The organism is Stenotrophomonas sp. 610A2, assembly GCF_030549615.1.
Lineage (GTDB): Bacteria > Pseudomonadota > Gammaproteobacteria > Xanthomonadales > Xanthomonadaceae > Stenotrophomonas > Stenotrophomonas pigmentata.
In genome coordinates, this window is the sequence record NZ_CP130832.1 from 3,420,822 (window position 1) to 3,478,492 (window position 57,671).

The 57,671-nt window shown below is 63.1% G+C and carries 48 protein-coding genes, 1 tRNA gene and 1 pseudogene (2 of these 50 cut by a window edge); 22 read left to right on the forward strand and 28 right to left on the reverse strand.

Annotated elements, in window-relative coordinates; genetic code table 11:
- Both Q5Z11_RS15315 and ybaL read left to right on the forward strand, forming a co-directional pair.
- Positions 1-800, forward strand: partial view of an MFS transporter gene (locus Q5Z11_RS15315; protein ID WP_303747190.1) — the 3' portion only. 358 nt of this gene lie to the left of the window's left edge; only the last 800 of its 1,158 coding nucleotides appear in the window; the start codon falls outside the window, past its left edge; its stop codon occupies positions 798-800.
- Between the two features lie 142 nt (positions 801-942).
- Positions 943-2,655: a YbaL family putative K(+) efflux transporter gene (gene ybaL / locus Q5Z11_RS15320; protein WP_303747191.1), complete on the forward strand. Its 1,713-nt coding sequence runs from the start codon at positions 943-945 to the stop codon at positions 2,653-2,655.
- Here ybaL and Q5Z11_RS15325 read toward each other — a convergent pair.
- The gene (locus Q5Z11_RS15325; protein ID WP_303747192.1) at positions 2,631-3,509 is read right to left on the reverse strand and encodes an AraC family transcriptional regulator; all 879 of its coding nucleotides are present in this window, start codon (positions 3,507-3,509) and stop codon (positions 2,631-2,633) included. The genes ybaL and Q5Z11_RS15325 overlap by 25 nt on opposite strands.
- 43 nt (positions 3,510-3,552) lie before the next feature.
- Positions 3,553-4,479: a LysR family transcriptional regulator gene (locus Q5Z11_RS15330; protein ID WP_303747193.1), complete on the reverse strand. Its 927-nt coding sequence runs from the start codon at positions 4,477-4,479 to the stop codon at positions 3,553-3,555.
- Positions 4,480-4,599: 120 nt separating this feature from the next.
- Between Q5Z11_RS15330 and Q5Z11_RS15335 the strand changes: the two genes are divergently transcribed.
- Positions 4,600-5,250, forward strand: a complete 651-nt coding sequence (locus Q5Z11_RS15335) for an NAD(P)-dependent oxidoreductase (protein ID WP_303747194.1) — start codon at positions 4,600-4,602, stop codon at positions 5,248-5,250.
- Between the two features lie 324 nt (positions 5,251-5,574).
- On the opposite strand, the gene Q5Z11_RS15340 is transcribed toward Q5Z11_RS15335, so the two are convergent.
- The 6 genes from Q5Z11_RS15340 to Q5Z11_RS15365 form a co-directional block, all read right to left on the reverse strand.
- Positions 5,575-6,861 (reverse strand): O-acetylhomoserine aminocarboxypropyltransferase/cysteine synthase family protein, encoded by a 1,287-nt coding sequence (locus tag Q5Z11_RS15340; protein WP_303747195.1) that lies wholly within the window; start codon positions 6,859-6,861, stop codon positions 5,575-5,577.
- 281 nt (positions 6,862-7,142) lie between these two features.
- Entirely contained in the window at positions 7,143-9,731 is a 2,589-nt protein-coding gene (gene clpB / locus Q5Z11_RS15345; protein WP_303747196.1) for an ATP-dependent chaperone ClpB, read from the reverse strand.
- Positions 9,732-9,908: 177 nt separating this feature from the next.
- A complete protein-coding gene (locus tag Q5Z11_RS15350; protein WP_303747197.1) occupies positions 9,909-10,721 on the reverse strand; it encodes a DUF3014 domain-containing protein in 813 nt (270 codons plus the stop codon).
- Between the two features lie 93 nt (positions 10,722-10,814).
- Positions 10,815-12,392, reverse strand: coding sequence for a hypothetical protein (locus tag Q5Z11_RS15355; protein WP_303747198.1), 1,578 nt, complete (start codon positions 12,390-12,392; stop codon positions 10,815-10,817).
- A 64-nt stretch (positions 12,393-12,456) separates the two neighbouring features.
- A complete protein-coding gene (locus tag Q5Z11_RS15360) occupies positions 12,457-13,350 on the reverse strand; it encodes an XAC2610-related protein (RefSeq protein ID WP_303747199.1) in 894 nt (297 codons plus the stop codon).
- 55 nt (positions 13,351-13,405) lie between these two features.
- Entirely contained in the window at positions 13,406-13,879 is a 474-nt protein-coding gene (locus Q5Z11_RS15365) for a DUF3574 domain-containing protein (RefSeq protein WP_303747200.1), read from the reverse strand.
- A 219-nt stretch (positions 13,880-14,098) separates the two neighbouring features.
- Here Q5Z11_RS15365 and Q5Z11_RS15370 point away from each other — a divergent pair, with 219 nt between their 5' ends.
- The 5 genes from Q5Z11_RS15370 to otsA all read left to right on the forward strand — a co-directional run bounded on the left by Q5Z11_RS15370 (position 14,099) and on the right by otsA (position 22,283).
- On the forward strand, positions 14,099-16,531 hold the full coding sequence (locus tag Q5Z11_RS15370) for a TonB-dependent receptor plug domain-containing protein (protein ID WP_303747201.1): 2,433 nt from the start codon (positions 14,099-14,101) through the stop codon (positions 16,529-16,531).
- Between the two features lie 261 nt (positions 16,532-16,792).
- Positions 16,793-18,124: an OmpA family protein gene (locus tag Q5Z11_RS15375; protein WP_303747202.1), complete on the forward strand. Its 1,332-nt coding sequence runs from the start codon at positions 16,793-16,795 to the stop codon at positions 18,122-18,124.
- Between the two features lie 215 nt (positions 18,125-18,339).
- Entirely contained in the window at positions 18,340-19,086 is a 747-nt protein-coding gene (gene otsB / locus Q5Z11_RS15380; RefSeq protein WP_303747203.1) for a trehalose-phosphatase, read from the forward strand.
- Between the two features lie 54 nt (positions 19,087-19,140).
- Positions 19,141-20,919 (forward strand): glycoside hydrolase family 15 protein, encoded by a 1,779-nt coding sequence (locus Q5Z11_RS15385; RefSeq protein WP_303747204.1) that lies wholly within the window; start codon positions 19,141-19,143, stop codon positions 20,917-20,919.
- Positions 20,916-22,283, forward strand: coding sequence for an alpha,alpha-trehalose-phosphate synthase (UDP-forming) (gene otsA / locus Q5Z11_RS15390; protein ID WP_303747205.1), 1,368 nt, complete (start codon positions 20,916-20,918; stop codon positions 22,281-22,283). Before Q5Z11_RS15385 ends, otsA begins: the two co-directional genes overlap by 4 nt.
- Positions 22,284-22,449: 166 nt before the next feature.
- Here the strand turns inward: otsA and Q5Z11_RS15395 are convergent, their stop codons facing one another.
- The 4 genes from Q5Z11_RS15395 to rluD are packed head-to-tail and all read right to left on the reverse strand — an operon-like array spanning position 22,450 to position 25,148.
- A complete protein-coding gene (locus Q5Z11_RS15395) occupies positions 22,450-22,851 on the reverse strand; it encodes a thiol-disulfide oxidoreductase DCC family protein (RefSeq protein WP_303747206.1) in 402 nt (133 codons plus the stop codon).
- A complete protein-coding gene (locus Q5Z11_RS15400) occupies positions 22,844-23,377 on the reverse strand; it encodes a DUF4166 domain-containing protein (RefSeq protein ID WP_303750066.1) in 534 nt (177 codons plus the stop codon). The genes Q5Z11_RS15395 and Q5Z11_RS15400 overlap by 8 nt, the downstream gene beginning before the upstream one ends.
- A 2-nt stretch (positions 23,378-23,379) precedes the next feature.
- Positions 23,380-24,159: a peptidoglycan editing factor PgeF gene (pgeF, locus tag Q5Z11_RS15405; RefSeq protein ID WP_303747207.1), complete on the reverse strand. Its 780-nt coding sequence runs from the start codon at positions 24,157-24,159 to the stop codon at positions 23,380-23,382.
- Positions 24,159-25,148 carry a 23S rRNA pseudouridine(1911/1915/1917) synthase RluD gene (gene rluD, locus Q5Z11_RS15410; RefSeq protein ID WP_303747208.1) on the reverse strand — a complete coding sequence of 330 codons (990 nt, stop codon included), beginning with the start codon at positions 25,146-25,148 and terminating at the stop codon, positions 24,159-24,161. The genes pgeF and rluD overlap by 1 nt, the downstream gene beginning before the upstream one ends.
- 117 nt (positions 25,149-25,265) lie before the next feature.
- On the opposite strand from rluD, the gene Q5Z11_RS15415 reads away from it, so the two are divergent.
- On the forward strand, positions 25,266-26,150 hold the full coding sequence (locus Q5Z11_RS15415) for an outer membrane protein assembly factor BamD (RefSeq protein WP_282267258.1): 885 nt from the start codon (positions 25,266-25,268) through the stop codon (positions 26,148-26,150).
- A gap of 456 nt (positions 26,151-26,606) precedes the next feature.
- Here Q5Z11_RS15415 and Q5Z11_RS15420 read toward each other — a convergent pair whose 3' ends face one another.
- The 5 genes from Q5Z11_RS15420 to sucC form a co-directional block, all read right to left on the reverse strand.
- Positions 26,607-29,213: a TonB-dependent receptor plug domain-containing protein gene (locus Q5Z11_RS15420; protein ID WP_303747209.1), complete on the reverse strand. Its 2,607-nt coding sequence runs from the start codon at positions 29,211-29,213 to the stop codon at positions 26,607-26,609.
- A 542-nt stretch (positions 29,214-29,755) separates the two neighbouring features.
- A complete protein-coding gene (locus tag Q5Z11_RS15425; RefSeq protein ID WP_303747210.1) occupies positions 29,756-31,393 on the reverse strand; it encodes an NAD+ synthase in 1,638 nt (545 codons plus the stop codon).
- 1 nt (position 31,394) lies between these two features.
- A complete protein-coding gene (locus tag Q5Z11_RS15430; protein ID WP_303747211.1) occupies positions 31,395-31,775 on the reverse strand; it encodes an endonuclease domain-containing protein in 381 nt (126 codons plus the stop codon).
- A 563-nt stretch (positions 31,776-32,338) separates the two neighbouring features.
- A complete protein-coding gene (gene sucD / locus Q5Z11_RS15435; RefSeq protein ID WP_012511927.1) occupies positions 32,339-33,214 on the reverse strand; it encodes a succinate--CoA ligase subunit alpha in 876 nt (291 codons plus the stop codon).
- 21 nt (positions 33,215-33,235) lie between these two features.
- Positions 33,236-34,405 (reverse strand): ADP-forming succinate--CoA ligase subunit beta, encoded by a 1,170-nt coding sequence (gene sucC / locus Q5Z11_RS15440; protein ID WP_057629765.1) that lies wholly within the window; start codon positions 34,403-34,405, stop codon positions 33,236-33,238.
- A gap of 260 nt (positions 34,406-34,665) precedes the next feature.
- On the opposite strand from sucC, the gene Q5Z11_RS15445 reads away from it, so the two are divergent.
- Entirely contained in the window at positions 34,666-36,291 is a 1,626-nt protein-coding gene (locus tag Q5Z11_RS15445; RefSeq protein WP_303747212.1) for a sensor histidine kinase, read from the forward strand.
- A 58-nt stretch (positions 36,292-36,349) separates the two neighbouring features.
- Positions 36,350-37,765, forward strand: a complete 1,416-nt coding sequence (locus Q5Z11_RS15450) for a sigma-54-dependent transcriptional regulator (protein WP_303747213.1) — start codon at positions 36,350-36,352, stop codon at positions 37,763-37,765.
- 140 nt (positions 37,766-37,905) lie between these two features.
- Here Q5Z11_RS15450 and pilB read toward each other — a convergent pair whose 3' ends face one another.
- The 4 genes and pseudogenes from pilB to Q5Z11_RS15470 form a co-directional block, all read right to left on the reverse strand.
- Positions 37,906-39,636: a type IV-A pilus assembly ATPase PilB gene (gene pilB / locus Q5Z11_RS15455; protein ID WP_303747214.1), complete on the reverse strand. Its 1,731-nt coding sequence runs from the start codon at positions 39,634-39,636 to the stop codon at positions 37,906-37,908.
- A gap of 166 nt (positions 39,637-39,802) precedes the next feature.
- Positions 39,803-40,585 carry a sterol desaturase family protein gene (locus tag Q5Z11_RS15460; RefSeq protein ID WP_303747215.1) on the reverse strand — a complete coding sequence of 261 codons (783 nt, stop codon included), beginning with the start codon at positions 40,583-40,585 and terminating at the stop codon, positions 39,803-39,805.
- Positions 40,586-40,729: 144 nt separating this feature from the next.
- Positions 40,730-41,074, reverse strand: a complete 345-nt coding sequence (locus Q5Z11_RS20755; protein WP_405051613.1) for a prepilin-type N-terminal cleavage/methylation domain-containing protein — start codon at positions 41,072-41,074, stop codon at positions 40,730-40,732.
- 454 nt (positions 41,075-41,528) lie between these two features.
- Positions 41,529-41,628, reverse strand: a pseudogene (locus Q5Z11_RS15470) (prepilin-type N-terminal cleavage/methylation domain-containing protein); the annotation flags it as partial.
- Between the two features lie 510 nt (positions 41,629-42,138).
- Here Q5Z11_RS15470 and Q5Z11_RS15475 point away from each other — a divergent pair.
- Genes Q5Z11_RS15475 through coaE form a run of 3 tightly spaced genes read left to right on the forward strand, consistent with a single transcriptional unit; the run spans position 42,139 to position 44,945 of the window.
- A complete protein-coding gene (locus Q5Z11_RS15475) occupies positions 42,139-43,398 on the forward strand; it encodes a type II secretion system F family protein (protein WP_303747216.1) in 1,260 nt (419 codons plus the stop codon).
- A gap of 7 nt (positions 43,399-43,405) precedes the next feature.
- Complete coding sequence (locus tag Q5Z11_RS15480) at positions 43,406-44,272, forward strand: prepilin peptidase (RefSeq protein ID WP_303747217.1); 867 nt, start codon at positions 43,406-43,408, stop codon at positions 44,270-44,272.
- A gap of 55 nt (positions 44,273-44,327) precedes the next feature.
- Complete coding sequence (gene coaE / locus Q5Z11_RS15485; protein WP_303747218.1) at positions 44,328-44,945, forward strand: dephospho-CoA kinase; 618 nt, start codon at positions 44,328-44,330, stop codon at positions 44,943-44,945.
- A 154-nt stretch (positions 44,946-45,099) separates the two neighbouring features.
- Here coaE and Q5Z11_RS15490 read toward each other — a convergent pair whose 3' ends face one another.
- Together Q5Z11_RS15490 and Q5Z11_RS15495 are read right to left on the reverse strand one after the other, a co-directional pair.
- Positions 45,100-46,440 (reverse strand): sensor histidine kinase, encoded by a 1,341-nt coding sequence (locus Q5Z11_RS15490; protein WP_303747219.1) that lies wholly within the window; start codon positions 46,438-46,440, stop codon positions 45,100-45,102.
- Positions 46,433-47,110: a response regulator transcription factor gene (locus tag Q5Z11_RS15495; protein WP_303747220.1), complete on the reverse strand. Its 678-nt coding sequence runs from the start codon at positions 47,108-47,110 to the stop codon at positions 46,433-46,435. The genes Q5Z11_RS15490 and Q5Z11_RS15495 overlap by 8 nt, the downstream gene beginning before the upstream one ends.
- A 191-nt stretch (positions 47,111-47,301) precedes the next feature.
- Between Q5Z11_RS15495 and Q5Z11_RS15500 the strand changes: the two genes are divergently transcribed.
- A complete protein-coding gene (locus tag Q5Z11_RS15500) occupies positions 47,302-47,469 on the forward strand; it encodes a hypothetical protein (RefSeq protein WP_303747221.1) in 168 nt (55 codons plus the stop codon).
- Positions 47,470-47,554: 85 nt separating this feature from the next.
- Here Q5Z11_RS15500 and rimK read toward each other — a convergent pair whose 3' ends face one another.
- The 3 genes from rimK to Q5Z11_RS15515 form a co-directional block, all read right to left on the reverse strand.
- Entirely contained in the window at positions 47,555-48,430 is an 876-nt protein-coding gene (gene rimK / locus Q5Z11_RS15505; RefSeq protein ID WP_303747222.1) for a 30S ribosomal protein S6--L-glutamate ligase, read from the reverse strand.
- Positions 48,431-48,577: 147 nt separating this feature from the next.
- Positions 48,578-48,651 (reverse strand) — tRNA-Gly (locus Q5Z11_RS15510).
- A gap of 319 nt (positions 48,652-48,970) precedes the next feature.
- Positions 48,971-50,758, reverse strand: coding sequence for an autotransporter outer membrane beta-barrel domain-containing protein (locus tag Q5Z11_RS15515; RefSeq protein WP_303750067.1), 1,788 nt, complete (start codon positions 50,756-50,758; stop codon positions 48,971-48,973).
- Between the two features lie 178 nt (positions 50,759-50,936).
- Between Q5Z11_RS15515 and thiS the strand changes: the two genes are divergently transcribed.
- The 4 genes from thiS (at position 50,937) to Q5Z11_RS15535 (ending at position 55,059) form a co-directional block, all read left to right on the forward strand.
- Complete coding sequence (gene thiS / locus Q5Z11_RS15520; protein WP_303747223.1) at positions 50,937-51,137, forward strand: sulfur carrier protein ThiS; 201 nt, start codon at positions 50,937-50,939, stop codon at positions 51,135-51,137.
- A 403-nt stretch (positions 51,138-51,540) separates the two neighbouring features.
- The gene (locus Q5Z11_RS15525) at positions 51,541-52,335 is read left to right on the forward strand and encodes a thiazole synthase (protein WP_282272409.1); all 795 of its coding nucleotides are present in this window, start codon (positions 51,541-51,543) and stop codon (positions 52,333-52,335) included.
- Positions 52,335-53,087 (forward strand): tRNA (guanosine(46)-N7)-methyltransferase TrmB, encoded by a 753-nt coding sequence (gene trmB, locus Q5Z11_RS15530; RefSeq protein ID WP_303747224.1) that lies wholly within the window; start codon positions 52,335-52,337, stop codon positions 53,085-53,087. Before Q5Z11_RS15525 ends, trmB begins: the two co-directional genes overlap by 1 nt.
- A 124-nt stretch (positions 53,088-53,211) precedes the next feature.
- Positions 53,212-55,059, forward strand: a complete 1,848-nt coding sequence (locus Q5Z11_RS15535) for an SLC13 family permease (RefSeq protein ID WP_303747225.1) — start codon at positions 53,212-53,214, stop codon at positions 55,057-55,059.
- Positions 55,060-55,242: 183 nt separating this feature from the next.
- On the opposite strand, the gene Q5Z11_RS15540 is transcribed toward Q5Z11_RS15535, so the two are convergent.
- On the reverse strand, positions 55,243-55,590 hold the full coding sequence (locus Q5Z11_RS15540; RefSeq protein WP_303747226.1) for a Rieske (2Fe-2S) protein: 348 nt from the start codon (positions 55,588-55,590) through the stop codon (positions 55,243-55,245).
- 174 nt (positions 55,591-55,764) lie between these two features.
- Here Q5Z11_RS15540 and Q5Z11_RS15545 point away from each other — a divergent pair, with 174 nt between their 5' ends.
- The 3 genes from Q5Z11_RS15545 to mscL all read left to right on the forward strand — a co-directional run bounded on the left by Q5Z11_RS15545 (position 55,765) and on the right by mscL (position 57,563).
- Complete coding sequence (locus Q5Z11_RS15545; protein WP_303747227.1) at positions 55,765-56,046, forward strand: hypothetical protein; 282 nt, start codon at positions 55,765-55,767, stop codon at positions 56,044-56,046.
- Positions 56,047-56,383: 337 nt separating this feature from the next.
- Entirely contained in the window at positions 56,384-57,088 is a 705-nt protein-coding gene (locus Q5Z11_RS15550; protein WP_303747228.1) for a fumarylacetoacetate hydrolase family protein, read from the forward strand.
- A gap of 58 nt (positions 57,089-57,146) precedes the next feature.
- On the forward strand, positions 57,147-57,563 hold the full coding sequence (gene mscL / locus Q5Z11_RS15555) for a large-conductance mechanosensitive channel protein MscL (protein ID WP_303747229.1): 417 nt from the start codon (positions 57,147-57,149) through the stop codon (positions 57,561-57,563).
- 59 nt (positions 57,564-57,622) lie between these two features.
- Here the strand turns inward: mscL and Q5Z11_RS15560 are convergent, their stop codons facing one another.
- Positions 57,623-57,671 carry the 3' portion of a hypothetical protein gene (locus Q5Z11_RS15560; protein WP_303747230.1) on the reverse strand. The gene runs 935 nt beyond the window's last position, so the window shows 49 of its 984 coding nt (coding positions 936-984); the start codon falls outside the window, past its right edge; the stop codon is at positions 57,623-57,625.

Here is a 57,671-nt window from a genome sequence, read left to right on the forward strand (position 1 = left end):
CGCTCTACCCGCCACAACGGGCGGCGCATGCCACTGCGCTGGCCTTCTCCGGTACGACATTGGGGCTGGTGCTGGGCGTGCCTGTGGCAAGTTGGGTCGGCGCAGCCTTGTCCTATGAGGCCCCGTTCCTGTTCTGCGCGGCAGTGAATCTGGCGGCCGCCATCGGTCTGTGGATCAAGCTGCCTGATGGGCGCGGAACAACGCGGACAACGACAGGCAATCCGCTGGCCGTGCTGCGCCGGAGCAAGGTGTGGCTGTCGATCGCGACCGCGGTATGCGTGTTCGCCGCGATGTTCTCGGTCTACAGCTACGCGGCCGAATACCTCGCCCGCCAAGCCCAGCTGGACGGCGAGGCAATCAGCCTGCTGCTCGGCGTCTTCGGCGTGGGCGGCGTACTCGGCAATCTGTTGGCAGGCCGCGCCCTGGACCGCCAGCTCGGTTGGACCGTGCTGGCATACCCGGTGCTGCTGGCGGCGGCCTATGCGGTACTGCTGCGGTTCGCCTCACCGGCGCTGGCCGGCATGCTGCCAATCTGCCTGCTGTGGGGCGCAGCCCACGCCAGCGGATTGATCGTCAGCCAGATGTGGATGAGCTCGGCCGCGCCCGAGGCGCCCGAGTTCGCCACCAGTCTCTATGTTTCGGCTGCCAACCTCGGTGTGGTGCTGGGCGCCGCGCTGGGCGGCAGCCTCATAGGCGCCTTGGGGATAGGCGGAATCATCTGGAGTGGCTGGTTGTTTGCCGCGTTGGCGGCTGTCACGGTGCTGGCCAGGAAGCCGTGGCAGGCTGCTCGCTCGACATGAAGGGGACACGGCAGGAACCCTCAAGAAGGCTATCGCAACCATCAATTCCAAAAAAATATCGGATATTTCGGGCATTTAGCCGCATGTACACCGGTGGCACCTTTAGAATCGAGGCATCCCCCAACCGACCCAGCGAGCCCTGATGCACCATGACACCGCCCTGATCAACATGATTGCCATCGGTTTGGGCCTGGCCTTCGTGCTTGGTGCCCTAGCCAACAAACTGCGGCTGTCGCCGCTGGTGGGCTATCTCGTTGCCGGTGTCATCGTAGGGCCGTTCACCCCGGGCTTTGTCGCCGACCAGGCACTGGCCAACCAGCTGGCCGAGATCGGCGTGATGCTGCTGATGTTCGGGGTCGGCCTGCACTTCTCGTTGAAGGACTTGATGGCGGTCAAAGCCATCGCCATCCCCGGCGCGATCGGCCAGATCCTGGTCGCCACCCTGCTCGGCTGGGGCGTGGCCACGCTGATGGGCTGGCCGGTGCTGCACGGCGTGATCTTCGGTTTCTCGCTGGCCACCGCTTCCACCGTGGTGCTGCTGCGGGCAATGGAAGAACGCCGCCTGCTGGAAACCACGCGCGGCAAGATCGCGGTCGGCTGGTTGATCGTGGAGGACCTGGCCTGTGTGCTGGCACTGGTGATGATGCCGGTGATCGCCGACGTGTTCGGCCCCGAGGCCAACGGCAAGGAGTTGTCCATCGGCGGGCTGCTGGCTTCTATTGGCTGGACCTTCGTGCAGTTGGGCCTGTTCGTGGCGGTGATGCTGGTGGTCGGCCGCCGCGTCATTCCGTGGGTGCTGGAGAAAGTGGCCGGCACCGGCTCGCGGGAACTGTTCACCCTGTGCGTGCTGGCGATTGCCCTGGGCGTGGCGTTCGGCGCTGCCGCCCTGTTCGGCGTGTCGTTCGCATTGGGCGCGTTCTTCGCCGGCATGATGCTCAACGAGTCCGAGCTCAGCCACAAGGCCGCGCATGATTCGCTGCCGCTACGCGATGCGTTCGCGGTGCTGTTCTTCGTCTCGGTCGGCATGTTGTTCAACCCGATGATCATCGTCGAGCACCCGTGGCAGGTACTGGCGACCGTCTTGATCATCATGGTCGGCAAGTCGGCCGCGGCCTTCTTCATCGTGCGTGCCTTCGGCCATTCCAAGGGCACCGCGCTGACCATTTCCGCCTCGCTGGCACAGATCGGCGAGTTCGCCTTCATCATCGCCGGCCTCGGTGTGGCATTGAAGATCCTGCCGCCGGCCGGGCAATCGCTGGTACTGGCCGGCGCGCTGGTGTCGATCATGCTCAATCCGGTGGTGTTCGGCCTGCTCGACCGTTGGCAGGCGCGCCACAAGGAAACCACGCCGGTACCGGAAGTGCCGGACATCCCGCCAGGCCCATCGCTGGACCTGCACGACCACGCCATCGTGGTTGGCTACGGCCGGGTCGGCAGCGAGCTGGCGCAGGTGCTGCGTGACCGCGGCGTGCCGGTGCTGGTGATCGACGACAACCGCGAACATGTGGAACGTGCGCACGCGGCCGGTATTCCCGGCATCCGCGGCAGCGCGGCCTCGGACAAGGTGTTGGCCGAGGCCCATCCCGAGCGCGCCACCATCGCCGTGCTGGCCATCCCGCAGCCGCTGGAATCGGGCGAAGTGCTGGCCAAGCTACGCGCCATCAACCCCAACCTGACCCTGCTCGCCCGTGCCCACAGCGACGCCGAGGTCAAGCATCTGCTCGACCACGGCGCCGATGGCACGGTGATGGCCGAGCGCGAGCTGGCCTATTCGCTGGCGGAGATGATCATGTCCACCCCGCCCTACCGCAGCCTGCGCCCGGGCATGCCTCAGCCGGCCGCCAGCGGGACATAAATATCGGCGCGCAGGATGGCCTCGGGGACCTCTTCGGGGTCGTCCAGGAAGTGGTAATGCAGCGGTGCATCGCGCAGGGCGTGGCCGCTGCCCGGCAACCAGTCGCGCAGCAACTGGTCGGTGGCATCTTCCAGCAGCACGTAACTGCCGACATGGCGCAACCGCGCCATGCGGCCACCACCAAGGACCAGGCGCTGCAGCGATGCCGGCAACACCGGCAGCTCCGCGTCGAATGCCAGTGCGCAGTTGAACAGCAGTTCCTCGGCAGGCAGCTCGCGGTGATCGCCCAGCGGCACGCCTATCAGCTGCTGCAACTGCTCGATCAAGCCCTGCTCCGTCGCCCAGCCGAACAGCTCGCCAAACACCTGATCCAGATCATCGAAGGCGCCCCGCGCACGCAGTGCCACCACCTCGAAGGGCTCAAGGGTGATGACTTCCACGCTCAGCGGCGCGGTCTTTTCAGCCAATGGCAGCGGCCGTGAAAACTGCTCGATACTGGCTGCCAAGCGTTGCGGATCGCCCCGTAGCTCGCTGGCGCTGGCATCCACCGTCTCGCGCAGCACCCGCGCCAAGGCCTGCGGTGTGTCATAGCCTGCCAGCAAGGCGATCTCGGTGACGCTGGCATCGCTATGCGCCAAGCGCTGCAAGGCCTTGACCACGCGCAGCCGCTGCACGGTGCGGCCGATGGTTTCGCCGGTCAGCGCGCGGTACACGCGATGGAAGTGGAACGGCGAGTAATGGGCAATGGCAGCCAGCGCATCCAGATCCGGCAACGGCCCGCCTACATCGATGCTTTGCTGCAGGCAGGCGATGACCCGATCCAGACGTGGCAACTGCGCGGCATTGGCTTTCATTGCGATGTCTCCATGGAAGGTGATGCCATTGCAACGCCGCCGCTCAGCTCGCGCGGTTCCGATCTTGCGCAGTCGCTGCCGGCTCACCGGGCACGCGCGCCAGGTAATCCTGCAGCAGGTCGATGGCCTGGCGCACCTTGGCTGGCTGGGTCTGTCGATGCGGAGTAACCGCCCAGGCTGGCAGTGGCGGCACCTCCCATTCCGGCAGCAAGCGCTGCAGGCTGCCTGCATCCAATAGCGGCGAAGCATCCAGACAGGTCAGCACCGCCACACCCAGGCCGGCCTCGCACAGACGCAGCACCGCCGGCTGGTTCTGGCTGGCGATGCGTGGGTGCGCGGGTACCAGCCGCTCCTCGTTGTTCTCGCGATGCCGCCAGACCAGCCCCGGCACCTGCGGCATGCCCAGCCATTCGGCCGCCGGTATCTGCAGCGGATCGTCAGGCAATCCATGCCGCTGCAGCCATGCCGGTGCCGCGCACGGCCAGCGTTGCAGGCTGCCCAGGCGCTGCGCCATCCAGTCGCTGTCCGGCAGCTGGCCGAAGCGCAGCGCCACATCGATACGCGCCTGCAACAGGTCGGTCCAGCCATCGTCGAAGAACAGGTGCAGGCGCAGCTGCGGGTTGTCCTGCAACCAAGCACCCAAGGCCGGGCCGATGTGCGCGGCCATGCCCAGTGGCGCTGACAGCCGCAGCTCTCCGCTGGGTGCCTGCCGGGCCGCCGAGAGCTCCGCCTCGGCCTCGCCTGCCGCATCCAGCAGGCGTGCGCAGGCAGCGTAGTAGCGGCTGCCGACATCGGTCAGCGCCAGCCGCCGCGTCGAGCGGTGCAGCAAGGCCACCCCAGCGTCCTGCTCCAACGCGCGCACCTGCTGGCTCACCGCCGAGGTACTCATGCCCAGCGCCCGCGCCGCCGCACTCATCGAGCCGTGCTGCACCACCTGGGCAAACAAGGCCATCCGTTTGACGCTGTCCATCAGCCACCTCCGTGCCGCCATTGTGAAGCACAGCTTCAAGGTGGTTGTGATTTTTTGCGACTGCCACCGACGCCGACTTGGGCGGACACTGGCGTCATTCCCCACCCCAAGGACGTTCCCATGAAAGTTGCCCTGATCGGTGCCACCGGCTTTGTCGGCAAGGCCGTACTCGATGAACTGCTGGCTCGCGGCCATGACGTGACCGCACTGGTCCGCGACCCGGCCAAGCTGGAAGCCCGCCCGCAACTGCAGGTGGTCAAGGCCGATGTGCTCAATGCAGGTGAAGTGCATGCAGCCTTTGCAGGTGCCGAAGCCGTGATCAGCGCCTACAACGCCGGCTGGGGCAACCCGGATCTGTACAACGAGTTCCTGCGCGGCACCCGCGCGATCGTCGCCGGCACCAAGGCCGCAGGCGTGAAGCGTTACATCGTGATCGGCGGCGCTGGCAGCCTGTATGCGCCAGACGGTACCCAACTGGTGGATTCACCGAACTTCCCGGCTGCGATCTATCCCGGCGCCAGCGCGGCCCGTGATGCACTGACCGAGCTGCGCAACGAGACGTCGCTGGATTGGACCCAGCTGAGCCCGCCGGTTGCGTTCCATCCGGGCAGCGCCACCGAGCGCACCGGCAAGTACCGGGTTGGCGGCGAGACGCCGCTGAGCACCGGCGATGGCCCGGGCACGATCAGTGCTGCGGATCTGGCGGTGGCAGTGGTTGATGAGCTGGACGCGCCGAAGCATGTTGGGCAGCGGTTTACGGTTGCCTGGTAAGAGCTGAAAGCTGCCCTCACCCCAACCCCTCTCCCGCACGCGGGAGAGGGGCTAGTGCACTACGAGCGCCAGCAATGCCAGCCCCGCTCCCGCATGCGGGAGCGGGCCAGTGCACTAGCAGCCGACGCGATCCGAGCCCCTCTCCCGCACGCGGGAGAGGGGCTAGTGCACTACGAGCGCCAGCAATGCCAGCCCCGCTCCCGCATGCGGGAGCGGGCCAGTGCGCTAGCAGCCGACGCGATCCGAGCCCCTCTCCCGCCTGCGGGAGAGGGGTTGGGGTGAGGGGAGGCTTCTAACAAGCAGACCCAGCTCCTGATCTATAGCTCAAGCCCCAGCCAACGCCTGCTCCAGATCCGCCAGCAAGTCATCGATATGTTCGATGCCCACCGACAGACGCACGGTATCCAGCGTCACCCCGGCCTTCTCCAACTCCACCGCATCCAGCTGCCGGTGCGTGGTGGATGCCGGATGCGTGGCCAAGGACTTGGCATCGCCCAGATTCACCAGCCGAGTAAACAACTGCAAGGCATCCAGGAAGCGCGCCCCCGCCTCACGCCCACCCGGCAAGCCAAACGTCAGCACCCCCGAGCCCTGCCCGCGCAGATACTTCTGCACCAGCGCATGCTCCGGATGGTCCGGCAATGCGGCGTAGTTCACCCAGGCGACCTTCGGATGCTTCTGCAGGTAGTTGGCCACCGCCAGCGTATTGCTGTTGATCCGATCCATGCGCAGCGCCAGCGTCTCGATGCCCTGCAGAATCTGGAACGCGTTGAACGGTGAAATCGCCGCGCCCATGTTGCGCAACGGCACCACCCGCGCCCGGCCAATGAAGGCGGCCGGGCCAAGTGCTTCGGTATAGACCACACCGTGGTAACTCACATCCGGCGTATTGAGACGCGGGAAGCGTTCCTTGTGCTCGGCCCACGGGAAGCGACCGGAATCGACGATGGCGCCGCCAAGGCTGGTGCCATGGCCGCCGAGATACTTGGTCAAGGAATGCACCACGATATCCGCGCCGAAATCGAACGAGCGCTGCAGGTACGGCGTGGCGACGGTGTTGTCGACGATCACCGGCACACCATGCGCATGCGCGATCCTGGCGATGGCTTCGATATCGGTGACGTTGCCGCGCGGGTTGCCGATGGATTCGACGAACACCGCCTTGGTGCGCTCGTCGATCAAGGCCGCGAAGGCCTGTGGATCGCGGTAGTCGGCAAAGCGGGTCTGGATACCGAACTGCGGCAGCGTGTGCGCGAACAGGTTGTAGGTGCCACCGTACAGCGCGCTTGAGGCGAGGATATTGTCGCCGGCCTCGGCAATGGTCTGGATGGCGTAGGTGATCGCGGCCTGGCCCGAGGCCAGCGCCAACGCACCGATGCCGCCTTCCAAGGCTGCGATGCGCTTTTCCAGCACATCGGTGGTGGGATTCATGATGCGGGTATAGATATTGCCCTGCACCTTGAGGTCGAACAGATCGGCACCGTGCTGGGTGTCGTCGAAGGCGTAGGCAACGGTCTGGTAGATCGGCACCGCGACGGCGCGGGTGGTCGGATCGGGGGAATAGCCGCCATGCACGGCGATGGTTTCAGGCTTCCACTGCGGATCGGTCATCGGGGTGCTCGCCAAGGAGTGACTGCCGACGATAGCCGAGGATGGATGGCAACCGGTGGACGGTTGCAGGGGTTACTTGTGAGGGGGCGTTATGAGCTGATGCATTTTCAAAAGGCCCACATCCCTAGCTAGAAGCTTCCCCTCACCCCAACCCCTCTCCCGTAAACGGGAGAGGGGCTCGGATCGCGTCAGCTGCCCGTGCACTAGCCCCTCTCCCGCCTGCGGGAGAGGGGTTGGGGTGAGGGCAGCTCTTAAAGCTTTTGAAGCGTTGGCTCTGGCTCTCAACCCTTGCCAAACTGCAACTGCCCGCCACCACCAGCTTCCACCTTGATGGTGTCGCCGCTGGCGAACTCGCCGGCCAGGATCTTCTGCGCCAGCGGGTTTTCCAGCTGGGCCTGGATCGCACGCTTCAATGGGCGCGCGCCATAGATCGGGTCGAAGCCCACATTGCCCAGCACATCGAAGGCCGAATCCGACACTTCCAGGCGCAGGCCACGCTCGCCCAGCCGCTTCTCCAGCCCACGCATCTGGATGCGTGCGATCTGCTTGATCTGCTGCTTGTCCAGCGGGTGGAACACGACGATGTCGTCCAGGCGGTTGATGAACTCCGGACGGAAGTGCGCCTGCACCACGCCCATCACCGCCGCCTTCATCTGCGTATAGGCTTCCGGGCTGTCGTCGCCGCTCATGTCCTGGATCTGGTGCGAGCCCAGGTTCGAGGTCATCACGATGACGGTGTTGCGGAAGTCCACGGTGCGGCCCTGGCCGTCGGTCAAGCGACCGTCGTCCAGCACCTGCAGCAAGATGTTGAACACATCCGGATGCGCCTTCTCCACTTCGTCCAGCAGGATCACGCTGTAGGGGCGACGGCGCACCGCTTCGGTCAGGTAACCACCTTCTTCGTAGCCCACATAGCCCGGGGGCGCACCGATCAGGCGCGACACGCTGTGCTTCTCCATGAACTCACTCATGTCGATGCGCACCATCGCGTCGGGCGAGTCGAACAGGAAGTCGGCCAGCGCCTTGGTCAGCTCGGTCTTGCCGACGCCGGTCGGGCCCAGGAACAGGAACGAGCCACTCGGACGGTTCGGGTCCGACAGGCCAGCGCGCGAACGCCTCACCGCGTCGGAAACCACGCGGATCGCCTCTTCCTGCCCAACCACGCGGTTGTGCAGCATGTCCTCCATGCGCAGCAGCTTGTCGCGCTCGCCTTCGAGCATCTTGCTGACCGGGATACCGGTCCAACGCGAGACGACCTCGGCGATTTCCTCGTCGGTGACCTTGTCCTGCACCAGCTTGAAGTCCTTGCGCTCCATCTCTTGCGCGGCTTGCAGCTGCTTCTCCAGGTTCGGCAGCAGGCCGTATTGGATCTCGCTCATCTTGGCGAAATCCTGGCGGCGCTGTGCGGCTTCCAGATCAAGTTTTGCCTTCTCGACCTGCTCCTTGATCTTGGTTGCGCCCTGCAGCGCGGCCTTCTCCGACTTCCAGATCTCGTTGAGGTCGGAGAACTCACGCTCCAGTGTGTCGATATCGGCTTCCAGATCGGCCAGGCGCTTGCGCGAAGCGTCGTCCTTCTCTTTCTTCAGCATTTCGCGCTGGATCTTGAGCTGGATCAGACGACGTTCCAGACGATCGAGCTCTTCGGGCTTGGAGTCGATCTCCATGCGGATGCGCGATGCCGCCTCGTCCATCAGGTCGATGGCCTTGTCCGGCAGCTGCCGGTCGGTGATGTAGCGGTTCGACAAGGTCGCCGCCGCAACCACGGCCGGGTCGGTGATCTCCACGCCGTGGTGCACCGCGTAGCGTTCTTTCAAGCCACGAAGGATGGCGATGGTGTCTTCGACCGTCGGCTCACCAACAAACACCTTCTGGAAGCGACGCTCAAGCGCGGCGTCCTTCTCGATGTACTGGCGGTACTCGTCCAACGTGGTAGCACCGATGCAATGCAGCTCGCCGCGCGCAAGTGCCGGCTTGAGCATATTGCCCGCATCCATCGCGCCGTCGCCCTTGCCGGCGCCGACCATGGTGTGCAGTTCGTCGATGAACAGGATGATCTGGCCTTCGTTCTTGGACAGGTCATTGAGCACGGCCTTCAGCCGCTCTTCGAACTCGCCGCGGAACTTGGCACCGGCGATCAACGCGCCCATATCCAGCGAGAGCACGCGCTTGCCGCGCAGGCCCTCGGGCACTTCGTCGTTGATGATGCGCTGGGCCAGACCTTCGACAATCGCGGTCTTGCCCACGCCGGGTTCACCGATCAGTACCGGGTTGTTCTTGGTACGGCGCTGCAGCACCTGGATGGTGCGGCGGATTTCCTCGTCGCGGCCGATCACCGGGTCGAGCTTGCCGCTTTCGGCGCGCGCGGTCAGGTCGATGGTGTATTTTTCCAGCGCCTGGCGCTGCTCTTCGGCATTTTCGCTTTGCACGGTTTCTCCGCCGCGCAGCTTGTCGATCGCGGCCTTCACTTTGTTCTTGTCGGCGCCAGCAGCACGCAGGGCCATACCGGCCGGACCGCCATCGTCCACTGCCGCCAGCAGGAACCACTCGCTGGCGATGAACTGGTCGTTGTGCTGTTGGGCCAGCTTGTCGGTATTGTTGAGCAGGCGATTGAGATCGTTGCCCATCGACAGGCTGCCGGCCTGGCCGGACACCTTGGGCAATGCATCCAGCGCCTCGGTCAGCCGCTCGCGCAGCACCGGCACGTTGACGCCGGCCTGGGCCAGCAAGGGCCGGCTGCTGCCACCGGGCTGGTCGAGCAGCGCGCTGAGCACATGTACCGGTTCGATGATGTTGTTGTCGCGACCGACCGCCAGGGACTGCGCGTCGGACAGCGCCTTCTGGAAGTTGGAGGTGAGCTTGTCCATCCGCATGGGTCTTCTTCCTCAAAGTTGGGAGGCCAGCATTGCTGGCGATACTGGTTCAGATGCGGTTGCAACGGCGTGATTCAAGGGTGAATAGCGCCCTTGTTCAGCTGCAATCGCAATCCCGCTCCAGTATCACCAGCTGCCGTCACCGCAACCTTGATCGAACGCAAGCGGCAGCGCGGCTCAGCCGCGCGTGATCGCCGCACGCAAAGCTCGCAGCTGCTGCTTCACCGCCTGTTGCTGGCCGGCATCCATGCGCAGCAGGGCTTTCTGCCCGATCGACAGCGATTGCAGCGCCGGGTCGACGAAGCGATAGCGGCCCTTGCCGTCCGGCTCCACCGCCAGCGGACGGGCCGGCTCGGGGGTCTGCAGCAGGTGGTCGATCACCGTCACCAGCCTGTCGTTGAAATGGCCGTCGGGGTGGCCGATATCGTGGTAGGCCTGCTGCAGCAAGGGATAGAAGCGCCTGTAGGCAGCCGCTACGGCGCCCGCGTCGGCGCGGGTAAAGGCATCCACATATGGCGCATAGCGCGTGGCATTGGCGGCTGCCAACTGCTCACCACCGGCACTGCCCTGCTCCACCTGCAGCGCGCCCGGCAACGGCCGCACTGCCATCGCTGCAGCTGGCAGGCTGGGCTGGGTGAGGTTGTCCACGTGCACCACCAAGCGCTGGATCAGCTGCTCGCGCAGCAGCACAGCCAAGGCATCGGCGGGGAACAATCCGTTCAAGGCTTGCCAGCTGGAGGCATCGCTGTCGGCCAGCGCCGGCAAAGCCGGATCGGCAGCCACGTCGAGCGGATATTTCGGCTCGGCCGCTGCTGCGGGCGTAGCCGGCGCTTGGATAGCCGGTGTAGCCGGGCTATCCACCAGCGGAGCAACGTTTGCCGTTGCCTGCCGCAGCTGCGCCACATCATCACGGAACAACCACCAGCCAGCGCCGCCAACCGCGACGACGCCAACCACTGCCCAGGGCCACACTGCTTTGCGCTTCTGCATCACTTGCACCTTCATTGCATGTGATGGTGTGACCCTGTTTATCCCGCTGGGTTCCCCCAGCGGCTCAGACCCAGTACAGCCAAGCCCTGTGCATCAACGCTGTTTCTGCAGCGACATCAGGCCGATGACGACCGCCAACACCGCATAGGCAGCGCTCACCTGCAAGGTGATGGCCTGGCGCAGGCCTTCCAGCTGCCATGGCAGGTAGATGCCACCGCGCGGATCGGTGGAGTGGATCACGCCGAACGCACTCAACGCGGCAGCCACGAACAGCAGGCTGACCGCCACGCCAGCGCGACGCTCGATCAAGGCCACCAGCGCAGCTGCCCAGATCATCGCCGAGATGATGAAACCATTGCCCAGCAGCTGCAGCGTGGCCACATCCGACAGGCCGTGGCCGTCGACCGCTGCATACAACGCCGCCGCTGCATCCGGCGCCACCCACGTGCCGAACTTGATGTTGATCAGGTAGGCAATCGCCGGCAGGAAGGCCAGCGCGACCGCGATCGCGTGCTCACGCTTGGTCTGCTGGAAGGCCTGCACGGTGATGTCGAGGCCGACGAAGACGATGATCGGTGCCAGCACCGCCACCGGCAGCCACTGCACCAACCCGGCAACGACGCCGAGCATGCCGCCGATGCCGATGAACAGACCGGTCAGCAGCGTGTAACCGGTGCGTGCACCCAAACGCTTGTAGGCCGGCTGGCCGATGTATGGCGTGGTCTGCGCGACACCGCCGCAGATGCCGGCGATCAGCGTGGCGATGGCCTCGACCAGCAGGATGTCGCGGGTGCGGTAATCGTCACCAGCGGCGCGTGCGCTCTCGGCCACGTTGATGCCGCCCACCACCATCAGCAGGCCGAACGGCAGCAGCAACGACAGATACGGCACGGTCAGCGGCAGGCCCTCGACGAAGCCCAGCGAGGGCAGCGGCAAGGCCGCGGCGAAGGAGATTGCAGGCGGCCACTGGAAGCCGGTCAGCACACCTGCTGCACCCAGCCCGTAGTACAAGGCCACACCAACCAGCAGCGCAAACAGCACGCCCGGCAAGCGCAATGGCACCACAGCGCGTGCCACCAGCACGTACAGCAGCACGCCCAGCGTGACCAGGCCGACCAGCGGCTGGCGCATGCTCTCGATCAGCGGCAGGAAGCCGAGCAGCGTCAGCGCCGCGCCGCCGATCGAGCCAAGCAGCGCAGCACGCGGCACATGGCGGGTGACCGCATCGCCGACGAAGGACAGCACCAGCTTGAGCAGACCCATCACCACCAGCGAGGCCATGCCCAGCTTCCAGGTCGCCATCGCCGCGGCCTGCGGGTCCATGCCCAGCTGCTTGAAGCCGACAAAGGCCGGGCCCAGCACCAGCAGCGCCATGCCAATGCTGGTTGGCGCATCCAGCCCCAGCGGCATCGCGGTGACGTCATCACGGCCAGTGCGGGCAGCCAGGCGGCGTGCCATCACCGTGTACATCAGGTTGCCGATCAGCACACCGAAGGCAGTGCCGGGAAACATGCGTCCAAACACCACATCCGCCGGGAACTGGAAGATGCCGATCAGCGCCATCGCGATGAAGCCGAGGATCGACAGGTTGTCGACCACCAGGCCGAAGAAGCCGTTGAGATCGCCTGCGACGAACCAACGCGGACGGGATGTTGAAGCGGAAGAATTCATGGGGGATATCGTCAGGAAAGCGAAGCGATGGTAACGCCGGGAAATTACGTGCGGATGCTACAGATCATTCGTTCGTGGGCAGTTTCACCCAGCCAAGCACCGAACCACGATGGGGATTGCGGTAGCGCAACTGCAACCAGCCATCGGCTTCGTCCAGCAGTTCGACGGCGTCGCCCTTGAGCAGGTAGCGCTTGGTCGAGGTGTCGCCGGCCTTGCTGTACAGCAGCAGCTTGTCCGGCACCACCGACGCGCTGCGGCCGGGCATCGGCGCGTCCTTCAGCGGTGGGTCGAAGGCATTCCAGATGGCGGTTTCGAGTCGCTTGCCTGCGGCATCCCAGGTGCTCCAGACCGTGAGGATCTCCGCATCTTCCACTTCAGCCAGCGCCAACACCTGCGCGAGCGCTTCGGTATCGAGGAAGGCATTGCGCATCGAGCGGTACAGGTAGACCCTGTCGCCCGCAAAGCGGTAAATATCGCTGTACCACATCGGCCCGCTGCGACAGCTGCTGCTCAACGTGCGTGTGGCCGGGTCCGGGGTCAGCGACCAGAAGCCTTCGCAGCTGATTTCCGGGCCCTCGGGTGCGGCCAATGCGCGGAACTGGCCACTGCCCGGCTCGTACAGGTAAACCGTGACCGATTCGTTGACCTGACCCAGCGTGGCGCTGGAATCCAGGTCCTGGTAACCGTCGAAATTGTAGTCGGCGTGGCCCAGGCGCGTGCCGCCGCCTTCCTCGTTCGTGGACGCAGGCAGCACCTGCCGCGCTGGTGAGCGGTTGCTGCCAACCTCCACGCTGCCATCGCCGAGCAAGCGCGCATGCGCGCTCACGCCGGCTGCGACCTCGAAGCGGATCTCGCTGTCATCTGCCGCGAATGCTGGCGCTGCCAGCAGCGAAAAAACTGCAACCAGCAGACCATGGGCGGCAAAGCGGCAGCGGGACGTGGATATCAGGGGCATCATCGAGAAGCTCATCTGCAGTTGGCGACTGCCCGCAGGCTAGCCGATCCAGTGCTGATCAGAACGAAACCTCCACCGCCTGCCGCGACCACAGCACCGACTGGTGCTTGGTGGCCCGCTTCCACGCCAGGCGGATGGCTTCGATGTCATTGCGGCGTTGCGGGCTGTCCTCGTGCAGGATCACCAGCACCTTGGTGCGCAGTCGGTTCGGCTCGGGTGCGCCGCGGAACAGCCACTGGCCGTAGGCATCGAACACGGTCAGGCCATCGGGGAAGCGTGGAGTGACTTCCTTGTCGAGGAAGGCGCGCCACTGCGCATCGCTGATCACATCGGTCTGTTCACGTGCCGACGGCCCGGTTTCCTCGCCGACGCCGAAATACAGCTCGCTGCGCACCCAGCCACCGGCTTCGGCCGGTCGCGCGGCATCGCCGTGCAATTGGGCACTGGCAGCAGGTTCGGCAGCAGGTGGAGCGGCGTGGGCACTGGCGGCAACGGCAAACAACAGGGGCAACAGGACAGCGTGCAACTTCATGGAAAACCTCCGGACAGGAACAACACGGTGGCATCCAAGGCACCGCAAGGGATATCGCGTTTGGTTATCAGCCCATTGCCAGCAGGACTTGCATCCCGGGCGCTGTTAACGCGAAGATAATATATCGCTTCATCCGGATGGATGTAAGTGTTAACTGAAACCTTTCCGCCATCCGCGCCTCCCCCACGTCCCGCCTTCCCCACAGTTTCTGGAGTTTCCATGTCCCGTCCCACCTCGGCCCCGCTCGGCCTGGCCATCGCGCTGGCGCTGTCTTCCACCGCTTTTGCCCAAAATGCCCAGCAGGCCACCAACCTGGACACGGTGATCGTCACCGGCACCCGTGCGGTCGACCGCACCGTGCTGGAATCCACCTCGCCGGTGGACGTGCTCAGCGCCGAGGACATCCGCAAGGCCGGCGTGGTCAATGGTGAGCTGGGCAGCGCGCTGCAGGCGCTGCTGCCCTCGTTCAACTTCCCGCGCCAGTCCAACTCCGGCGGTGCCGACCACATCCGTGCCGCACAGCTGCGCGGCCTCTCGCCCGACCATGTGCTGGTGCTGATCAACGGCAAGCGCCGCCACAACAGCGCGCTGGTCAATACCGACAGCAAAATCGGCAAGGGCACCACGCCGGTTGATTTCAACGCGATCCCGGTCAGCGCGATCAAGCGCATCGAAGTGCTGCGTGACGGTGCCGGCGCGCTGTACGGCTCCGATGCGGTAGCCGGCGTGATCAACGTGATCCTCGACGATGCCCCGGAAGGCGGCGCCATCGAAGCCAGCTTCGGCGCGCACCACACCGACCTCAAGCCGATCGACCGCACCCTGACCGACGGCCAGACCAGCTACCTCAGCGCCAAGGTCGGCACCGCGCTGACGGACGACGGCGGCTTCCTGCGCGTCGGCCTGGAGCTGAAGAACCGCGAAGCCACCAACCGTGCCGGTTTCGACCAGATCCCGCCGTGGGAAGCGCAGACCCCGGACAATCTGGCCCTGGCCGGCAAGCGCAATTACTCACTGGGCGATGGCGCCAGCAAGGACCTCAACGCCTGGTTCAATGCTGAAATCCCGTTCGGCAGCGCCTCCAAGGCCTATGCCTTCGGCACCTACAACCAGCGCGATACCGAAGGCGCCAACTACTTCCGCTACCCGGACGGCGAAGCCAACTGGAAAGAGCTGTACCCGAACGGCTACCGCCCGATCTCCGAAGGCGAAAACCTGGACGTGCAGCTGGTAGCCGGTGCCCGTGGCGAACTCGGCGACTGGAACTACGACGCCAGCCTCGATCACGGCCGTAACGAGTTCACCTACCGCCTGCGCAACTCGCTCAATGCCTCGCTCGGCCCGACCAGCCCGACACGCTTCAAGACCGCCGATTTCAGCTTCGCCCAGACCGTGGCCAACCTCGATTTCGGCCGCATCTTTGTGCGCGCCAATGACACCCACAGCCTCGGCTTCGGCATCGAAGGCCGCAACGAGCGTTATGAAACCAGCGCCGGTGACCCGGCCAGCTATGCAGCCGGCCCCTACACCGACCGCCCGACCGGCTCGCAGGCCGGCGGTGGCCTGACCCCGCAGGATGAAGCCGATCTGTCGCGCGATGTGATCAGCGCCTACACCAGCCTTTCGTCCACGTTCGGCGAGAAGTTCTCCACCGACATCGCCGCGCGCTATGAGCACTACCAGGACTTCGGCGGCGAGCTGACCGGCAAGATCGGCGCGCGCTATGCGTTTGCGCCAGCTTTCGCGCTACGTGGCTCGATCTCCAACAACTTCCACGCGCCGTCGCTGAGCCAGATCGGCTACGAATCCACTTCGACCGGCTACACCGCCGGTGGCCAGCTGGTGCAGGGTCGCCTGCTGTCGGTGAACAATCCAATCGCACGTGCGCTGGGCGCCACCGACCTGAAGCCGGAAAAGTCGGTCAACTACAGCCTGGGCTTCACCAGCCAGATCGGCAGCCACTTCGACCTGTCGCTGGACCTGTTCCAGATCGACATCGATGACCGCATCGCCTTGTCGGAAAGCATCACTGGCGATGCGCTGACCGATTTCGTGCAGCAGCAGTTCGGCATCGGCGGTCTGGAAAGCGCGCACTACTTCGTCAACGCTGCCGATACGCGCACCCGTGGCGCCGAGTTCGTCGGCAACTGGCGGCAGTCGCTGGGTGACGGCGAGCTGCTGTTGACCGGCACCTGGAGCTACGCCAAGACCGAGCTGAAGAATGTCGTCGCCACGCCGTCGCAGCTGCTGGCACTGAACCCGGACTACGTGCTGTTCGGCGTGGAAGAGAGCAATACGCTGACCGACGCCGCCCCGCGCACCCGCGCGCAGCTGGCAGCCAGCTGGGTCAATGACAAGTGGTCGTTGAGCAGCCGCGTGAGCCGCTACGGCAGCGCGACGCGTGTGTTCGACTTTGGCGGCGGCTACATCCCGACCCAGACCTACCAGGCCGAATGGCAACTGGATGCGGAAGTGGAATACCGCATCACCCCGCAGTGGAGCGTGGCTGTTGGCGGCCAGAACCTGACCGACAACTACCCGGACAAGTCGAACGAAGACATCTACTACTTCGGCAACCTGCCGTACGACGTGCTGTCGCCGATCGGCAGCAATGGCGCGTATTGGTATGGGCGGGTGCGGTTTACGTTCTGATTGGGTGCTTTTCGGGGAGGATTGCTTGCTTGAAACCTCCCCTCACTCCAACCCCTCTCCCGCAAGCGGGAGAGGGGCTCGCACCGCTTGCACTCGTAGCTCACTAGCCCCTCTCCCGCCTGCGGGAGAGGGGTTGGGGAGAGGGGAAGCTTTTAGCCAATTCCCCCAAAAACCCCCGAATTCATCCAGCTTTAACAGCGCTAGGCGCTCCTTACGCCTGCCGGCTCATTTCAGCCCGGTTCATCCCCTGCGGAGGCGTATATGTTCGAGTCGTTGATTCGCGAAGCGGCCAGCCGCTTTCATCTCGGTGACAATGCGGGGCGCCTCGTGCGCCAGCTTGTCGATGTCATTTTCGATCCTGCCAACGGCGGCTTTGCCGGCCTGAAGAAACGCTTTGCCGATGCAGGCCTGGATGGCCTGTTTTCGTCGTGGATAGGCAACACCCCCGGTGACAATGTCCTGCAACCGGACCAGTTCAGTGCCGGCTTCGGCCAGAACCTTGCCGGCGGTATTGCCAGCAAACTCGGCATTCCAGCCGCGGCAGTCAACATGGCCGGCGCATGGCTCCTCCCCAAGATCGTTGGTCAATTGACGCCTGGCGGCAGCATCCCCAGTTCCCGCCCAGCGGATTACGATCGCTGGTTCGGCACCACCACGCCTGCGGCTGGCTACAGCGGTGGTGGCACGGTACCCGCCAAGGCATCGGGCGGGTTCTGGAAATGGTTGATCCCGCTGATTCTTCTGCTTGCGGCATTCCTGCTGTTCCGCAGCTGCAAGAAAGAAGAAGTGGTTACGCCCGCGCCAGTCGAACCGGTTGCAAGCACACAGCCCGCAGCCCCCGTGGTCCAGGCCAATCCACGCTTCGGGTTCGACAACACCGACGGCAAGATCACGGTCAGTGGCCAGCTCGCCAGCGAGGCCGACAAGACCCGCCTGTGGGATGCGCTGAAAGCCAACTTCGGTGAAGGCAATCTGGCCGGCAACATCAGCGTCGATCCGGCAACCCTGCCAGCAGGTTGGCTGGACAAGCTGATCGCCGCGTTGCCGGAACTGAAAGCCAAGGGACTGAAGTTCGGTTTCGATGGCGACAAGCTCAGCATCGATACCAGCGGCATGGCAGAAGCCGATCGTTTCACTGTCAGCGACAAGTTACGCAGTCTGTTTGGAGGCTTCGAGATCAGTGGTCTGTGGGATCGTGCGGCGGCGGCATTGTCTGGACTCAAGGCCGGCTTCAGCGGTGATGATCTGGTCAAGGCCTTGAACCTGATGAACATCTATTTCGACACAGGTTCGGCCACCATCACCCGCGACAGTCTGGAAACGCTGACCAGCGCGGCCAATGCGATCAAGCAGGCACCTGCAGGCACGAAGATCGAGGTAGGCGGGCACACCGACAACACCGGTGATGCAGCTGCCAACATCACCTTGAGCCAGCAGCGGGCGGATGCGGTGGCTGCCAAGTTGGCCGAGCTCGGTGTTGCTGCCGATACGCTCACCGCCAAGGGCTATGGCCAGGAAAAGCCGCGTGCCAGCAATGACACCGACGAAGGCCGCGCGCAGAACCGTCGTATTGAGTTTGCGGTTAGCAAGTAACGTTCTGCATTCGGTGAAGAGCAAAGGCTTGCCCTCACCCCAACCCCTCTCCCGCAGGCGGGAGAGGGGCTTACATTGCTTGCGCTCGTAGTGCACTAGCCCCTCTCCCGTTTACGGGAGAGGGGTTGGGGTGAGGGCGCTCTTGAAGCACGTAGAGCAAGCCCCATTCACCCCAAATGACTTTCCTGTAACAAACCCTGCGGCATAGTGACCGCATGCTTGATGACCTACAGCGACCGCCCCCTCCGGCGCTGGCAGACGACGACGCACTGTTTCTCGACGTAGATGGCACCCTGCTCGCCTTTGCCGACCATCCGGACAAGGTAGCGCCCGATCCGTCCCTGCTCGCGCTGCTGGCCAGCGTGCAGCAACGTCTGGGTGGCGCGCTGGCGCTGCTCAGTGGCCGTCCCGTCAGCCAACTACAAGCGATGTTCGCGCCACTGCGCCTGCCCATGGCTGGCCTGCACGGCGCGCAATTACTCACGTCCGTCGATGCAGAACTCGCCCAGGCAGACACCGCAGCTTGGTTGCACACACTGCACCAGCGCGCGATGCAACTGGCGCATGCCCATCCCGGCGTCATGATCGAAAACAAGGGCCAGGCATTGGCCCTGCACTGGCGCAATGCGCCGGACGCTGCCGCGGCTGTCATTGCATTCGCCAACGCCCAACTTCCGCAGCTGCCTGACGTGCGTCTGCAACCAGGCAATCATGTGATCGAGTTCGTCGGCAGCGGCCACGACAAGGGCCGCGCCCTGCAGCAACTGATGCAATCTCCGCCTTTCCAAGGCCGGCGCCCGGTCTTCATCGGCGACGATCTCACCGACGAACACGGCTTCCAGGCCGCTCAGCAACTCAAAGGCATTGGCGTACTTGTCGGCCAACGACGCGGCAGCCATGCCTTGGCTGCACTGCCCGACATCACGTCCGTACACGCTTGGCTGCGCGCAGCCACTACCTGACCCACCCGGAGGAAACAGCGGCGCCAGCGGCGTTCGCGCAACAAGGAGAATGCAATGCAAGACGCCACCCTCGATCTTGGCGTAGTTGGCAACGGCAGTTTTGGTGCACTGATAGATAAGCAGGCGCGCGTGGTCTGGAGCTGCCTGCCCAGCTTCGATGGCGACCCCGCCTTTTGCGCCCTGCTCAATCCCAACCAGCACCCCGGCGGTGACTTCGGCATCGAGCTTGAGGACTTTCTCGACAGCGAGCAGTCCTATCTCACAAACACCGCGATCCTGCGCACCGTGCTGCGCGACACGCATGGCGGCGCAGTGGAAATCATCGATTTCGCCCCGCGCTGGCGCCAGAACGATCGCTTCTACCGGCCGCTCAGCCTGATCCGCCAGGTCACCCCGCTTTCCGGCAACCCGCGTATCACCGTGCGCGCACGGCCGCTGGCCGATTGGGGTGCGCGCCAACCCGAAACCACCTGGGGCAGCAATCACATCCGTTGGTTGCTGCCGGATCTGGTGCTGCGGCTGACCACCGATGTACCGGTGCGCTTCGTCCGCGATGCCCTGCCCTTCGTGCTGAATCATCGTGTGCACCTGGTACTCGGCGTGGACGAGTCACTCAATCGCTCGCTCAGCGGCTATGTGCAGGAAGCCATGCAGCGTACCCGCGACTACTGGCGTGAATGGGTGCGCTACCTGTCGGTGCCGCTGGAATGGCAGGACGCGGTCATCCGCAGCGCCATCACCTTGAAACTATGCCAATACGAGGACAGCGGCGCGATCATCGCCGCGATGACCACCTCGATCCCGGAGGCGCCTGGCAGCATCCGCAACTGGGACTACCGCTATTGCTGGCTGCGTGATGCCGCCTTCGTGGTACGCGCGCTCAACCGGCTCGGCGCTACCCGCACCATGGAGCAGTTCCTCGGCTACATCTTCAACCTGGCCACCACCGACGGCAGCCTGCAGCCGCTGTACGGCATCGGCTTCGAGGCCAAGCTCGACGAGGAAGAGGTGGCGACTCTGTCCGGCTATCGCAACATGGGGCCGGTGCGCCGCGGCAACCTTGCCTGGGTGCAGCGCCAGCACGATGTCTACGGCAGCGTGGTGCTTGCCTCCACCCAGTTGTTCTTCGACCAGCGCCTGCAGGACCCGGGCGACGCACACACCTTCGCGCGTCTCGAGCCGCTCGGTGAACAGGCGTTTGCGCTGCATGACGTACCCGATGCCGGTTTGTGGGAGTTCCGTGGCCGTACCGAAGTGCACACCTATACCAGCGCGATGTGTTGGGCCGCATGCGACCGGCTATCCAAGATCGCCACCCGCCTGAAACTCGAAGGCCGCGCGATCTACTGGCGTGAGCGCGCCAACCAGATCCACACGCGGATCATGCACGAATCCTGGAGCGAACAGCTTGGCCATTTCACCGATACATTTGCGGGCCATCGACTGGATGCATCCTTGCTGCTGCTGGCCGACATCGGCTTCATCGATGCCAAGGATGCGCGCTTCATCGCCACCGTCGAAGCCATCGGGCGCGACTTGAAGCACGGCAATTCGCTCTACCGCTATATCGCCCCGGATGACTTCGGCGAGCCTGAAACCAGCTTCACCATCTGCACGTTCTGGTACATCGATGCGCTGGCTGCAATCGGCCGCCTGGATGAAGCGCGGGAGATGTTCGAAATCCTCCTGCAACAACGCAACCATCTTGGCCTGCTGTCCGAAGACCTGTCCTTTGACGGCCAAGCCTGGGGCAACTTCCCGCAGACCTATTCGCATGTGGGCCTGGTAACCGCGGCCATGCGCCTGTCGCGCAGCTGGCAGGAGGCTTCGTGAGCCGTTTGGTTGTCGTCTCCAACCGGGTGGCACTGCCGGGCGAGACCCGTGCAGGCGGGCTGGCCACCGGCCTGCTGGCGGCGCTCAGCGAACGCGGCGGGCTTTGGTTCGGCTGGAGTGGACGCAGCGTCAACGTCGACAGCGGTGCCTTGCATGAAGCGCAGGAAGGGCCGATCCGCTACCTGACGATGGACCTGTCCAAGAGCGACCTGGACAACTACTACAACGGCTTTTCCAATCGGGCCCTGTGGCCGCTGCTGCACTTCCGCCTGGATCTGGTGGATTACGACCGGCGCAAGCGCGAGGGCTACTGGAAGGTCAACAGATTGTTCGCCGATACGCTGGCACCGCTGCTGCGCGACGACGACACGGTCTGGATCCACGACTATCACCTGATCCCATTGGCCGCCCTGCTGCGTGAGCGCGGCGTGGGCTGCCGGATTGGCTTCTTCCTGCACGTACCCGTGCCTTCGGCCGACCTGCTGCAGGCATTGCCCGACCACCGCTCGCTGTTCTCCGCGCTGTATTCATATGACCTGCTTGGCTTCCAGACCCGCCGCGACGTGGACCGCTTCCAGTCCTATGTGCGTCTGTTTGGTGGCGGCCAACTGATCGACAGCGACTGGATCCTGACCCCGGAGGGCCGGCGCGTGCGGACCTCGGCGTTCCCGATCGGCATCGACACCGAGCACATCGCGCGGCAGGCCGGCAGCGCGGCAGGCAACAAGCCGGTGCGCGATCTTCGACAGAGCCTGCAGCACCGCAAGCTGGCGATCGGCGTGGACCGGCTGGATTACTCCAAGGGCCTGCCGGAGCGCTTCCACGGCTTCGAACGCTACCTGCAGCGCTATCCGCAGCAGAAAGGCGACATGACCTTCCTGCAGATCGCGCCGGTGTCGCGCGGCAGCGTCAACGAGTATCGCAAGCTGCGTGGCGATCTGGAGCGTCTGGCCGGGCATATCAACGGCGGCCATGCCGAGGCCGACTGGACGCCTCTGCGTTACGTCAATCAGAACTACGCGCACAGCACGCTGACCGGGTTCTACCGGCAGGCGGCAGTGGGCTTGGTAACGCCTCTACGCGATGGCATGAACCTGGTGGCCAAGGAGTACATCGCTGCGCAGGACCCTGAAAATCCTGGGGTGCTGGTGCTGTCACTGCTGGCCGGTGCTGCGGATGAATTGAAGCAGGCACTGCTGGTCAATCCGCATGATCTGGATGGTGTTGCCGATGCGATTGCGACGGCGGCGAACATGCCGCGCTCAGAACGAATCGAACGCTGGCGGGCGATGATGGAGCACCTGCGTGCGCATGATATCCATCGTTGGCGACGGGACTATCTGCTGGCGTTGGAGGGGGTTTAGGGCTGGAGCAGAGGCAAGAGCTTGCCCTCACCCCAACCCCTCTCCCGTAAACGGGAGAGGGGCTCGCATTGCTTGCACTCGTAGTGCACTAGCCCCTCTCCCGCCTGCGGAAGAGGGGTTGGGGTGAGGGCAAGCTTCTAGCGCACCGACCCTTGATCAAACCCACTCAATCCAAAAACCGCCCCCGCTGCTCCGGCGTAGGCAGGAAACAGCTGTCATGCCGCCCAAACCAGCGATACCGGTTCCGTGCCAACCAGCGGTACGCCGGATCGCGCACGGTAGCCGGCAACACCCGCGCAAGCCCAGCCAAGCGCCAAGCCCCGCCCAATCCGGTCACCACCCGCAGAATCGCGTCGGTGTCGGTATACGCCACACCCTCGGCGACCAGCAGGAACGACAAAGGATCGTCCGGGTCCAGCCCATGCGTGGCCAGCAAAGCACGCCCCTGCCCGCCCTGCATCGCCGCGAACCGGTAGCGGCCGGCCCGGTCGAAGCGCAGCAGGAAGCGCACCCAGCGGCTACACAGCGCGCAGACGCCATCAAACACGATCACCGCAGGCTCAGCCATGCGCGCCCCCCGGCAACAACCAGCCTTCGTAACGGATCAACCTGCCGATCAGCGGCATCGACACATCCACCAGGAATTCATAGCGCCCAGCCTGCTCACGCTCGCGGCATTGCACCTGCGCGAACCAGCGCGTCGGCAACGGCAACACACCGAAGGCCCAGACACGCTCGGCCCGCCACAGGATCTGGCCAGCCTCTGCGCGCAGTCCAAAACGGAAACGCACCGCGCCAAGCTGCTCGAACAGCTGCCCATCGCGCTGCCACAAGCGCGAGGCCATGCGCGCCGGTCCGAATTGCCGGTTCCAGCGTTCTCCGCTGGCATCAACCATGAACTCCACCGTAACCGGCACGCTGGAGGTCGGCGGCAGCCGCGCCAGCCAGGCGCAGGGCGCGACCAGCCAATGGCGACCGCGCAGGACTTCACCCTGCCCGCTCCAGCGCTGACGCGCAGGGATCGAGTGCAGCGCACGTACCTGCGGGGCCAGCTGCTCGAACGCAGGGCCCAGCACCTGCGCAAACAGCGGCAAGCTCATGGTTCCATCCACACCAGGGTGGCGATACGGCCACTGCGACGGTCGCGGCGGTGCGAGAACCAGCGCTGCGGATCGGCCATGGTGCACAGGTCGCCGCCGTGGATCGCGGCTGACTGCATGCCTGCGGCCACCAGCCGCTGCCGTGCCAGCCCAGGCAGGTCCACCTTCCAATGATCGGGCCGGGTAGCTAGGAAATGGCGCTCAGCGGCGCTGGAATGCGCCAGGAAGGCCTCGCGCACGTCCACACCGACCTCGTACAGGGCTGGACCGGCCGCAGGGCCTATCCACGCTACCAGCGCCTCAGCGGGCGTGTGCATGGCGGCCAGGGTGTTTTCCAGCATACCGCGCGCCAGCCCACCCCAGCCGGCATGGGCCGCCGCCACTTCGCTGCCATCGCGGGCGGCGAACACCACCGGCAGGCAGTCAGCGGTGAGGATGGCCAGCACCACGCCGGGCACCGAGGTCACCGAGGCATCGGCGGTCGGTTCGGCGTCCTGCCCTTGTGCCTGCGGTGGAGCGTCGAAGCGCAGGGCCACGCTGCTGTGCACCTGACGCAGCCAATGCGCCGCCGAAGGCAGCTTCGCCAACTGCTGCAGCTCGTCGCGATTGCGCTGCACCTGGGCCGGATCGTCGCCATCGGCGGCGGTCCGGTTGCCCAGGTTGAAACTGTCAAACGGAGGCTGCGAGCCGCCGGCGCCATGGCGCATCGTGGTGAAGGCCCGCACCCCCGGGGGCGCACGCCAGTCGGCCAGCCACAGCGGACTCGCCTCCGCCATTACCAGCGGCCTCGCTCGCGCTCGGCAAAGGCCTTGGAGTCCTCACGCAGCGCCTTCATCAGCGCCAGCAGATCGGCCGGTACCGGTGCGGTGTTGCTGATCGTCTCGCCGGTGATCGGGTGCTGGAACTCCAGCGTCTCGGCGTGCAGGGCCTGGCGCTTGAAACCGCGCAGTGCCGCGACCAGCTCGTCGGTGGCGCCCTTGGGCAGCTTCAGCGAGCCGCCGTATAGCGGATCACCAACGATGGCGTGCTTCAGGTGCGCCATATGCACGCGGATCTGGTGGGTACGGCCGGTTTCCAGACGGCATTCCAGCGCGGTATGGGCGCGGAAGCGCTCGCGCAGGCGGTAATGGGTCACCGCCTCCTTGCCGTCCTCGCGCACGCCCATCTTCAGGCGGTCGCGCGCATGGCGGTCGATCGGGGCGTCAGCGGTGCCGCCGGAGACCAGCGCGCCGACCACCACCGCCAGGTACTGGCGATGCACTTCGCGCGCGGACAGCTGCTCGACCAGCGCGGTCTGCGCCTGCACGGTACGGGCCACCACCATGACGCCGCTGGTGTCCTTGTCCAGGCGATGCACCACACCGGCGCGCGGCACCTTGGCGATCTCCGGGTCACGGAACAGCAGCGCGTTGAGCAGGGTGCCGCTCGGGTTGCCGGCACCCGGGTGGACCACCAGCCCAGCCGGCTTGTCGATCACGAACACGTGTTCGTCCTCGTACAGGACCGACAAGGGGATGTCCTCCGGCAGAGCGTGGACCTCGACTTCCAGCACCGCATTCAGGGTGGCGATTTCGCCGCCGCGGACCGGATCGCGCGGGCGCACGGGCTCGCCATCGAGCAGAACTGCGCCGGTTTTGATCCATTCGGTCAGGCGCGAACGGGAGAATTCGGGGAACAATTCGGCCAGGACCGCGTCGAAGCGACGACCGGCGGCGGAATCGGGAACCTGCGCGTGGCGCGGGCTGGAAGAGGTGTTCTCGGACATGGGCAAAGACCGGCTAAAGACGAAATTATGGGGTCCAGACGACAACAGTCAGTCGCAGGACAGGCCACTAGGCTATCATCGCCCCTTCGTATTCCTGCCGCGTCCTGCCCTGAACCCATGATCCGACGCTCTTCGCTGCTGTCCGCGCCCGTCCGCCTCACCGCCCTGCTGCTGGTTTTGGTCTTCGTTGCCACTGGTTGCCATCGCGGCGCCAAGAAGGACGCCGATGAAGGCGCGCCGGTCGAACAACTGTTCGAAAAGAGCCACAAGCTGATGGAGGGCGGCAACTGGTCCGGCGCCGAAACCAGCTTCAAGCGCTTGATTGCACAGTACCCCTACGGCCCGTACACCGAGCAGGCGATGATCGAAAGCGCCTATGCCCAGTACAAGGCCGGCAAGAACGATGACGCCGTGTCGAGCATCGACCGCTTCATCCGCACCTACCCGACCCACCGCAACATCGCGTACCTGTACTACCTGCGCGGTCTTGCCAACGGCAACCGCGATACGGTTTTCCTGCGCCGCGTATGGTCGCTGGACCCGAGCCGTCGCGATCTGTCGACCCCGCGCCAGGCCTATGCCGATTTCAACATCGTCACCGAGCGCTACCCGAACAGCCGCTACGCCGCCGATGCGCGCCAGCGCATGATCGAATTGCGCGACGTGTTCGCCCAGCATGAGCTGGACGATGCGCTGTACTACGCCCGCCGTGGCGCCTGGGTGTCAGTGGTTGGTCGCGCCAATTACCTGCTGGAGACCTACCCGCAGAGCGCCTTCCAGTACGACGCTGTAGCGCTGCTGGGCGAGGCCTACACCAACCTGGGCAACAAGACCCTGGCCGACGACGCCCGCCGCGTGCTGCAGCTGAACCAGCCGGAGCACCCATGGCTGGCCGGCAACTGGCCGAAGTACCCGTGGATGATCCGCAAGCTGAACCCGTTCGCGGGTGAGCGCTCGGTGGCCACCGGCCAGAGCAATGCCACGATGAACCGCGGCAAGTAAGCTGCTTCGGTAGTGGTGGTATCAGAAAGGGGCCTTACGGCCCCTTTCTTGTTTCTGGTTTTTTTGGAGCTTTGGCTTTGGCTTTGGGCTTTGGCTTTGGGCTTTGGCTTTGGGCTTTGGCTTTGGGCTTTGGGCTTTGGCTTTGGGCTTTGATTTGCGCTTTGGCATTCCCTTCTCCCGCTTGCGGGGGAAGGTGCCCGGAGGGCGGATGGGGGGAGCTTTGGCTTTGGCTTTGGCTTTGGCTTTGGCTTTGGCTTTGGCTTTGGCTTTGGCTTTGGCCTTGAGCGTTGTAGCTTCGGCAACAACCTTCCCAATTCACCATCACAACTCCGCCCTGCCCTCGCCCCAACCCCTCTCCCGCACGCGGGAGAGGGGCTCGGATCGCGGCGGCTCGAGGTGCACTAGACCCTCGCCCAATCTCCAGGGCCGCCCGACATCAAACAAACAACCTCAAACTCAGAAGCTCTGCGTATACCGCATATACAACTGCCGGCCGTAGCCGTTGTACAGATAATTGTTGAAGTTGGTCGGCGAGTACGCCACGTCGTACACCGGCGCCTTGTTGGTCAGGTTGCGCACGCCCATCGAGATGCTCGCCTTCCACGGGGTGTTGTACGCGAACTGCAGGTCATGGGTGATGTAGGCCCCACCGCAACGTTTAACGTAACCCTCGGCCTTCAGCTCGGAGCAGCTGTAGTCGCCCTGGTAATAGTCCACGTAATAACCCGGCTCGTAGCCGATCATGTTCATGGTCCAGGCCACGCTCCAATCGCCACGCTCCCAGCGCGTATTGAGGTTGGCGCGCCATTCCGGATAACCACTGGTGCCCACGTACTCGTCCGAACCGTAGCGGCTGTCGACCTTGTAGCTGTGGGTCCAGGAGCCTTGCAACGACGACGTCAGCTTGCCCCAGTTGTCAAAGTCGAACTGGGTACGGATGTTGAGGTCCACACCATCGGTCTTGACCAGGCCTTCATTGCCGTAGCCCGCGTACACCGACTGGATGGAGCCGTCGGTGTTGCGCACCACCGACAGGTTGTCCGGCAGGAACTGACCCAGCTCGGTGCGGTTGATCACCGTCTGCGCGGAGTACCACTTGATCTGGTTTTCGATCTTGGTATTCCAGTAGTCCACGGTGATGTTGGCCCAGGAGAACGGGTCATACACCACGCCGAAGCTGAACTGCTTGGAGGTCTCGGCCTTCAAGTCCGGATTGGCGACATGGTAGCCGTTGATCTGGATCGAGCTGGAAGCCGCCAGACCGTAAGCCAGCGCGGTGGCTTCATCGGTCACCGTGTCAGCTGAGAACGCAGTCTGCTGGTTCAACGCCTGCAAGGTAGGCGCGCGGAAGCCCTCGCCGTAGGAGGTACGGAAGGTCAGGTTCTGCAGCGGCTGGTAGCGCAGCGACAGCTTGGGCGAGGTAGCGTCGCCGAAGTCGGAGTAATGGTCGTAACGCAGCGCCACGTCCGCCGAGAAGTTGTTGAAGATCGGCAGGCTCCACTCGGCATAGGCCGAGCTCAGCGTGCGATCACCCCAGGCCGAGTTGCCCGAGGAACCACCGACGTTGCCGGCGGCAGACTGCTGGTCGTAGATGTCCGAGTAATCGTGCTTGCTGTACTCACCGCCGACCGCCAATGCCGACACGCCACCGGGCAACTCGAACAGGTCGGTGGTCAGCTGTGCATTGAACTCCTGCTGCTTGTAATAGGTATTGCGGTTGATGGTGGTGGCAATGGCATCAAGCACCGCAGCCGAATTGGAGTATGGGTCAAATACATTGTATTCGCCGGACTCGAAGTACTTCTCGGCCACCGGGATATTGACGTAGTTGTAGCCGGTGATGGTTGCGCGCGACTCGTTGCTGCGTACGCCGAAATCAACCGCAGTGCTATCGGTCAGCTGACCATGCAGGCTGAGGTTGACGTCATGGCTGTTCTCGTCGGTATAGGTAAAGCGATTACCCAAGGCAGCGAAGCGGTGCTTGATGTAAGCATCCTGGCCGGTGGTGTTGTTCGGGCTGTCGGCGCTGACGAAGATGCTCTCTGGCACCGGCGCATAGACGCTGTCGCTGTTCTTGCGGTTGACGTAGATATCGGCATTGACGGTCCAGACATCATCGATGCTGTACTCGCTGCGCAGGAACAGGTTCTTGTTCTTGATGCTGGCGGTATCAGCCATGTCGCCGACATAGTTGTACAGGCAGCTGGTACGGCCCGAGCTGCTGGTGCTCTCGTAGAAATTGGTGCCCGAGCAACCACCCGGCACCACCGAGCTGTTGTTGGTGTAGAGGTTGGAGCCTGGAATGGTGCTGCCATCAGCGGCCGTCAGCACGTTGAGGTAATTATTGGAATACGAGGAACCAGCCACCGTATCCGACCAGGGATAGTCGCGCACGAAGCTGATCTTCTGGTTCGTATAGGAGATACCACCCATCACCGAGCCGCGCTCACCGGCGGCACCAAACAGCACCGAGCCTTCTGATGCATCACCGCCGTACTTGTTGTCAGTGATGCCGGCGCTGACCTGGAAACCTTCGTAGTTCTTGCGGGTGATCACGTTGACAACGCCGCCAATGGCATCGGCGCCGTAGATGGCCGAAGCGCCATCGGTAAGCACTTCAATGCGCTCCACCGCTGCCGCCGGGATCGAGCTCAGGTCCTGCCCTTCGCCGGTCAACGGCGATACCGCCGCGCGGCGCCCGTCGATCAGGATCAAGGTGCGGCCTTCGCCAAGCCCACGCAGGCTCAAGCCAGCGAAGGACTGCGCCGAACTGCCCGAGCTCGGCACGAACGAGCCAAAGGAGTTGAAGCTTGAACTCTGCAGGATGTCGGCGACGGTTGCCTTGCCACTCACCTCGATGTCTTCACGGCCGATCACGGTAATCGGCAAAGCGCCTTCAACGTCCGCACGCTTGATGCGCGAGCCGGTGATTTCGATGCGGTCGAGGTTGGTTGCGCTACTGCTTGAGGTTTCCTGCGCCAGTGCTGTAGCGCTGATCGACAGGCCAATGGCAACAACCAAGGTGCCCCGGCGCAGACCGGAGTTCATCAATTTCTCTTTCATTTCGCGTGTTCCAGATGAAGAAGGACACGTCCTGATCGCTCAGAACCGTTACTGAGCCGGTGCGTTGAAGAACATCAATCGCATCGGCCTGACGGAAAATTAACGATCCAACTTCGCCGCTGTTTTTCGCTGCGTGGCAGCAAAGTACTTCGTTCTTGTCAGCACGTGTCAGCAGGCACAAGACACGTCATCCATGCGGCTTGCGCTACGCAGGAGCCTTCTTTCGGCCGCGCCCGTGCGCATAAAAAATGCCACCGACGGAGCAGTGGCAAGGAGAGAGAGATGAACCGGTGTTTTCTTGTGAGCCCATCCTGCGCCCGGAACATGTAGGGAATTTGTCTAAAGTCCATATTTTTCTGGCGCACCGATGGCCGAATTGCCATAAGCCAGCGAGCATTCGACTTGCAACGACACATACCGCCACATTTCCTGTCACCCGCAGCAACCTGGATGTCCGCTGTAACCAGCGCACCACCAACACCTAACAAACAGAAAGGGCCTTCCGGCCCCTTCTGTCTGTATCCATGCGACCTGCAAGAGAGTCAGCCGCGATACCCGTTGGTGATGGGATAGCGACGTTCGCGACCAAAAGCGCGCCGTGACACTTTCGGACCGGGCGCTGCCTGATGGCGTTTCCATTCGCTGATCCGCACCAGCTTGAGCACCCGGTCAACGACTTCCGGTGCATAACCGGCAGCAATGATGTCCTCGCGCGATTGTTCCTGGTCAATGAAGCGATACAGAATGCCGTCCAGCACGTCGTAGGCCGGCAGCGAGTCCTGGTCGGTCTGGTTGTCGCGCAGCTCTGCCGAAGGCGCGCGTGCGATGACTGCCGGCGGAATCACCGGTGCACCACCCACCGTATTGCGCCACTTGGACAGGCCATAGACCTCCGTCTTGTACAGGTCCTTCAGCGGCGCATAACCACCGCACATGTCGCCATAGATGGTGGCGTAACCCACCGCGTACTCGCTTTTGTTACCAGTCGTGAGCACCAGGCCGCCGAACTTGTTGCTCAGCGCCATCAGAATCACACCGCGACTGCGCGACTGCAGGTTCTCTTCGGTGACATCGGCCGCCTGCCCTTCGAACATGGTCGACAACGACTGCATCAAACCCTGGAATGCCGGTTCGATCGGCACTGTCTCCAGCTTCACGCCCAGCGCGCGGCACTGCTCAACCGCCAGGTCATTGGACAGATCCGCGGTGTAGCGCGAGGGCATGCTGACCGCGGTGACGTTGTCCGCGCCCAGCGCATCGACCGCCATGGCCAACACCAAGGCCGAGTCGATACCACCGGACAAGCCCAGCCACACCTTGCTGAAACCGTTCTTGCCGCAATAGTCCTGGATGCCGCGGGTAACCGCGCGCCAGGCCAAGGCGTCCATGCTTTCATCGCCATCATCGATCCAGCGCAGCGGCATGAAACTGCGCGCGGCGGCGTTGTACTCGACCAGCAGCATTTCTTCGGTGAAGGCCACGGCAGCCGGATGCACGGTGCCATCGCCATCGGCCACGACCGAAGCGCCATCAAACACCACCGCATCCTGACCGCCGACCGTGTTGACGTAGGCGATAGCCGCGCCGGTCTCGCGGCTGCGCTCGGCCAGCAGCGCATCGCGCTGCGCATGCTTGCCGCGTTCGTATGGCGAGGCATTGGGGACCAGCACCAGCTCGGCACCGGCCTTGACGGTGGCGGCCAGCGGTTCGGGGAACCACAGGTCTTCGCAGATCACCAGGCCAAGCTGGATGCCATTGACCTCGAACACGCAGTTGCCGCCATCCGGATCCACGTCGAAGTAGCGGCGCTCATCGAACACCGCGTAATTGGGCAGCTCGCGCTTGCGGTAGGTTGCGGCAACAGCGCCATCGCGCAGCACGCTGGCAGCGTTGTAGACCACCGCACCGGCGCTCTGCGGCCAACCGACCACGGCGACGATGCCCTGCACCTCGGCGGCGACCCGCGCCAAGGCCTGTTCACAGCTGCGCAGGAAGCCTGGGCGCATCAGCAGATCTTCGGGCGGATAGCCGCTGATGGCCAATTCCGGGAACAGCACCACATCGGCACCGTACTCGTCACGCGCCTCTTGCATCAGCTCGATGATGCGGTTGGCGTTGCCATCCACGTCCCCGACCGGGAAATCGAACTGTGCCAGGGCGATGCGTAGCGATTCGGACATATCAACAACCTTCTGCTTGGCCCCGCACCCTGCGGGGGCTTGGTGTTACCGATGCCGCACGCAGGATGCTTTCGCAGACCGCAGCGGTATGGCTCAGGGCTTCATTATTCCAGAACCGCAGCACGCGGAAGCCATTGCGTTGCAGGAAGGCATCCCGGCGCAGGTCATTGGGGTCGGAGGCATGCTGGCCGCCGTCGAGTTCGATGACCAGTTTCTGCTCCAGGCAGACGAAATCCACGACATAGGGACCGATGGGGTGTTGCCGCCGGAACTTGAAGCCGACCAGGTGGCGACCTCTGAGGAAGTACCAGATGCGCAGCTCGGCATCGGTCATGCGCCGACGCAGGGCTCGGGCGCTATTGGTTTTGCTGCCTTTGCGCATGCGCGCCTCCTTGTGAGGAGACGATTGCTTGGCGAGGGTGGGGTTTGGAATCGGGGGAAGCTGGTGAACTTTTTGGGAATAGTTCCTTGCTGGGTGCGTGAGGAGCAGAAGCAAAAGCAAAAGCTTGCCCTCACCCCTACCCCTCTCCCGCAGGCGGGAGAGGGGAAAGCAACAGCAACAGCAACAGCAACGATGCCAAAGCAAAGCAACAGCAAAGCCAGAGCCAAAGCCGCAAAACTTTGAGATCGCCCCTACCTACAGCTCTACTCCGGGCCCCTGCTGGCTCCTGCTGACTCCGGCTTTGGCTTTGCCTTTGGCTTTGGCTTTGGCTTTGGCTCTGGCTCTGGCTTCTGCCTTGCTTTGGCTTTGATGTGGCTGTAGCTGTGACTTTACTGTCCCCTCTCCCGCTTGCGGGAGAGGGGTAGGGGTGAGGGCAAGCTGTTCGGTTTTGGTTTTGGTTTTGGTTTTGGTTTTGGTCTTAACCCTGCCCCCCCCTTGCCCGAACCCCAAAAACAAGAAAGGCCACCCGAAGGTGGCCTCTCCCGAATCACTGAAGCGCAGTCTTACTTGACCAGCTTCGCGATGGCAGCGCCCAGATCGCCCGGCGAACGGACGGTGACAACGCCAGCAGCTTCCATCGCTGCGAACTTGCCCTCAGCCGTGCCCTTGCCGCCCGATGCGATCGCACCAGCGTGGCCCATGCGCTTGCCGGCCGGAGCCGAGGCACCTGCGATGAAGCCAACAACCGGCTTCTTCACGAACTGCTTGATGTACTCGGCACCGGCTTCTTCAGCGTCGCCGCCGATTTCGCCAACCATGATGATGCCTTCGGTCTGCGGGTCTTCGTTGAACAGCTTCAGGCAGTCAACGAAGTTCAGGCCGTTGATCGGGTCGCCGCCAATACCGATGCAGGTCGACTGGCCCAGGCCCACTTCCGTGGTCTGCTTGACCGCTTCATAGGTCAGGGTGCCCGAACGCGACACGATGCCGATCTTGCCCGGCTTGTGGATGTGGCCCGGCATGATGCCGATCTTGCACTCACCCGGGGTGATGACGCCCGGGCAGTTCGGCCCGATCAGCACGGTGTCCGGATGCGAACGGGTCAGCACGTTCTTGACGCGCAGCATGTCCAGCACCGGGATGCCTTCGGTGATGCAGACGATGACCTTGATGCCGGCAGCAGCGGCTTCCAGGATCGCGTCAGCCGCGTACGGCGGCGGCACGTAGATGACCGAAGCGTTGGCGCCGGTGCTCTGCACGGCGTCGGCAACGGTGTTGAAGACCGGCAGGTCGATATGGGTGGTGCCACCCTTGCCCGGGGTCACGCCGCCGACAACCTGGGTGCCGTACTCGATCATCTGAGTGGCGTGGAAGGTGCCCTGCTGGCCGGTGAAGCCCTGCACGATCACCTTGGTGTTCTTGTTGATCAAAACAGACATTGGAATTCCTTGGTGTCGGTATCAGGCGGCGTTCTTGACAGCTTCAACGATCTTCTTGGCGCCATCGTTGATGTTGTCAGCCGGGATGATGGCCATGCCGCTGTCACGCAGCAGCTGCTTGCCTTCTTCCACGTTGGTGCCTTCCAGGCGCACCACGACCGGAACCTTGACGCCCACTTCCTTCACGGCGGCGATGATGCCTTCGGCAATCATGTCGCAGCGGACGATGCCGCCGAAGATGTTGACGAAGATGCCTTCGACCTTGTCCGAGGACAGGATCAGCTTGAAGGCTTCAATGACGCGCTGCTTGTTGGCACCGCCGCCCACGTCCAGGAAGTTCGCCGGCTCGCCGCCGTTGAGCTTGATGACGTCCATGGTGGCCATGGCCAGGCCGGCGCCGTTCACCATGCAGCCGATGTTGCCGTCCATGGTGACGTAGTTGATGTCCAGTTCCGAAGCGATCACTTCGGTCGGATCTTCCTGGGTCTTGTCGCGCATGGCGACCAGGGCCTTCTGGCGGAAGGCGGCGTTGTCGTCGCTGTCGAACTTGCCGTCCAGCGCGTACAGGTTGCCGTCGTCCAGGATGGCCAGCGGGTTGATTTCAACCAGGGCCAGGTCCTTTTCGTTGAACAGGCGGTACAGGTTCACCATGATGCTGGCGAACTGGCCGGCCTGCTTGGCGGTCAGGCCCAGCTTGAAGCCGAAATCACGGCCGTGGTAGCCCTGCACGCCTTCGACGAAGTCGACGTTCAGCGAGTGGATCAGCTCCGGGGTTTCAGCGGCGACCTGCTCGATCTCCACGCCGCCTTCCGAAGAAGCGATGTAGGTGATGGTCTTGGTGCCACGGTCAACCAGCACCGACAGGTACAGTTCCTTGACGATCTCGCCAGCGGTGGTCACCAGCACCAGGTTGACCGGCAGTTCAACGCCAGCGGTCTGGTAGGTGGCCATCTTGGTGCCGAGCATCTTGGCAGCAGCGGCCTTGACGTCGTCGGTGGTCTTGCAGAACTTGACGCCGCCAGCCTTGCCGCGGCCGCCAGCGTGGATCTGAGCCTTGACCATCCAGGGGCCCTGGCCCAGCGACTGGGCAGCAGCTACAGCCTCGTCCGGGGTCGCAGCGACCTTGCCGGCCGGGACCGGGATGCCGTATTCGGCAAGCAGTTGTTTTGACTGGTACTCGTGGAAATTCATGCGTCACCGTGGGAATAGGAACGACCGCACGCATCTCCTCGGGCCCCGGCTTGGGGCGCCGGCAGGGACCGCGGCGGGCCCACTATTGTGGCCGAGCCAGCGCCGGGGCGCAAAGAAGTCTGTACAAATGGCCAAGGCCGGCATGTTTTCTGGCGGTTTTTCAGCAACTTGTCTCTGAATAGGGGGCGCCGAACGCGTGTCGTGCGGCAGCCCCTGCGCACCTATACTTGGTGGGTTAACGCTTGGATAGGAGTTCCGGCTTGGCCCCCAGCACCTCGCTCATCGACCGCATCGAATCGATACCGCGTCGCGAGCTGTATTTCTTCGCCCTGTACCGGGTGCTGATCGCCACCCTGCTGGCCGCGCTGGTCTTCAGTCCGCTGACGCCGTTCGCAGGCGAGGCGCACCAGCTGCAGATGGCCGAAGCCGTCACCATCCTCTATCTGCTGGTATCGCTGGCGCTGCTGGCCTGGGGCCGCAACGAGCGTTGGTTGCAACCCATCGTGTTTGGCAGCCTGCTGGTCGATATCGCCGCCGCGACATTGCTGAGCCATGCCCTGCCCGGTGCCAGCGCCGGCATCTCGATGTCACTGCTGTTCAATATCGCGGCGGCCGCGCTGCTGCTGCCGCTGTCGCGGGCGATGCTGCTGGCCCTGCTGGCCGCCGCCGCCAGCGTCACCGAATACGTGTGGCAGGCCTTCGAAGGCAGCGACAACGTGCGCACGCTGGCCGAGCTGGCAATGTTCGTCACCAGCTACCTCGCGCTGGCCTTCATCGCCTACCAGATCGGCAGCCGCACCCGCCGTACGCAGCAACTGGCGGATCAGCGCGGCGCCGAGGTAGCCAACCTGTTCGAGGTGAACGAACTGATCATCCGCCGCATGCGTACCGGCGTGCTGGTGGTGGACACCAACGGCCAGATAACCCTGGCCAACGAAGCGGCCACCGCCCTGCTCGGCGACATGGAAGGCGCACTGGCCACCGAACGGGTCGCCTTGGCGGTCGCGTCCCCGGAGTTGGCGCGGCGCCTGCAGCGCTGGCGCAATGGCTGGCACGAGGACGAACAGCCTCTGCAGCTGGCACCGGAAGAAGCCGAAGTACTGCCCCGCTTCGCCCGCCTGCTGGCCGACAGCGACATGTCACTGATCTTCCTTGACGACACCACGGTGGTCTCGCGGCGGGCCGAATCGCTGACCTTGTCCACGCTCGGACGGTTCTCGGCCAGCCTAGCCCATGAGATCCGCAACCCGCTGGCGGCAATCAACTATGCGACCCAGCTGCTGGAAGAATCCGAAGACATCGGCGAGGCCGACCGCCGCCTGCTGCAGATCATCCACCAGCAATGCCACCGCACCAACGGCATCGTCGAGAGCGTGCTCGCCCTAGCCCGGCGCGAACGGGCCAACCCGGAAAACCTGGACCTGGCCGCCTTCATCCGCCGCTTCGTCATCGAGTACCGGCAGACCCTGTCACTGGAGAATGACAGCCTGGAGGCGGTGATCCGCGAGCCGTCGGTGATGGCCATGATGGACCCGCGCCACCTGCACCAGGTGCTGACGGCATTGGTTCACAACGCCCTCAAATATGGGCGCATCGCCGACGAACCGGCACGTATCCGCATCCGTGTCGCCTCGGCCGAGCGCAATGCCGTCATCGACGTGATGGACCGTGGCCCCGGCATCCCCGATGCCATCGCCACCCAGCTGTTCCGGCCGTTCTACACCACCTCCGAGCATGGCACCGGGCTGGGGCTGTACATCGCCCGCGAGCTTTGCCGGGCCAACCAGGCCCAGCTGGACTACGTGTCCATTCCCGCTGGCGGTGCGTGTTTCCGGCTGACTTTGAGCATTCCGAAAGCCGCATTCGACCGCAGCGGGCGCCAATGATCCAATCTTCGATGCAATCGTTTGTAGACAAGCATCCACCTCAGCTATCGTTCCATTCATGAACGCAACACACAGCGCCCTGATCGTCGATGACGAACGCGACATCCGCGAACTCCTGGTCCTCACCCTCGGCCGGATGGGCCTGCGGATCAGCACCGCCGCCAACCTCGCCGAAGCCCGGGAACTGCTGGCCAGCAACCATTTCGACCTGTGCCTGACCGACATGCGCCTGCCCGACGGCAATGGCATCGAGTTGGTAACCGAGATAACCCGCGACCATCCCGCCACCCCGGTGGCGATGATCACTGCCTTTGGCAGCATGGATCTGGCAGTGGAAGCACTGAAAGCCGGCGCTTTCGACTTCGTCAGCAAGCCGGTGGACATCAATGTGCTGCGCGGCCTGGTCAGGCACGCCATTGAACTGAACAACGAAGCCCGCCCCAGCACCCCGCCACCACCGGAAAGCGCCACCCGCCTGCTTGGCGGCTCACCGGCCATGGATGAGCTGCGGGCAACCATCAGCAAGGTCGCCCGCAGCCAGGCGCCGGTCTACATCCTGGGTGAATCCGGCGTCGGCAAGGAACTGGTCGCCCGCACCATCCACGATCAGGGCGCGCGCGCGGCTGGCCCCTTCATCCCGGTCAACTGCGGCGCCATCCCCAGCGAGCTGATGGAAAGCGAGTTCTTCGGCCATCGCAAGGGCAGCTTCACCGGCGCCCATGCCGACAAACCCGGCCTGTTCCAGGCAGCCAATGGCGGCACCCTGTTCCTTGATGAAGTGGCCGAGTTGCCACTGCAGATGCAGGTAAAGCTGCTGCGGGCAATCCAGGAAAAATCGGTGCGCCCGGTCGGTGCGGCCACCGAGGTCACCGTGGATGTGCGCATCCTCTCGGCGACGCACAAGGATCTTGGCACCCTGGTCCAGGACGGGCGTTTCCGCCACGACCTGTACTACCGCATCAATGTCATCGAATTGCGGGTACCACCGCTGCGCGAGCGCCGCGGCGACCTGCCGCAACTGGCGAGCACCATCCTGAACCGCCTGGCGCAGGCGCAGGGACAAAAGCCACCGCAACTGGCAGCTTCGGCACTGGAGGCCTTGGACGCCTACTCCTTCCCCGGCAATGTGCGCGAACTGGAAAACATTCTGGAGCGTTCACTGGCCCTGGCGGACAGCGACTGCATCGACGCCAGTGACCTGCGCTTGCCGCAGCCTCAGAGTGCAGCCCAACGCACTGCGACCAGCACTGACAGTCCTGCCATTGCGGCCAGTGCGACCGTCGCCGTGCAGGAAGCGGTCGTCGATATCGACCCCGCCAGTTCCGCCCTGCCCTCTTACATCGAGCAGATGGAGCGCACGGTGATCCAGAAGGCACTCGAAGAGAATCGCTGGAACAAGACCAAGACCGCCGCCCAGCTAGGCATCACCTTCCGCGCCCTGCGTTACAAGCTGAAAAAGCTGGGCATGGAGTAAGCCGGGGCATTACCGGCAGGCCGACTGTAGTGCCGAGCCATGCTCGGCAGAAGCATTACCGGTAAAGCCTCTGCCGAGCATGGCTCGGCACTACAATTGCAAAACCCTTGCCGAGCATGGCTCGGCACTACATCCGGGACTTAGTCCTTGGTGACGCGATTGATCTCAGCCAGGCTGGTAGTGCCCTGCGCTGCCTTCACCAACGCCGACTGCCGCAGATCGTTGATACCGATCTTCTGCGCGGCCGCAGCAATATCCATCGCATTGCCACCCTGCAGCACGATCGCCGCGATATCGTCGGTCATCGGCATCACCTGGTAGATACCGGTACGACCCTTGTAGCCCTCGGTGCATTCATCGCAACCCACCGGCTCATACAGGTTTATGCCCTTGGCGATCTGCTCGGCGGTAAAGCCTTCGGCCAGCAGCGCGTTCTCCGGCAGCTGCTGCGGCCGCTTGCAATTGCTGCACAGACGCCGCGCCAGACGCTGTGCGATCACCAGCGTCACCGAAGATGTGATGTTGTAGGGCGCGATGCCCATGTTCATCAAGCGGGCGATGGTCTGCGGCGCATCGTTGGTATGCAGCGTGGACAGCACCATGTGACCGGTCTGTGCGGCCTTGATCGCGATTTCCGCGGTCTCAAGGTCGCGGATTTCACCGACCATGATGATGTCCGGATCCTGTCGCAGGAACGAACGCAGCGCCGCCGCAAAGGTCATGCCGCGCTTGTTGTTCTGCTGCACCTGGTTCACACCCGGCAGGCGGATTTCCACCGGATCCTCGGCCGTGGAGATATTGCGGGTATCGTCATTGAGGATACCCAGCGCGGTATACAGCGACACCGTCTTACCCGAGCCGGTCGGACCGGTGACCAGCACCATCCCGTAAGGCTTGTGGATGGCTTCCAGGAACAGCTTCTGCTGGTCCGGCTCATAACCCAGCTTGTCGATACCCAGCTTGGCGGCGCTGCCGTCGAGGATACGCAGCACGATCTTTTCGCCGAACAGGGTTGGCAAGGTACTTACGCGGAAGTCGATCTGCTTGGTCTTGGACAGATTGAGCTTGATGCGGCCATCCTGCGGCACGCGCTTCTCGGCGATATCCAGCTGAGACATGACCTTGAGGCGCGCAGCAATACGCTGATTCAGCTTGACCGGTGCCTTGGCCACGGTCTTGAGCAGGCCATCGATACGGAAACGAACGCGGTAATCGTCTTCGTAGGGCTCGAAGTGGATATCCGACGCGCCTTTGCGGATTGCATCCACCAAGGCCTTGTTGACGAACTTGACCACCGGCGTGTCGTCACCCTTGGCATCAACACCAGTGTCGCCGCCGCCGCCCATGTCCTCGTCACCGGCGGAGACATCCAGGTCTCCCATGCCTTCATCGTCACCACCAAGGCCATCACCCAACGAGTCGCTGCTGGCCAACCACTGGTCCAAAGTGCGGCGGATCTGCTCCTCGTCAACCAGGATCGGCTCGACCACCAGGTTGGTCTGGAACTTGATCTCGTCGAGCTGCTGGGTCGGATTGCTGGTGCCGACGAACAACTTGCCGCCGCGTTTGAACAGCGGCAGCACATGATGCTTGCGCAGCAATTCCTCGCTGACCAGCTTCATCGCGCTCTGGTTCGTATCGAAGACCGATACATCCAGCAGCGGCATACCGAACTCCATGGCGTTGGCAGCGGCCATGTGCGAGGCGCTCACCAGCTTCTTGTCGGCCAGCCACTGCGCCAATGGCACCCTGGCCTCGGCGGCTTGCGCCATCGCAGAACGTGCAACCGATTCTTCCAGCGCTCCGTCCTGGACCAGGCGACGGGCGATGCCGGTGATTCCAACCAGGTTGGCGGTGATGGCGGTGTTCATGGCGGATCCCCAGATCGGACGGTAACAGCGAGATTGTACGCAGGGTGCTACCCACATGGAGACCCGGGGCGACAATTGAACCTACAGCCTTCCTTCCCCGCAGATCACCCTGTCTATAGCTGTAGAGCAGAAACGGTGCCGCGCCATGCCGCACCCCGCAGCCACCTCAACCAGGGTTGTCGTTGACCTTGAATGGCAGCGCGTATTGCCGGATCAACTCGCCATCCCCGACCCCTGGCACTCCCAGTTCGGCATTACATGGCCCAGGGCAGTAGTACGTACCAAACACTCGGTCGAATATCGAGAAAACAGAAGCGAAGTTCTTTCCAACACCTTCGCCCTCCAGGACATGATGCCAACGATGCATCGCAGGGGAAACCAGAATCTTTCCCAGCCCGCCCAACGTCCAAGGCTGATTGATATGCACGAAGGCCCCGTAGTAGTGCCGGACCACAGCATTGAGTGCGACGGCCCACCAGGGGAATCCAACCAGGGCGACTAAAGCACCATCCACGAACGTCGTCGTGACCCGATTGATTGGATGAAAACGATAGATCGTTGTCCAGTTCATGTGACGATCACTGTGATGCATCACATGCGCCTTCCAGAACCAACCAAAATGCTCCAGCCGGTGTCGCCAGTAGGCGATGAAATCGCCAACAAAAATCGCCACGAAGCCGCAAACACCCAAGCCCCACCAGGAAGCCGGCGGAGGCAGGAATAGCTTTAACCCGAAAACAGCACCTGCTTCAGCTCCCAAACTGGCGACAATGGCGATCGGCGCGGAGAAAAGAAGTAAATCAAGCGCACAAACTCGGAAGTTAAATCCGACCGATTTGACCCTCAGCGCCGAGAGACTGGTGCGGAGACGCAGCCTGTTGATCCAAAGGTAGAAGCAAAGCATAAGCGCGCCAAGCATCAATACACCTAAAACGCCATCCAACAGCATTCGGATGTACCACTCACGCCCCATTTCCACTCCCCCTTCAACGCATGGACCATCATCGGACAATACCAAAGATGGCTTGGGTCACCGCTGTTATCGGAATTCTTCTGTGGCTCCCAGAGACGGCTCGCAAGTCGAGCCAAAGGCCTAGGGAACAACGGGAGCGATAAAGCAATTACCGGAACTCATATCGCACCGGGTTGTCTTGACGCCCGGCGCCTGTGGCGTCCCGACTATACTTGCCCCAATTACCGTAGCGTCATCAGCGGACGCACACGCCTTCTTCGGCGCAGACTCAGGCACTTCGCCATTATGGATTGTGGCCAACGCAAAACTTGCGTAGTTCTTCATTTCCGCCTGACACGCGCTTTCGGCGGCACCAACGCGATATGCGTTGTACGCAGGCAACGCAATTGCCGCCAAGATGGCAATGATCGCAACGACAATCATCAACTCGATAAGCGTAAAACCCGCTGATTTGTGCAACTGCATGATGACACCCCCTGTCTCATTGATCGCAGACTTTTACTTTTCGAAGCCCCGGCCACCCAAGTACCCAAGCAGTGCCGAACAATCTCAACCGCATGTAGTAAAGCCAAATAAAAGCCCCGCTTTCGCGGGGCTTTTTAGCCCATGAACCTTGAAGTTCAAATCAACCTCAAGATCTCAGGCATCCCCGATTACGGAGTCGGCGCTGCGGCAGCATTGATCCTGCAGGTGGCGTTCGCGAAATCGCAACCAACCGTCTTCACGCCCGGATCCTTCGGGGTGAAAGTGGTGAAGGTACCAGGAGCTGCGGTTACCAGAGCAGAGGTCGCAGTCACAGCGTCGCAAGCCGGACCGGTGTGAGTCGGCAGCGGAGTCATTTCCGCATGCACAGCAGCCACATAGGAATTGACAAACGCCTTTGCCTCACCAAGGCAGGCATTTTCAGCCGACTTGACACGGTAGTTGTTGTAAGCCGGCAGAGCGATAGCTGCCAGGATGGCAATGATCGCAACCACGATCATCAATTCGATCAGGGTAAAGCCCTGTTGCTTCTTCATGAGTACATCCCCTAGAGGTTTGGATTGTGAACATGGTTGCAGACACATGCCTGCTCGCATGGGGTTACAAAGCAGATTGCGTGCCAACCTTCCAACAGCCCCCTGCTCCCCGTGGGTAATGATGGCAGCATCGCTGGAGAAGGGAAGCCCCACTGCCACGATTCAGGAACAGCTCCACAAGGTGACCAATCGCGTCACTTTATGACGCAATCCCGCAACACTCATTCGCGGAGAGGAGGGGTGTCCAGCCCCTCCCCGCGCGGATCCACCTGAAGTGGCCGCATTGAACAGCGCCAGAGCCAGGGAAGAACCCTCCACACCAGCCTACCGACCGGAACCGCGACTTCCACCGACCCCGGATAGCGCCTGCCACCAGCCCAACATCCAGCCGGCAAACTGCAATGTGACCTGGCCGCCAAAAAAGCTTGCCACCAGACTGTGCCTACAACCGTTTGACGAGCTACCATGCCTAGGTTGTCCGGCCTGGGGATGGCTGGACGGGGAGAGAAAATGGCCGTCACCCGCAACGCGATCAATAAAGAGCCGGTTGGGCGCAGCACCAGCCTGATGCAACCGTTTGTCTGGGAGGGAACAGACAAACGCGGTGTGAAGATGAAAGGTGAGCAGGACGCCAAGAATGCGAACCTGCTGAAAGCAGAGCTACGCCGTCTGGGCATCAGCCCAACCGTGGTCAAGCCCAAGCCCAAGCCCTTGTTCGGTGCCGCCGGCAAACCGATCAAACCGAAAGACATTGCGTTTTTCAGCCGCCAGATGGCGACCATGATGAAGTCAGGCGTGCCCATTGTCAGCGCACTGGAGATCATCGGCAGCGGCCACAAGAACCCGCGCATGGCCAAACTGGTGGGCACGGTTCGCGCCGATCTGGAAGGCGGCTCGTCCCTGTACGAGGCCATCAGCAAGCACCCGGTGCAGTTCGACGAACTGTATCGCAACCTGGTACGAGCTGGCGAAGGCGCCGGTGTATTGGAAACCGTGCTGGAGACGATCGCCAACTACCAGGAAAACCTGGAGACGCTGAAAGGCAAGATCAAGAAGGCGCTGTTCTATCCGGCCATGGTGGTAGCAGTGGCTATCCTGGTGAGCTCCGTACTGCTTGTGTGGGTTGTCCCCCAGTTCGAGGACATCTTCAAGAGCTTTGGTACCGACCTACCTGTATTCACCCAGATGATCGTGGCCGCCTCCCGCTTCATGGTGAAATGGTGGTGGGCACTTCTGGTAGTTACAGTCGGCGTCATTGTTGGAGTGACCTACCTTTACAAGCGCTCGCCCAAGATGCAGTACACGCTTGATCGCCTAATCTTGAAGGTGCCGGTGATCGGCCAGATCATGCACAACAGCGCCATTGCCCGCTTTGCCCGCACCACCGCCGTTACCTTCAAGGCCGGCGTACCGCTGGTGGAAGCACTGGGCATTGTTGCTGGCGCCACCGGCAACAAGACCTACGAGGATGCCGTGCTGCGCATGCGTGACGACGTATCCGTCGGCTACCCGGTCAACATGGCGATGAAGCAGGTAAACCTGTTCCCGCACATGGTGGTGCAGATGACCGCCATCGGCGAAGAGGCAGGTGCGCTGGATACGATGCTGTTCAAGGTGGCCGAGTACTTCGAGCAGGAAGTCAACAATTCGGTGGACGCATTGAGCAGTCTGCTGGAGCCCTTGATCATGGTCTTCATCGGCACCGTCGTTGGCGGCATGGTCATCGGCATGTACCTGCCGATCTTCAAGCTCGCGTCTGTTGTTGGATAATTAGCAAATGGCATTTCTCGACCAGCATCCCGGCCTCGGCTATCCCGCCGCGGTCGGACTGGGACTGCTGATCGGCAGCTTCCTCAATGTGGTGATCCTGCGCTTGCCCAAGCGCATGGAGTGGCAGTGGAAGCGGGATGCTCGCGAAATCCTCGAGCTTCCCGATATCTATGAGCCGCCGCCGCCGGGGATCGTGGTCGAACCTTCGCACTGCCCGCACTGCAAGCACAAGCTGAGCTGGTACGAGAACATCCCGCTGTTCAGTTGGCTGATCCAGCGCGGCAAGTGCCGGCATTGCCAGGCCCCCATCTCCATCCAGTACCCGATCGTGGAACTGGTCACCGCCTTGATGGTGCTGGCCAGCGTCTGGCAGTTCGGGTTTGGCTGGCAGGGCTTTGGCGCGATCGTGCTGAGCTGCTTCCTGGTGACGCTGTCCGGTATCGATCTGCGCACCCAGCTTTTGCCCGACCAGCTCACCCTGCCACTGATGTGGCTGGGCCTGATTGGAAGCATGGACAACCTCTACATGCCAGCCAAGCCTGCCCTGATTGGCGCGGCGGTCGGTTATCTGTCGCTATGGACGGTGTGGTGGCTGTTCAAGCAGCTCACCGGCAAGGAAGGCATGGGCCACGGTGACTTCAAGCTGCTGGCTGCACTGGGCGCCTGGTGCGGGCTCAAGGGCATCCTGCCGATCATCCTGCTGTCCTCACTGGTCGGCGCCATCGTCGGCTCGATCTGGCTGTATTCCCGCGGCCGCGATCGGGCTACTCCAATCCCGTTTGGCCCCTACCTGGCCATCGCCGGCTGGCTGGTCTTCATGTGGGGCGACCAGATGATAGGCGGTTACATGCGCCTGTCAGGGCTACAGCAATAAGGCAGCACAAGCGACAATGGCCCTTCAAGGGCCATTGTTGTTTTGGAGTCATTGCATGAGCAGCTTCATCGTCGGACTGACCGGCGGCATCGCCTCGGGCAAGAGTGAAGTCAGCAGGCGCTTCGAGGCGCTGGGCATTGCCGTGGCGGATGCGGATATTGCAGCACGCGAAGTCGTCGCTGTCGGCAGCCCTGGCCTAGCTGCGATTGCCGAGTTGTTTGGCGCCGAGGTTCTGCAGGCCGATGGCGGTTTGGATCGGGCTTGGTTGCGTCAGCGCGTGTTTGCCAATCCCGATGAGCGCAGGGCACTGGAGGCAATTACGCATCCTGCGATTCGTGCGCGGGTGCGTGAGGTTTGCGAAGCAGCTGAAAGCCCTTATGCGATTGCAGCGATTCCTTTACTTACCGAGGTTGGCGGCCGAGCCAGCTATCCGTGGCTGCAGCGCATCCTGGTAGTGGACGCGCCAGAGGAGGTGCAGCTTGCGCGCCTGCTCAGCCGCGACAACATCGACGCGGCCTTGGCCGAGCGCATGATCCAGGCACAGGCGAGCCGCTCGCAGCGTTTGGCGCTGGCTGACGATGTGATCGTCAATGATAGGCATCCTGATGCGTTGCAGGCGTGTATTGAAGCCTTGGATCTGCGGTATCGGGAGCTTGCTGGGATTGTGCGCTGAGTTTTGCATGCTGTCCCGCGGAGAGCGCCCTCACCCCAACCCCTCTCCCGCGGGCGGGAGAGGGGCTACAGCCTTGCGGTTCTGAAGTGTGGCCGTACTGAAGCGCTGCGAGCCTTAAGCCTCGCAGCCGCGGCTCTACCTCTACGACTCAGGCTCAACCCTGCTCCGGCGCGAATGTCAGCGTTGCGATGACCCCACGCTCCTTGCCTGGGCGAATATCCACCTGCCAGCCATAAAGCGCGCATAGACGGCTGACAATCGACAAGCCGATGCCGCCGCCCTGCGAATGCCCCGCGTGGGTGCCGCGGTAGCCGCGCTGGAACAGGCTGGCCGCGTCCTTCTCGCTCAGCCCCGGACCGTTGTCGATCACCTCCACGCCATTCATGCCTACCTGGACCAGCACCCGCCCTTCCTGCGAGTACTTCACCGCGTTGCCGATCAGGTTGCCCAAGGCAACCGACAAGGCGGACTCTGGTGCGTCGATCACCAGCTCGCGTGAGCCTTCCAGCACCAGCTCCAGCGGCTTGCCACCGAGCTGGGCTCGGTGCGATTCCAGCAACTGCTCGGCGACTCGCGCGACATTGCTGCTGCCCTGTGCGCGCTCGTTGCGCGACAGCAGCAACAGCGAGCCGATCAAGTCACTGCATTGTTGCTCGGCACGTTGGATGCGTTGCAGGCGCTGCAACACCTTGTCATCCAGGTTGGGGCGGGTCAGCAGCAGTTCGGTAGCGCCACGGATCACCGCCAGCGGCGTGCGTAGTTCGTGGCTCACGTCGGCGTTGAACTCGCGATCGCGCTGGACAACTTCGGTCAGCCGCTCGGAATAGTCATCCAAAGCCTCGGCCAGCTGCCCGACTTCGTCATCCGGAAAGCGGGGCGCCAAGGGTTCGGGATGCGTATTACCGCCACGGTATGCGCGCAGCCGTGATGCCAGGTCGGATACTGGCCGCATCACCCTTGAAGCGGACCACCAGCCCAACACCCACGACAATAGACTGAAGATGATCACCGACAGGAACAGCGCGCGATTGAGCTGCTGCTCACCGCGTAGCGCCTGCCCCATGTCATAGGCGATGAAGAACCAGGCATCCGGTGTTTTGCGGACACCTACCTTGTACGAGAAAGGCTTGCCTTCGGCATCCTCACCACTGATGGTGTGGATGCCGTCTTTCAGCCCCTCCCATTCCGGATAGTCACGGCGCAGGCTGTCGAGCTTGTCGGGCCGGAACAGGAAGGCGCGCATCTGCTGCACCGGTGCAACCACATCGGTGCCGCCGCTGCGCATATAGCTCTGCCAGGAGGCATCGAGATTGCGATTCATCACATCCTCGACCAGCTGGTTTTCCACGCGCATGCGCGCCCAGTTCGTCGCGAAGGCGAACAGCGTCGTCAGGCAGAAGCCCAGCAGTACGAAGGAGACGATGATGCGGCTGCGCAGGCGTCGACGGTAACGCCCGCGCCTGCGCACGGCCTCAGGCAGACCTGTTTCAGGCATCGGGTGCGGAGATGCGGTAGCCGATACCGTGGCGGGTCTGGATCATCGGCACTTCGAAGGGCTTGTCCACCACGGCGCGCAGGCCATGGATGTGCACGCGCAGCGAGTCCGAATCCGGCAGCTCTTCACCCCAGACGCGGGTCTCCAGCTCCTGCCGGGTAACCACCGCAGGGGAAGCCTCCATCAGTGCCTGCAGGATCTTCAGGGCGGTCGGGTTGAGCTGCAGCAGCTTGGCCTGGCGACGCACTTCCAGGGTGTCCAGGTTGTATTCCAGGTCGCCCACTTCCAGCACGCGGGTATGTGCGCCCTTGCCGCGTCGCGACAACGCATTGAGCCGCACTTCAACTTCCTGCAGTGCGAATGGCTTGATCAGGTAGTCATCGGCGCCGGAATCGAAACCGGCCAACTTGTTGTCCAGCGAGTCACGTGCGGTAAGCATCAGGACCGGTGTCTGCTTGCGCGCATCGTTGCGCAGCTTGCGGCAGACTTCGATGCCATCCATACCCGGCAGATTGAGATCCAGCACGATCGCATCAAACTCGTGCACCACGGCCAGATGCAGGCCGGTCACGCCATCGGCGGCGAAGTCGACCGTGTGCCCACGGTCCTCAAGGTAGTCACCAAGATTGGCGGCAATGTCGCTGTTGTCTTCGATTACAAGAATGCGCACGTGTGCGATTACCTTTTTTTTGGAAGTGCAAACGCCCCCGGGGGGCTCGCTTGCAATGGATTACACCACAGGCTGCATTAACTTCTCACAATCCTGCACAAAGCCTTCAACAATGCTCGATTGAAGCTACCGAACCCGCAACTCACTCCGGCGCAAGCCAGGCACGCGTAGCAGCGGGAATCGCCACTGCCATGAATCATCCTGCCCAACACCCTGCCGAAATCACCGTCGGCCAGCCCATGCCGATCATCACTCTAGCGCCGCTTAACATCCGCAACAACCCAACGAAACCCCAACAAAAACAAGGCCCTGACGAAAACCGCCAGGGCCTTAAAATTCCCGATCACCGGACCCACTGAGGAGGGCTGGGCACAGTGGAAACAGGCTAGGACCAGCCGGATTAAAGGCTTGTTAAAACCATGCAAAGAAATTGCATCCCGGCCCTCAGCGCTTGAGGCTGGTCACGTAATCGATCATGCGCCCGGCGATATCGTCCCCGGAAACCCCCTCGATGCCCTCCAGCCCTGGGGTCGAATTGACCTCCAGCACAAGCGGTCCACGCTTGGAGCGGATCAGGTCGACGCCGGCAATGCCCAGCCCCAGCGCCTTGGCCGAGCGTATGGCTACCTGCTGCTCGGCCTTGCTGCACACCACCCGTTCGGCAACGCCGCCGGCGTGGAGATTGGAGCGGAAGTCCCCCTCCTGCGCTTGCCGGCGCATGGTCGCCACCACCTGGTCGCCCACCACCAGACAGCGCAGGTCCGCGCCCTGGGCCTCGGCAATGAATTCCTGCACCAGGAAGTTGGCGTACAAGCCACGCAGGGCCTCGACAGTGCCCTTGGAGGCACTGAGCTTCTCGGTGAGGATCACCCCCCTGCCCTGCGTTCCCTCGCTGAGCTTCACCACATGCGGTGGCGGCCCGAGCATGGACAGCAGGTCGTCGGTATCGTCGGGGTTGTCACCGAATACCGTCACCGGCATGTCGATGCCCTTGGCCGCCAGCAACTGATGCGCGCGCAGCTTGTCGCGGGCGCGCAGGATCGCATCGGAAGGATTCGGGGTACGTGCGCCCATCATTTCGAACTGGCGCAGCACGGCTGTGCCGTAGCGGGTGATGGAGGAACCGATGCGCGGGATCACCGCGTCTATCCCGGTCAGGGCCTTGCCCTTGTAGTGCATGCCAAAGCCGCTGGAAGTGATGCGCATATAGCAGCGCAGCGGGTCGAGGATGCGCACGGTATGGCCGCGGCTGCGTGCAGCTTCGACCAGGCGGCGGGTCGAATACAGCTTGGTATTACGGGAAAGAATGGCCAGTTTCATCGCGGCGGGAATGGTCGGTAGGCGCGCAGCATATCGCGGCGTTACCGGTTCCGGATGATCTGAATCGTGGTGTTGGCAGGGCCTTCATGGACGGGTAAACAAGACCCACCGCAGCGCCGCGTGCATTCCCCGACAATCCGCCAAAAATGGAGCGGGCGAAGGGAATCGAACCCTCGTCAGTAGCTTGGGAAGCTACAGCTCTACCATTGAGCTACGCCCGCTTTGGCGAGGCTGAAGTCTATGCGCCACGCAGGGACAAAGCAATGTCCAAGACTGCGCGTTTCCGGCTCCAAAGCAGGCCTTGCCGGGCAGTTCTGCGTGCCGATCAATGCCGGAAACAGTGCCGTAGCCCGGGTAAGCGCAGCGCACCCGGGGACCGGAACCTCATGACAACAACCCCGGGTGCGCTGCGCTTATCCGGGCTACAGTGCCGCCAGCTTACCAAGCACTTCATGCACTCCCCCCAAAAAAAAGAGGCGATGCCGCAGATGCGACACCGCCTCCCACACACAACACCTAGCTATTTGCTACTACGGCAACTCAGAAGCTGCCGCCGAAGCTGGCGAACACAGTGGCATCACGCGCGGACTTCTGCATCGTGGTGGTGCTCAAGCCGATATTGCTTTCCAGGCCGAACAGGTTCAAACGCGCGCCCAGCACCGCGGTGACGTAATTACGGTCGAATTCCAGCCCCGGCACCTTGTAGCTGCCCACGTCAGCCATGGTCTGCAACCAGGCACTGGCCTGCTTGCCGTCTTCGAACTCATGGTCGTAGGTGACCTGCACGTAGGGCTTCACGCCGCCACCATCAAAGCGGGCCTGCCAGCCGATGCGGCCAACGGTCGAATCCAGGTCCTGGTCGGCATAACCAAACGCGGTCGCGCTGGTATTGCTTTCAACGTAACCGTCCAGCTTCACCTTCTGCCAGACCACGGCGGCTACCGGACCATGGCGGAAGCCGCCGGCCTGGCCGAACTCGTAGCCTGCATTGATCGCGGCGGTCAGGTTGCTGCCGTCCGGCGAGCCCTTGTGCTCACGGGTAGCCGGGCCGAGCTGCACCTTGCGGGTGACGTCATAGCCCAACCAGCTGTAGCTCAACTGGCCATTGACCCAGGCGCGCTCGCCGTACCAGCCCGCGAACAGGCCCAGGGTGGTGTCATCCTGGGTGAAGTCACCCTTGCTGTTGCCGAAATCGGCATCCATGCGGCCGTAGCCGGCGAAACCGCCGAGCACCATGCCGTCACGCGCCCAATCCACACCGAACAGACCGGCCGGTGCCAGGCCATCGTAGAGATCGGCATGGTCATAGCGCTGCATGTCGCCGCGCACATTGCCCCACCAGCTCAGGCCATCTGCCGGACGCGAACCCAGGTGCGCGCCAACCTGATCGGCACGGGCGCGACCGGTGGTCTGTGCCGAATGGCTCAGGATCTGCTGCAGACGCGGCGCTTCCAGCACCGAGATGGCGTACTGGCCAAGGATCTGGTGGGCAGCCGTGGTCGGATGCACGCCATCGGCGAATACATAGGTGTTGTTGGCATTCGGCGCTACCAGGCTCAGCGGCGAACAGGTCAGCGACGAGGCCGAGGTGCAGGCCATGTTGCTGACATTGTTGAAGCCGTAGGTGCTCGGGTTGGCGACGATTTCCTGCAGGATGCTGAAGGTATCCACCGGAATCACCTGCAGACCCGCCTGCTTCAAGCCACCGAACAAGGCGTTGTTGTAGGTCTTGGCCAGGGCGGTGCCCTGCGCCATGCCAACCGCGCCGCCCGCACGCGAGGCCGGGGTCAAACCGATATCCGGCAGGGTCGGCACCATCACGTATTGCGCACCAGCAGCCTTCAGCGTGCCAACGATACCGATCTGGTCGGTCACCGCCGCACCGATGATGGCCTGCGCCTGGGCCGGCGCAGCCTGCACTGCGAACAGATCGTTGGCGCCGCCCCAGACGGTGTACAGCGCATTGGCATCAGCCTTGCCACCGTTCGCCGCCAGATAGGTAGCCATCTGCGTCTTCATCGAGGGGGTCGGCCCCAGCACACCGACTTCATCCACACCCACGCGGGCGCCGCCAACGGCGTAGTTGTCGCCGGTCTGGCCATTGCCGTTGGGGCTGGCATTGGTACCGTACTGGTCAGCGATGTAGTCCGCCCACACCCAGCCCGGGTTGGTGGTGAAACGGCCGACCAACGAAGCATTCGGATCCTGCTTCACCAGCAAAGGACGGAAGTAGCCGGTATCGGTCAGGCTGTCACCGAAGAACACCGTCTTGGAATACGGCGACTGCGCCATGGCCGGCGCCGCAGCCAAGGCGATGGCAACAGCCACGGCGGCGCGCAGCGGGCGAAGGGAAAGAGACATGTTGAACTCCTGGGTAGGGGAAAGCGGCCAGACATACGCTGCCGCACGTTGTTATGTTTTCATTACTGCGCAAGACACACACGCTGCGCCGCCGCAAACTGTCTGTCGGCTGGGCTTTTGCGACGGGTCTGGCGAGAATGGCGGCATGAACATCCATCTCAATGGCGAACCGCGCCAGCTGCAGCCCTCCCTTACTCTGATCGAACTCTTGGTCGCCGAAGGCCTGGCCGAGCGCCGCGTGGCAGTCGAGGTAAACGGCGACATCATTCCGCGCAGCCAGCATGCGAACCACACACTGCAGGACGGTGACGTGGTGGAAATAGTGCACGCACTGGGCGGCGGCTAAGCCCCGCAACAAGGTAGTGCCGAGCCATGCTCGGCAGAAGCCCCCCAGCGATCTCTGCAGGGCATCGGTAGTGCCGAGGCAGGGGCATCCCCGGCAATGCACGTAGGAGCGGCGTAAGCCGCGAAGCTGGCAATCCACAAACGGCACAAAAGCCAACCCCTCCCCAGCCCTCCCCTTGCCTGCGGCAAAGGGAGGGAGCAACAGCAGCCAGCTGCCGGCTCCAGCTGTAGAGCGCAGCCATGCTGCGCTGGGGCATTACCGGTGACGCCCTTTGCCGAGCATGGCTCGGCACTACATTATGGAAAGCCCCTGCCGAGCATGGCTCGGCACTACACCCCTGGCTCGCCCCCCTGCCGAGCATGGCTCGGCACTACAGATCGGCGGGATGGGTGATAATTCAGGCATGAATGCAAATGTCCCCACCGATTCGCTGGTCATCGCCGGCAAAACCTATTCCTCCCGGCTGCTGACCGGCACCGGCAAGTTCAAGGATCTGGAAGAAACCCGCCTGGCTACTGAAGCCGCTGGCGCCCAGATCGTCACCGTGGCCATCCGCCGCACCAACATCGGCCAGAACCCGGGCGAGCCCAACCTGCTCGACGTGCTGCCGCCGGACCGCTACGCCATCCTGCCCAATACCGCTGGCTGCTATACCGCCGAAGACGCGGTGCGCACCTGCCGCCTGGCGCGTGAACTGCTGGACGGCCACAACCTGACCAAGCTGGAAGTGCTGGGCGACCAGAAGACCCTGTACCCGGACGTGATGGCTACCCTCAAGGCCGCCGAACAACTGGTGAAGGATGGCTTCGACGTCATGGTCTACACCTCCGATGACCCGATCCTGGCCAAGCGCCTGGAGGAGATCGGCTGCGCCGCGGTGATGCCGCTGGCCGCGCCGATTGGTTCCGGCCTGGGTATCCAGAACAAGTACAACCTGATCGAGATCATCGAGAACGCCAAGGTGCCGATCATCGTCGATGCCGGCGTCGGCACCGCCTCGGATGCAGCCATCGCCATGGAGCTGGGCTGCGACGGCGTATTGATGAACACCGCCATTGCCGGCGCTCGCAACCCGGTATTGATGGCCAGCGCCATGCGCAAGGCGGTGGAAGCTGGCCGCGAGGCCTTCCTCGCCGGCCGCATCCCGCGCAAGCGCTACGCCAGCGCCTCCTCTCCCGTTGATGGGCTGATCGGCTGATGACCAATCCTTTTGACAGCGCGGGCTCCAAGGCACCGCCCAAGCCCTTCACCGTGACCGAAGGCCGCCGCGAGATCCGCAGTTTCGTGCTGCGCCAGGGCCGCTTCACCCCGGCCCAGCAGCGCGCGTTCGACGACCGTTGGCCGCGCTTCGGCATCGACTTCAATGGCGAACCACGCGACCTGCAGGCCACCTTCGGCCGTGACGCACCCAAGGTGTTGGAAATTGGTTTCGGCAACGGCGCCGCACTGCGCTACGCCGCCCAGTTCGATACCTCCAAGGACTACATCGGCATCGAGGTGCACGCTCCGGGCGTCGGCCGCCTGCTCAATGCCTTGGCCGATGACAACGCCGACAACGTCAAGCTCTACCACCACGATGCAGTCGAGGTGCTGGAGAAGGAAGTAGCCGACGGCGCTCTTGATGAGATCCGCATCTATTTCCCCGATCCCTGGCACAAGAAGCGCCACAACAAGCGCCGTCTGGTGCAGCCAGGCTTTGCCGAACTGCTGGTGCGCAAGCTGCGCGTTGGCGGCCGCCTGCATTGCGCCACCGACTGGGAAGACTATGCCGAGCAGATGTGGGACGTGCTCGATGCCACGCCCGGCCTGGTCAACCGCGCCGGCCCGCGTGGCGCGGTGCCGCGTCCGGACTGGCGCCCGCAGACCCACTTCGAGACCCGTGGCCAGAAGCTCGGCCATGGCGTCTGGGATCTGTTGTATGACAAGCCCGGCAATACGGACGCAAGCTGAGTGATGAGGACGCGATGACAGCTGCACGCCTCCATGAGATTGCCGAACACGCTGCCTGCGCAGCGTCGATGGCAGATTGCACTGTCAAACCGTCCCAGCTCTCCCCTTTGAAGTCACTGCCCTGATGGATACCGCGCTGACGCTCACCACCGATATGAAGCTCGTGCTCGGGCTGGTGGGCTTCACGATGGCCATGTTCCTGTTCGAGCGCATCCGCGCCGACGTGGTGGCCTTGGTGGTGATGGTGGTGCTGGGCGTCACCGGCCTGATCGCCCCGGAAGAAATCTTCGGCGGTTTCTCCGGTAACGCGGTGATGAGCATCATCGCCACCACCATTCTCGGTGCCGGCCTGGACCGCACCGGCGCGTTGAACCGGCTCGCCGGCTGGTTGCTGCGGCGTTCGCATGGACTGGAACAACGGCTGCTGCTGCTGACCACTGCCACCGCCGGTTTGAACTCTTCGTTCATGCAGAACCCGTCGGTGATGGCGCTGTACCTGCCGGTCGCCTCGCGCCTGGCCTCGCGCACCGCACTCACCTTGAAACGCCAACTGCTGCCGATTTCCGCCGCCATCGTGATGGGTGGCGCACTGACCATGGTCGGCAACTCGCCGCTGATCCTGCTCAACGACTTGTTGATGTCGGCCAACAACAACCTGCCTTCCGGCACCGCCACCATCGAACCACTGCGCATGTTCGCGCCGTTGCCGATTGGTATCGCGCTGCTGATCGCTTCGTTGCTGTACTTCCGTTTTTACGGCAGCCGCAAGCTGCAGGAAGAAGAAACCGAAAGCGAAGACGGCCAGGCCCCGGCCCGAACCGAAAGCTATTTTGCCAAGGCCTACGGCATTGAAGGCGATGTCTTCGAACTGCTGGTCACCGCCGAGAGTCCTCTGGTCGGCATGACCGTGGGCGAGGCTGAAAACCTGTTCGACGCCCCGCTGTTCCTTGCGCTGAAAACCGGCGATGACACGCGCCTGTCGCCACCGGCGGACATGCGCATCTGGGTTGGCAGCGCACTGGGCGTGATGGGTCCACGCCGGCAGGTGTCGGACTTCGCGCAGAACCAGTTCCTGCGCATGTCCTCGCGGCTGAAGCAGCTGGGCGATCTGTTCAATCCGGCCCGCGCTGGCATTTCCGAAGCAGTGGTACCGCCTACCTCGCGCCTGATCGGCAAGACCGCCGGCGAACTGCGCCTGCGCAAGGAACGCGGCATCAGCCTGCTGGCGATCAACCGCGACAAGCAGGTGATCCGCGAGGACGTGCGCAACACGCCACTACGCGCCGGCGACATGCTGGTCTTCCACAGCATCTGGCAGGACCTGGCCACCGCAGCCGAGAGCCGCGACTTCGTGGTGGTCACTGACTACCCCAAGGGCGAGCAGCGCCCGCACAAGTTCAAGATCGCGATGGCGATCTTCGCGCTGACCATCATCATCGCGCTCACCTCGCACTTGCCGGTCGCCCTGACCCTGCTCACCGGCGTGGCCGGCATGTTGTTGACTGGCGTGCTGCGCATGGACGAGGCCTATGCGGCGATCAACTGGAAGACCATCTTCATGATGGCCGGCCTGATTCCGCTGGGCTGGGCGATGGACAGCAGTGGCGCGGCGGCATGGATCGCCGGCCACACCATCGACAAACTGCCTACCGGCATTCCCGTCTGGGTGCTGGAGATCGCATTGGCCTTGCTGACCACCGCATTCTCACTGGTGATCAGCCATGTCGGTGCGACCATCGTGATGGTGCCGATCGCAGTCAACCTGGCCTTGGCTGCCGGCGGCAATCCCACCGCGTTCGCCCTGATCGTCGCCTTGTCGGCATCCAACAACCTGATGACCGCGTCCAACCCGGTGATCTCGATGGCAATGGGCCCGGCCAAATACACCCCGCGTGAGATGTGGCGGGTAGGCGGCCCCTTGTCGCTGCTCTACACCGTGATCGTGGTGATCATGATCAACATCATGTTCTGAAAGGCTCGGCAACCTGTAGGAGCGGCATAAGCTGCGAAGTCACTGCACCGGCCAACGCCAGGACCCGAAAACCACCCGCCATACAGCGGACAGCGGTTTCCATCAAACACCCCAAGCCTTGCGACATTCCTGGCTTCGCGGTTCACGTCGCTCCCACAGAAGCGGCAAGACCTGCGGAATCCATCAGCCCAGCAACACCTTGCCATCCGCTACCGATACCGGCACCGCGCGCAGCGAATCGCCCTTGCACGGGCCAGCCACGCAGATACCGCCTTCCAGCTCGAATGAAGCGCCATGCACCGCGCACACAAGATGCCCTTCGCGGCTTTTGAGGAACTGACCGGGTGCCCAATCCAACGCGCGCCCTGCATGCGGGCAGACATTCAACCATGCGCGCACCGAGTTGCCTTCGCGGTACAGCACGAGCGTCTCGGCGTCGCCATCAATCACCGCCACCACCGCATGGAAGCCCTGGTCAGGCACGACCTCAAGCGGGCAAAGTTCGATTCCGGAAGCGATGGCGCTGGACATTGGAACACCGATACAAGTAAGCCAGCCATTGTCGCATGGGCAGACGTGACCCAAAACGAAGCTGACTCACGCCCTTGTCCAGCCCCCTATTCAGACAGCGATTAACGACAACTTCACGCAATTGCCCTCTGCGCCCCTGATACTCGACGGCAGACTCAACGTCATCCAACTTTCATGAATATCCGTTACGTCCAATTCGCCAAGCTGCGCAACCTGTTCGCACCGCGCAAACCGCGCAACCCGCTGGTGCGCATTGCCTTGGGCCTGCTGGGCATCGCAATCCTTGCGGTGCTGATTGTTGGCGGTATTTTCGTTGGTGCAGCCATGATCCTCGGCGGCATCGCGTGGAAGCTGCTGGCAGCACGCAAGGCCCGCGCCGTGCGCAAGGCCGACCCGACCGTGGTCGATGCCGAATACCGCGTAGTCCGCAAGGCCGCCCTGCCACAAGCGCGCTGAGCTTTTCTGTAGTGCCGAGCCATGCTCGGCAGGGGCTTTACCAGACAGCCAACAGCCTACCCCTCCCCAACCCTCCCCTTCGCTGCGCGAAAGGGAGGGAGCGAAAGCTTCTGCCGAACCATGCTCGACAAAGGCTTTACCGACGCCGTCAGACTGTAGGAGCGGCGTAAGCCGCGAAGCCGGCATTGCTGGAACCAGCGGTATATCCACAATCGGATCGGTTATCAGCTTCGCGGCTTACGCCGCTCCTACAAATCGGCATTGCCGCTGAGCAATGCGCGCTCCACACACCCGCTCCGTCCGCTAGACTTTTGCGTCGTTTCACCTGGACGCAACCATGACTGATCTGATCCCTGCCCTGCCCTTGCCCCGCATCCCGGTCGCCGGTGGCGGTACGTTCCCGGTGCACCGCATCTATTGCGTGGGCCGCAACTTTGCCGACCATGCACGCGAGATGGGCGCTGCCGCCCCCGCCTCGGCCAGCGAGCGCGGCCAGCCGATGTTCTTCATGAAGCCCGCCGATGCCGTGGTCATTGGCGATGCCGCGATTCCCTACCCGTCCGCCACCTCCGATCTGCACCATGAGGTCGAACTGGTCGTGGCACTTGGCAAGGATGCACCTGCCGGCGTGCTCGCCGTGGAAGATGCGATGGCGCTGGTACTGGCCTACGGCGTAGGCCTGGACCTGACCCGCCGCGACCTGCAGGCCGCTGCCAAGGCGAAGGGCGGCCCCTGGGATATCGCCAAGGGCTTCGACCATTCCGCTCCGGTCAGCAGCCTCGTGCTGGCATCCGAGGTGGGTGCCCTGGCGCCGCTGGAGCTGTCACTGGAAATCAATGGCGAAGTACGGCAGAAGTCCACGCTGGACCAGATGATCTGGAATGTCCCGGATATCCTGCACGAGCTGTCCAAGCTCTATGCACTGCGTGCCGGCGACCTTGTCTTCATGGGTACCCCCGCCGGCGTGGCCGCCCTGCAACGCGGTGATCGCTTCAGTGCGCGCCTCGGAAACATCGCACAACGCGACGGCGTGATCGTCTGATGACAGGCGTTGGAGTACGCTGCGCCAGCTCCCCCTTACGTACGCACAGGAGAAACACATGGGAATGATCAGCGAATTCAAGGAATTTGCGATGCGCGGCAACGTCATCGACCTCGCGGTCGGTGTCGTCATCGGTGGTGCGTTCGGCAAGATCGTCACCTCGCTGGTGGACAAAGTGATCATGCCGCCGATCGGCTGGCTGATCGGCAATGTCGATTTCTCGGCATTGGCCTGGACGCTGGCACCGGCCAAGATCGGCGCCGATGGCAAGGAAATCCCCGCCGTGGTGATCGGCTATGGCGATTTCATCAACACGCTGATCCAGTTCATCATTGTCGCCTTCGCGATCTTCATGCTGGTCAAGGTGGTCAACCGCCTCTCACGCAAGAAGGCCGAAGCACCGGCCGCTGCGCCTGAGCCGAGCGAAGAAGTACTGCTGCTGCGCGAAATCCGCGACAGCCTCAACAAGCACTGAGCAATCAGCAGGCGTATCGACAACGGCCGGGAATTCCCGGCCGTTGTCGTTTGCATGGCTTAGAACAGCAGGGTCATCGATGCCTGCGGGCTGATATAGGAATCGCTG

Coding starts and splice junctions, on each gene's coding strand:
- ybaL (WP_303747191.1), top strand. CDS start 943: ATGCACCATGACACCGCCCTGATCAACATGATTGCCATCGGTTTGGGC.
- Q5Z11_RS15325 (WP_303747192.1), bottom strand. CDS start 3,509: ATGAAAGCCAATGCCGCGCAGTTGCCACGTCTGGATCGGGTCATCGCC.
- Q5Z11_RS15330 (WP_303747193.1), bottom strand. CDS start 4,479: ATGGACAGCGTCAAACGGATGGCCTTGTTTGCCCAGGTGGTGCAGCAC.
- Q5Z11_RS15335 (WP_303747194.1), top strand. CDS start 4,600: ATGAAAGTTGCCCTGATCGGTGCCACCGGCTTTGTCGGCAAGGCCGTA.
- Q5Z11_RS15340 (WP_303747195.1), bottom strand. CDS start 6,861: ATGACCGATCCGCAGTGGAAGCCTGAAACCATCGCCGTGCATGGCGGC.
- clpB (WP_303747196.1), bottom strand. CDS start 9,731: ATGCGGATGGACAAGCTCACCTCCAACTTCCAGAAGGCGCTGTCCGAC.
- Q5Z11_RS15350 (WP_303747197.1), bottom strand. CDS start 10,721: ATGCAGAAGCGCAAAGCAGTGTGGCCCTGGGCAGTGGTTGGCGTCGTC.
- Q5Z11_RS15355 (WP_303747198.1), bottom strand. CDS start 12,392: ATGAATTCTTCCGCTTCAACATCCCGTCCGCGTTGGTTCGTCGCAGGC.
- Q5Z11_RS15360 (WP_303747199.1), bottom strand. CDS start 13,350: ATGATGCCCCTGATATCCACGTCCCGCTGCCGCTTTGCCGCCCATGGT.
- Q5Z11_RS15365 (WP_303747200.1), bottom strand. CDS start 13,879: ATGAAGTTGCACGCTGTCCTGTTGCCCCTGTTGTTTGCCGTTGCCGCC.
- Q5Z11_RS15370 (WP_303747201.1), top strand. CDS start 14,099: ATGTCCCGTCCCACCTCGGCCCCGCTCGGCCTGGCCATCGCGCTGGCG.
- Q5Z11_RS15375 (WP_303747202.1), top strand. CDS start 16,793: ATGTTCGAGTCGTTGATTCGCGAAGCGGCCAGCCGCTTTCATCTCGGT.
- otsB (WP_303747203.1), top strand. CDS start 18,340: ATGCTTGATGACCTACAGCGACCGCCCCCTCCGGCGCTGGCAGACGAC.
- Q5Z11_RS15385 (WP_303747204.1), top strand. CDS start 19,141: ATGCAAGACGCCACCCTCGATCTTGGCGTAGTTGGCAACGGCAGTTTT.
- Q5Z11_RS15395 (WP_303747206.1), bottom strand. CDS start 22,851: ATGGCTGAGCCTGCGGTGATCGTGTTTGATGGCGTCTGCGCGCTGTGT.
- pgeF (WP_303747207.1), bottom strand. CDS start 24,159: ATGGCGGAGGCGAGTCCGCTGTGGCTGGCCGACTGGCGTGCGCCCCCG.
- rluD (WP_303747208.1), bottom strand. CDS start 25,148: ATGTCCGAGAACACCTCTTCCAGCCCGCGCCACGCGCAGGTTCCCGAT.
- Q5Z11_RS15415 (WP_282267258.1), top strand. CDS start 25,266: ATGATCCGACGCTCTTCGCTGCTGTCCGCGCCCGTCCGCCTCACCGCC.
- Q5Z11_RS15420 (WP_303747209.1), bottom strand. CDS start 29,213: ATGAAAGAGAAATTGATGAACTCCGGTCTGCGCCGGGGCACCTTGGTT.
- Q5Z11_RS15425 (WP_303747210.1), bottom strand. CDS start 31,393: ATGTCCGAATCGCTACGCATCGCCCTGGCACAGTTCGATTTCCCGGTC.
- Q5Z11_RS15430 (WP_303747211.1), bottom strand. CDS start 31,775: ATGCGCAAAGGCAGCAAAACCAATAGCGCCCGAGCCCTGCGTCGGCGC.
- sucD (WP_012511927.1), bottom strand. CDS start 33,214: ATGTCTGTTTTGATCAACAAGAACACCAAGGTGATCGTGCAGGGCTTC.
- sucC (WP_057629765.1), bottom strand. CDS start 34,405: ATGAATTTCCACGAGTACCAGTCAAAACAACTGCTTGCCGAATACGGC.
- Q5Z11_RS15450 (WP_303747213.1), top strand. CDS start 36,350: ATGAACGCAACACACAGCGCCCTGATCGTCGATGACGAACGCGACATC.
- pilB (WP_303747214.1), bottom strand. CDS start 39,636: ATGAACACCGCCATCACCGCCAACCTGGTTGGAATCACCGGCATCGCC.
- Q5Z11_RS15460 (WP_303747215.1), bottom strand. CDS start 40,585: ATGCTGTTGGATGGCGTTTTAGGTGTATTGATGCTTGGCGCGCTTATG.
- Q5Z11_RS20755 (WP_405051613.1), bottom strand. CDS start 41,074: ATGCAGTTGCACAAATCAGCGGGTTTTACGCTTATCGAGTTGATGATT.
- Q5Z11_RS15475 (WP_303747216.1), top strand. CDS start 42,139: ATGGCCGTCACCCGCAACGCGATCAATAAAGAGCCGGTTGGGCGCAGC.
- Q5Z11_RS15480 (WP_303747217.1), top strand. CDS start 43,406: ATGGCATTTCTCGACCAGCATCCCGGCCTCGGCTATCCCGCCGCGGTC.
- coaE (WP_303747218.1), top strand. CDS start 44,328: ATGAGCAGCTTCATCGTCGGACTGACCGGCGGCATCGCCTCGGGCAAG.
- Q5Z11_RS15490 (WP_303747219.1), bottom strand. CDS start 46,440: ATGCCTGAAACAGGTCTGCCTGAGGCCGTGCGCAGGCGCGGGCGTTAC.
- Q5Z11_RS15500 (WP_303747221.1), top strand. CDS start 47,302: ATGAATCATCCTGCCCAACACCCTGCCGAAATCACCGTCGGCCAGCCC.
- rimK (WP_303747222.1), bottom strand. CDS start 48,430: ATGAAACTGGCCATTCTTTCCCGTAATACCAAGCTGTATTCGACCCGC.
- thiS (WP_303747223.1), top strand. CDS start 50,937: ATGAACATCCATCTCAATGGCGAACCGCGCCAGCTGCAGCCCTCCCTT.
- Q5Z11_RS15525 (WP_282272409.1), top strand. CDS start 51,541: ATGAATGCAAATGTCCCCACCGATTCGCTGGTCATCGCCGGCAAAACC.
- trmB (WP_303747224.1), top strand. CDS start 52,335: ATGACCAATCCTTTTGACAGCGCGGGCTCCAAGGCACCGCCCAAGCCC.
- Q5Z11_RS15535 (WP_303747225.1), top strand. CDS start 53,212: ATGGATACCGCGCTGACGCTCACCACCGATATGAAGCTCGTGCTCGGG.
- Q5Z11_RS15540 (WP_303747226.1), bottom strand. CDS start 55,590: ATGTCCAGCGCCATCGCTTCCGGAATCGAACTTTGCCCGCTTGAGGTC.
- Q5Z11_RS15545 (WP_303747227.1), top strand. CDS start 55,765: ATGAATATCCGTTACGTCCAATTCGCCAAGCTGCGCAACCTGTTCGCA.
- Q5Z11_RS15550 (WP_303747228.1), top strand. CDS start 56,384: ATGACTGATCTGATCCCTGCCCTGCCCTTGCCCCGCATCCCGGTCGCC.
- mscL (WP_303747229.1), top strand. CDS start 57,147: ATGGGAATGATCAGCGAATTCAAGGAATTTGCGATGCGCGGCAACGTC.